Raw genomic sequence first — 57,671 nt, forward strand, 5'->3', positions numbered from 1 at the left:
TATTTATTGTGCGCCTTTAGATAGATTCTAGAAGAAGCAATGAGCCCGGTAGCCAAAGTAAGTAGACTGATAATGAGGGAGATGTTTATTTCGAAGTGAATACTAAGAGACACCATAAACATTAACAGGCTGCCAATTCCCATCATATGTATACTACTTTTAAAGTCTAGAAAAAGTAATAATAGTGCCGACATGGTAGCAGCAATAAGGCCTAAAAAATAGTAATAGAGTTCTGCGGTATAGTTGTTGGGAATAACTTTTACCAAGACCATAAGCAATAGGGCAATACTTATATAGAGTGGATATCTACGTTCCTTTATATTAGGAATAAAAACCGAATTTACAATCCCCAAGTTTTTTAGAATTAGAAAACTGATGATAGGAATAATAATGGTAAGAATAAAAATGGGTAATACGTTTCCGCTCTGCACTTCCAGAGGGCTGTATTTGGGAGTAACCATAAAGTAGGCAATGGTGCCTGCAAAAGGAATAAGCAATGGATGAAAGATGTAACTGACCAGCTTTAGGAAAAACCCCATTATATCTGTTTTCTGAGTCGGGCAACGGGTATGTCAAGCTGCTCCCGGTATTTGGCTACTGTACGTCTGGCAATAGGATAGCCCTTCTCCTTTAAAATGGCGGCCAATTTATCGTCTGTTAGCGGCTTTTTCTTTTCCTCTTCCTTGATGACCGTTTCTAAAATCTTCTTTATCTCTTTGGTAGATACATCTTCCCCTTGTTCGTTTTTCATGGACTCGGAAAAATACTCTTTAATGAGCTTTGTTCCATATGGTGTATCTACATACTTACTATTGGCAACTCTAGAGACCGTGGAAACGTCCATATCTATAGTATCGGCTATGTCCTTTAAGATCATTGGGCGTAGTTTGCGCTCATCACCTGTTAGGAAATATTCTTTTTGATAGTGCATTATGGCGTTCATGGTTATAAATAGGGTTTGCTGTCGCTGGCGTATTGCATCTATAAACCATTTGGCGGCATCCAATTTTTGTTTGATGAACATTACCGTGTCCTTTTGCGATTTTGATTTGTCCTTGGCGTTTTTATAACCCAATAGCATATTGCTATATTCCCTAGAGACATGTAGATCCGGAGCATTTCTTCCATTGAGGTTTAGTTCTAACTCACCGTCCACTATTTTAATGGAAAAATCTGGAACAATGTGTTCAATGATCCTGGTATTTCCGGAGTAGGAACCACCGGGTTTGGGATTGAGTTTTTCAATTTCCGAAATAGCAATTTTAAGCTCATCCTCCGAAATGTTATGTTTTTGTAACAGTTTTTGATAATGTTTCTTTATGAACTGCTCAAAAGACTTTTCTAAGATGTTTATTGCAAGTGTTATAGACTCCGTAGGTTCTTTTCGTTTCAACTGAATAATGAGGCATTCTTCTAAAGACCGTGCCCCAACACCGGAAGGATCCAATTCTTGAACTATTTTTAACACCCGCTCTATTTGTTCTTCCTCGGTATAAATATTTTGCGTAAACGCCAGATCATCCAATATGTCCGATAGGGGTCTTCGGATGTAGCCACTTTCATCTATGCTGCCTACTAAAAATTCCGCTATCGCCCATTCATCATCACTTAAGTAGAACGTGTTCAGTTGGTTGATTAAATGCTGATTAAACGATGTCCCAGAAGCATAGGGAACGCTTTTCTCATCGTCGTCAGCACTATAATTGCTGGTTTGGGTGCGATAATCAGGAATTTCATCATCGCTTAAATAATCATCTATGTTAATGTCTTCGGCATCAATACTTTCGCTATCGCTCCCTTCATCATAGGTGTCAGAGAAGTCGTCCTCCCCCGCATCGTTTTCTTCCTTACCGCTTTCCAAGGCCGGATTTTCTTCCAGTTCTTGTTTCAATCGCTGTTCAAAAGCCTGCGTGGGCAACTGAATCAACTTCATCAGCTGTATTTGCTGAGGCGAAAGCTTTTGCGATAATTTAAATTGTAAGTGTTGTTTAAGCATATGGGGACAAATTCTACTTGCTTTATAAAGTTAAAGAAATAATACCATTTAGCTTTTAGTTTTACGGCGATAAAATTCGAAGAGTCCTTATGATAACTACTGTTTGGGCCATCACACAATGGCTTTTAGAATTCCGCGTTTTGTGGTGTCCTTGGAAAAGGAATAACGTCTCTAATGTTCCCCATTCCTGTAGCAAACTGTACCAAGCGCTCAAATCCCAGTCCAAAACCACTATGTACGGCGGTACCAAATTTTCTAAGGTCTAAGTACCACCAAAGCTCTTTTTCATCGATGTTTAAGGCCTTCATTTTTTCTAGCAATACATCCAATCGTTCTTCTCTTTGCGACCCACCAACAATCTCTCCAATGCCTGGAAACAGTACGTCCATGGCACGTACCGTTTTTTCATCTTCGTTCAATCTCATGTAGAACGCCTTTATTTTTGCCGGATAGTCAAATAGAATTACCGGACATTTAAAGTGTTTCTCTACTAGGAATCGCTCATGCTCACTCTGCAGATCGGCACCCCACTCATCTATACGGTACTGAAACTTCCCCTTTTTATTGGGTTTGCTGTTCCTTAGGATTGCTATGGCCTCGGTATATGTAACTCGCTTAAAATCGTTATCAACTATAAAACGCAATTTATCCAACAATGCCATCTCACTGCGTTCGGCAAGAGGCTTGGACTTTTCTTCGTCCAATAATCTTTTTTCCAAGAATTGTAGATCTTCTGTACAGTTTTCCAAAACGTAGGCAATTACCGCTTTTATGAAATCTTCGGCCAAATCCATATTTGCATCTAGATCGTAGAAGGCCATTTCGGGTTCTATCATCCAAAATTCTGCAAGGTGTCTAGAGGTATTAGAGTTTTCTGCCCTAAATGTGGGGCCAAAAGTGTATACCTTACCAAGTCCCATCGCATAAGCTTCTGCCTCTAGTTGTCCGGAGACGGTTAGGTTGGTCTCCTTACCAAAAAAATCTTCTTTATAGTTTACTTCGCCATTGTCGGTCAAAGGCGGATTTTTTTCATCCAAAGTAGTAACACGGAACATCTCCCCGGCACCTTCAGCATCAGAACCTGTAATTATGGGTGCATGGAAATAATAGAAGCCATTTTTCTGAAAATATTGGTGTACGGCAAATGACAATGCTGAACGTACCCGCATAACGGCAGCAAAAGTATTTGTGCGCACTCTTAAATGGGCCTTCTCCCTTAAGAATTCCAGTGAGTGTTTTTTAGGTTGAATAGGATAGCTCTCTGCGTCTGCCTCTCCAAGGACAACCAACTTTTTTACCTGTATTTCTACACTTTGTCCTTTTCCTTGACTCTCTACCAACACACCACTAACGTTTAAGGCCGCCCCGGTATTAATTTGTTTCAACAGACTTTCGTTGAACTGTTCAAAGTCTACCACGCATTGAATATTGCCAATGGTAGATCCATCGTTGAGGGCAATGAACCGATTGCTCCTAAAGGATCTTACCCATCCGTTTACAGCAACTTCTTTCCCTATGGGGCCTTTATCGAGTAATTCTTTTACACTGTGTAACATGTATTTTCACTTGCTATTTAAAGCGGCAAAGATAGCCTTTTTGATAAAAATTGACTCGGTTTTACCGCAAGATAAACCAACGTTAACTATTGTTTTCGTTAATGTTCACCTCATCTTTTGGGAGAATGTCAATTTGTGGTTTTTTCAATACCTCTTTGTTGGCTATGCTACGCTCCAAGGAAAGTAGCAAAGAAGGCAATAGAATAAGATTTGCCAGCATGGCAAACAATAAGGTAGCCGAAACCAAGGCTCCTAAAGCCACTGTACCTCCAAAATTGGAAATGATGAATACCGAGAAACCAAAGAATAGAACAATGGAGGTATAAAACATACTTACTCCTGTTTCTCGAAGGGCTTCATAAACAGATACTTTAATACGCCATCTATTGGCAACAAGTTCTTGCCTATATTTTGCCAAAAAGTGAATGGTATCATCCACAGAAATACCAAATGCGATACTAAAAACCAATATGGTGGACGGTTTTATGGGTACGCCAACAAACCCCATAACACCGGCGGTAATCACCAAAGGCAATAGGTTTGGGATAAGGGAGATAATAATCATTCTAAACGAACGGAACAGATAGGCCATAAACAAGGCAATAAGCCCAATGGCCAAAGCCAAGGAAAGCACTAGATTTTTGACCAGATACTTGGTACCCTTTAAAAAAAGTAAGGCCTTACCGGTTAAGTACACCTGATAGCGTTCCGAAGGAAATATTCTCGCAATGTCTTCCTTCAATTTACTTTCTATCGCTTCCATGCGGTCTGTCTTCACATCCTTCATATAGGTAGTAATACGTGCCACCTGTCCTGTAGAATCTGCAAAACTTTCCAAGAGGTTGCTTTTATCGGAAGATTTACGAGCCACATCCATTATAAAACTATTCTCTTGGGATGTTGGTAATTGATAATATTTGGGAATACCACTGTAAAAGGCCTGTTTGGAGTATTTTACCAGATTTACAACTGAAATGGGTTTTGACAGTTCTGGTATTTCTTCGATAACCTCACCCAATCGGTCCATCCTTTTTAGGGTGGCGGGTTTTAAAACCCCTTTTTCCCGTTTGGTATCTACCACGATCTCTATGGGCATAATACCATCGAACTCCTGTTCAAAAAAACGGATGTCCTTAAAAAACTCTGCTTTTTTAGGCATGTCTTCAATAGGGCTCCCTGAAATTTCAATTTGATATATTCCAATAATACTTACCACCAACAAAATTATGGAGGTTACATATACCGCAATCCTTTTTTCCCTTACAATGCGCTCCATCCAATTTACAAAGGTGTCGATCCACTTTTTATTGAGGTGCTTAAGGTGTTTGTTTTTAGGGAGCGACATAAAACTGTACGCAATTGGGATAATCAATAAAGAGAGTATAAATATGCCAATTATGTTGATGGATGCCACAATACCGAATTCTGTCAACAGTTTGCTATCCGTAATAATAAATGTGGCAAAGCCCGAAGCAGTGGTTACGTTGGTCATTAATGTGGCGTTGCCAATCTTTGATATTACCCGTTGTAGGGAAAGTGCTTGGTTGCCATGTTTTTTAACTTCTTGCTGATATTTGTTGATCAGGAAGATACAATTGGGAATTCCGATGACGATGATCAGGGGGGGTATAAGAGCGGTAAGTACTGTGATTTCGTATTTTAACAATCCCAAAATACCAAAAGCCCACATAACCCCAATAATAACTACGCACATAGAAATTACGGTAGCCCTAAAACTTCTAAAGAAGAAGAAAAATATTAAAGAAGTAACACCAAGGGCGGCCAGAATAAACTTCCCAATTTCGTCGATGATATTCTGGGAGTTCATGGTACGTATATAGGGCATTCCGGAAACCCTAACGTCTAAACCTGTCTCGATCTCAAAACTATTTACTAGATTGGAAAGGTCTTGTAAGACAAAATCTTTTCGGACGGAAGTGTTTACTATATCTTGATCTAAGTACATCACCGTTCTTACCGTACCCGTTTCCTTGTTGTAAATAAGGTTTTCATAAAAGGGAAGGTCATTAAAAAGATGATTGGCAATGGTATCTATTTCCTCTTTTGTCTTTGGATTTGATTTTAGCAGGGGTTGAAGCACAAACTCTTGCTTTTCCTCATCTTTGGTCAGCTCCTGTAAATTATCAATGGATAGCACCATGGCTACCTCCGGGAAGGCCTCTAGCTGTTTGCTTAACTTGTTCCAGCGGTTAAATTTTGCAGGGGTAAATAGGGTACTGTCCCCAATGGCCAGCACAACGGTGTTCCCTTCTTCCCCAAAAAGGTTTAAAAACGACTGATACTCTAAATTAATTGGATGATCGTCCGGAAGCAAATTTGCTTCGGAAGTGGAAAATCGCATATTTTCCCATTGAAAGGCCAAGAATGTTGTAAACGCCGCAATGAGCAATAGGATAAGGATTCTGTTTCTAAGGATAACTCTTGCTGTTATTGCCCAAAAATCCTTTGTTAGCTTAGCTACCATTGTAATTTTTTATCGGGATCAAAGGTAAAAAATGATTACTAGTGTACCTAAAAACCCATGGCCAAATAGTATCCCATTTTCTTGTCCGGAAATTTAGAGATTTTTTGCGTTGATCTATAACGTATTGATTTACAAAAAGGGAAGGGCGTCCGCTAGCGGACGCCCTTCCCTTTTATCTGTTTCCTTATATTACACCTTCATTATCTCAGCCTCTTTTAGGGTAAGAATATCATCAATTTTTTTGCTGTATATATCGGTAAGTTCTTGTATATCTACTTCCGCATTTTTCTCAAGGTCCTCGGAAATGTCCAGAACCCTAATTTCCTTGTTGGCATCTTGTCTGGCACTTCGTACACTGACTTTGGCGTCTTCTGCCTCTGCTTTTGCTTGTTTTACCAATTGTAATCTTCGTTCTTCCGTCAATGGCGGTACACTGATTATAATACTTTCACCATTGTTCATAGGATTAAAACCCAGATTGGCGTTGGTAATGGCCGTTTCAATTTCCTGCAGTAAACTTTTCTCCCAAGGTTGTACTGTAATGGTGCGGGCATCCGGAGTATTTACATTGGCTACTTGGGCCAAAGGTGTAGGGGAGCCATAATAAGGTACCATAACACTAGATAACATTACCGAACTGGCTTTGCCTGCCCTTATTTTTATAAAGGCCTTTTCTAGATGAGACATGGCACCATCCATATTTTCTTTGGCGGAATCCAAAATGAATTTAACTTCTTCGTTCATATGCTAAATTTTAATAAATGAAACCAAAATCATACCAAAATTAAAGGTTAACCACAGTACCGATATTTTCTCCTGATACTATTTTTAACAGATTGCCCTTTTTGTTCATATCGAAGACTACTATGGGAAGTTCGTTTTCTTGGCTAAGTGTAAAAGCCGTTGTATCCATTACCTTTAGTCCCTTTGTTAGCACTTCTTTAAAGGAAAGTGTATCAAATTTGGTAGCGTTCTTATCTTTTTCTGGGTCGGACGTGTATATGCCATCTACCCGTGTGCCCTTTAATATTACATCTGCCTCTATCTCTATTGCCCTAAGTACCGCGGCAGAATCTGTTGTGAAATAGGGGTTGCCGGTACCACCGCCAAAGATAACCACCCTACCTTTTTCCAAGTGTCTCATGGCACGTCGCCTAATAAAAGGCTCTGCAACCTCATTGATTTTAATGGCCGATTGTAATCTGGTCTGAATGCCTTTGTCTTCCAGGGCACTTTGCAGTGCAAGACCATTGATAACGGTGGCCAACATACCCATGTGGTCTCCTTGTACCCGGTCCATTCCTTTACTTTCGCCAGCCAATCCTCTAAAAATATTACCGCCTCCAATTACTATGGCCACCTCAATACCCTTATCAACTACATGCTTTATTTCATCTGCGTATTCAGCAAGCCGGGCAGGATCTATTCCGTATTGTCGCTTGCCCATTAGGGCCTCACCACTAAGTTTTAAAAGTATTCGTTTGTATGGCATGTTATATGATTAGTTCGAAGCAAAAATAATCAAAATTATTTACGGAACGTTTTTAAATAAAAGGCGTATCGTCTTAATTAATTTATAATAATTATGTGCAAATTAATTAAATTTTATATTCTTGTAAGATATTACGTTAGCATATGTGCTACACCTTGTTACAATATTAAAATCTAATGGTCAAAATGAAAATTCGAACTTTTTTTAAATTTAAAAGAAAACATGCCCTTGTGTGCTTGGGAGCATTTTTGTTAGTTGCTTGTGGATCTGTAAAAACCTTGGTAACCGCTGATAAAAGCCCTGTAATTACGCATATAGATTTGGTAAATGTAACTGAGGATAAAGTAAAAGTTACTCTTAATCCAGGCGCATTTGTTACCGATGAGATTACTTTTTATGTTCCCAAAACGGTGCCAGGAACTTATAGTACAGATAACTATGGCAAGTATATAGAGGGCTTTAAAGCGTATGATTATGATGATAAAGAACTTGCAGTAACCAAAACCGATGAGAACTCTTGGAAAATAAGTGCTGCCAAAAGCTTGGATAAAGTGTCGTACCTTGTTAATGACACCTACGACACGGAAGGAGAGGTAGAAGAAGCCGTATTTTCTCCCGCAGGAACCAATATTGTAAAGGATGAGAGCTTTATGCTTAATTTACATGGTTTTGTAGGTTACTTCGATGGGCTAAAGGAAGTGCCTTATGAACTAAGTATTTTAGCGCCAAGGGATTTGAAATCTACCACTTCGCTAGAGAAAAAGGTGACCGAGGTACCAAATCCGGATGTGGATGTTTTCTTGGCCAATAGATATTTTGAGATAATAGATAACCCCATTCTGTACGCCAAGCCTAACAAGGCATCGTTTCAGTTAAACGATATTACCGTAAACCTAAGTGTTTATTCGCCCAACAATGTGTATACCGCACAAAGTCTAAAGGATAGGATGCAAAAAATGATGCAGGCCCAAAAAACGTTTTTGGGAGAAATAAATAGCACAAAGCAGTATAATATTTTGCTACATCTTTCGACTTTGGAATCGGATGATGCTTCGGGCTTTGGAGCATTGGAACATCATACCTCCACCGTTGTGGTGTTACCAGAACAAATGCCAAGGGAAGCTCTTGAACAGGCCATGGTAGATGTGGTATCTCACGAGTTTTTTCATATAGTAACCCCATTGAATGTCCATTCCAGAGAAATACAATATTTTGATTTTAACAACCCAAAGATGTCTCGTCATCTTTGGATGTACGAGGGTACTACGGAATATTTTGCCAACCTGTTTCAGATACAGCAAGGGTTGATCGATATGGCCGATTTTTATAAGCGTACCATGGACAAAATAAATAATGCCAAGGGATATGACGATAACATGTCGTTTACCGAGATGAGCGAAAATATCCTAAGCGAACCCTATGAGGAGAATTATGCCAATGTCTACGAGAAGGGCGCTCTTATTAATATGGTCTTAGATATTACTTTAAGGGAATTGAGCAATGGTGAAAAAGGGGTGTTGTGGTTAATGAAGGAACTCTCCAAAAAGTACGATGAAAAAACACCGTTCGAAGATAATAGTCTAATAGATGAGATTGTGGCTATGACCTATCCGGAGGTAAGAACTTTTTTTGATACCTATGTTATTGGAAATACGCCCATTGACTACAATAAATACCTTTCTAAAGTAGGGCTTACAACTACGGTTAAGGAAGAGCAAAGTGGCTTTTTTCTAAATGGAGATGTCCCCTTTATAGATGTGGACCAAGCCAACAACAACGCTATTTTTATAAGAAAAGGCATTGAGTTAAATAGTTTTTTCAACAATCTTGGTGCCAAGGGTGGAGATGTTATAAAGCGTATAGACGGCAAGGATATAGATTTGGACGCGGTACGCTCCGTTATTGGGCAGAGCTTTGGTTGGACACCTGATAAGGAGATTGCCATGGTGGTGGAACGCGAAGGTTCTGAGATTACATTACAAGGCAAGGTAGGCACGCCAACGTTAAATGTGAAGACTATTGTGCCGATGGAGGGGTTAAAAGAAGAAGTCGTTAAGTTGCGTGAGGCCTGGTTAAAGGGTTAAGAAAAATGTTTAAAACAAAAGCGATACCACCTAAAGTATCGCTTTTTTTATGACCTGGGTGGTCGTATCATATACTAAATTCAAGGTAATTGATAAGGTTTTGCAAATAAATTGGCGGTTTTTGCAACCTTTAGGATTATATATTGTCTATAAAGCAAGAGGTATTTTTATAGGGAAGTGTTCCTATAAATATCATTGAGCCGATTGGCCGATAAATTTGAAAATAAAATTATAACGAAATCCATGACCACCTACCAGAGAACACTCGTCACATCTGTATTATCCCTATTTGTTTTTTCATTTGGCCATGGCCAAACACTCTCCCAAACTGTAAAAGGGAAAGTGGTAGATTCCGAGACCGGAGGACCACTAATGGGAGCTAATGTTAGGCTTTTGAATTTTGAACCGCCAAAAGGTACCATAACGGATGAGCAGGGGTTTTTTAAGATGGACAATGTGCCGGTGGGGAGGGCCTCGTTTGCATTTTCCTTTTTGGGATATGAAGATTATGTTGCATCGGAAATACTCATTGGATCCGCCAAGGAGATAACACTTACCATTTACCTTACAGAGTCTTTGGCAAAATTGGATGAAATAATCTTAACGGCCCCTAAAGATAATATTGAACCTAACAACAAACTGGCAACGGTAAGTGCCCGTTCCTTTAGTGTTGAGGAGACCAAACGTTTTCCCGCAAGTATTAGCGATCCAGGGCGTATGGCCTTGTCCTTTGCCGGGGTTTCCAATTCGGATGATACCTCTAACGAAATTATTATAAGGGGTAATGCGCCCAATCAATTACTTTGGAAAATTGAAGGGATAGAAGTGCCGGAGCCCAATCATTTCTCGGAGGAAGGGTATTCACCAGGAAACGTAAGTTTGTTGAGTAGCAATATGCTGGGAAAATCCGATTTCTTTACCGGAGCCTTTCCGGCCGAATACGGAAACGCACTTTCCGGGGTCTTTGATATCAATCTAAGAAATGGAAATAATGAAAAGAACGAATATGCATTTCAGCTGGGCGTTTTAGGGACCGATTTGGCTGTTGAAGGACCTTTTAGTAAAAACTACAAGGGATCTTACCTCATAAATTATCGGTATTCAACCATCGCTTTACTTAACTCCATAGTTGATGTTACACCGAGTAGCACACCCACATATCAGGATATTTCTTTTAAATTAAACCTCCCTTTGGGAAAAAGGACCAATTTTTCGATATGGGGACTTGGTGGAATCAGCGATCAAGATGAAGATCCGGAAATTTTCGAAGATTTTGAAAGGGAAGAGATTTTTGAATCCAAAACATATATGGCAGGGGCTACACTTACCCATTTTTTTAATAATGGAGATCGATGGGATAACAGAATTTCATATTCCGGAAATGCAAGTGACTTCATTGATACCAGACGCCAGCCGTCAACAGGCAATCTTTTTGAGGAAACCGATATTTTAAGGAATAGCGCTTTTAGGCTTAGTACGGACTACACCAAAAAAGTCAATTCAAAAACAACTTTTAAAACAGGGGCAATCTTAAGTTTTTTAAATTATGATGTCCTAACTACGGAGACCCAGAACGATCAACGGTTCAACATCGTGGAAGAAGACGGCAATGGAACTATGCTGCAAGGGTATCTACAGGCAAAATATCGTTTTAACGATAAACTGGCCACCACGTTCGGATTGCACGGCACCTATTTTTCGGTAAACAAAGATGCGGCCATAGAGCCCAGGGTTGGCTTAGAGTGGAAAGCTAGCCCAAAGCATACACTCTCGGCCGGTTTTGGCCTGCATTCCCGTAGAATGCCTTTAAACCAGTATTTTGTGAACGTCTTTACAGGGCCTAATCAGTTTGAGGTACCCAATACGGATGTAGATCTAATGCAGGCCATTCATTACATTGTTGGTTATGATTGGCGTATTATAAAAAACGGACATTTAAAAATTGAAGCCTACTATCAGGACTTGAACAAAGTGGCCGTAATTAGAGATCCACAATTCACCAATTCCTATGTTAACGGTCAGTTTATAAATACCGCCCTGGTAGATAGTGGCGAGGGGCGCAATTACGGGCTGGAATTTACGTTTGAGAAGTTTTTTTCCAACCAATACTACTTTTTAACCACCTTGTCTCTATATGATACCCAATATAAGGCGGCGGATAACAACTGGTATGATAGCGCCTACAATTACAATTACACTTTTAATGTCGTTGGGGGTAAGGAGTTTACAGTTGGAAAGAAAAGAAACAATACCATAGGTATTAACGGTAGATTACTTTTTAACGGTGGTAAACGTGCAACACCTTTGGATCAGGAAATCTTTGATCAAACCGGGCAGATTGTACTAGATCAATCCCTGCGAAATACATTAGAGCTCGATGCCTATTTTAGACTGGATGCCAGTTTGTCTTATCGTCTTAACAAACCCAAGGCCGCTCATGTAATTTCGTTAGATGTGCAGAACGCCACAAATAGGGAAAACGTAGATACGGTCTTCTTTAACCCTAGCACTGGCCTAATGGAAACGGAGTTTCAGTTAGAACTTATCCCCTTTATTAATTATAGGATAGAGTTTTAATAGCTAACAAAAAAGCCACTTTCCAAAGAGAAAAGCGGCTTTTAATCTATGCTTGTTTATTGGTTACCCAAGGGCAACACGTTCAAAACCTGTTATTTCCAGGTTTGCATCGGCAGATTTTACATATTGGGCAACACTTTGCTTGCTGTCCTTTATAAAAGCTTGGTTTACAAGGGTATTGTCTTTAAAGAAACGTTTTAGTTTCCCTTTGGCAATATTATCCAACATAGCCTCTGGCTTACCTTCTTGGCGTAATTGATCCTTTGCGATCTCTATTTCTTTGTCTATTACAGACTGGTCTACACCTGCTTCATTAAGTGCAACAGGGTTCATAGCTGCCGCTTGCATGGCAACATCCTTGGCAACGGTTGCAACACCTTCAACATTGGCAGAAAGTCCTACCAAGGTAGCTATCTTGTTTCCAGCATGGATGTAAGAACCTACAAAGGGGGCGCTTAGATTACTAAATCCGCCTATTTCTATTTTCTCCCCAATAACACCGGTTTGTTCTGTAAGTTTCTCTTGTACGGACATACCGTTAAAACTGGCTGCTAGAAAATCATCTTTACTTGTGTAGCCCAAGGCCAATTCGGCCAACTCATTTGCCAAAGCCACAAAGCTTTCATTTTTGGCAACGAAATCGGTTTCACAGTTAAGGGAAATGATAACGCCATTGGTATTCCCAGCGTCTACTTTGGCGATGGCAGCACCTTCGGAAGAATCTCGGTCCGCTCTTTTAGCCGCTACTTTTTGTCCCTTCTTGCGAAGAATCTCAATAGCCTTTTCAAAATTTCCTTCTGCTTCGACCAATGCTTTTTTGCAGTCCATCATACCTGCTCCTGTGGTCTTTCTTAAGTTATTTACTTCTGCTGCGGTAATCTTTACCATTTTATTCTGTATTAAATTTTGTTTAAAATCTGGATCAAGTGAAAATTATTCCACACCACCTTTTACTTTGTCTTGCCACTCTTTAAGCTCATCCCATTTTCCATCTGCAGCCATTTTTGCTTGTTTTGGCCAGGAAGCTGGATTTTTTGATGCGTATCGTGGTCCGGCTTCTGTTAAAACAGCTTTAAGATCTTCCTCGGATTTTCCGGAAAGTTCTGCAAACGTGGCAATTTTGGCCGCCTGAAAGATTTCGGCAATTTTTGGACCAATACCTTCAATTTTGGTAAGGTCGTCCGCTGCCGCCTTTTTGGCCGCCGGAGCCTTTTTTGTTTCGGTCTTGGGTTCCTTGTCCTTGGCAGCAGGTGCTTTAGCTTTTGCAGCCGGGGCTTCGGTAGCCTCTGCAGTTGGGGCCTCTTCTTTAACTGCTTTGGTTTCTTCTTTTGCCTTTTCTTCTTTTACTTTCTCCTCTTTTGCAACTGGCGCCTCAGTAGCGGTTTTGGCTTCTTTGGCTTTTGTTTCCTCTCCACCTTCTTTGGCAGACTGGTTTTCAGATTTGCGTTCTGCAAGTCCTTCAGCAACAGCCCCTGTAACTTGGGACATAATTACTTCAATGGACTTGGAGGCATCATCATTGGATGGTATTACAAAATCTACCGCCCTTGGATCCGAGTTGGTATCCACCATGGCGAAAATAGGAATGTTCAATTTCTGTGCTTCCCTAACGGCAATGTGCTCTCTCATGGTATCTACCACGAACAAAGCTCCAGGTAAGCGTGTCATTTCTGAAATAGACCCAAGGTTCTTTTCCAATTTGGCCCTAAGGCGATCTACCTGTAGACGCTCTTTCTTGGAAAGGGTGTTGAACGTTCCGTCCTTTTTCATTCTATCGATAGAGGCCATTTTTTTAACCGCCTTTCTAATAGTTACAAAGTTGGTCAGCATTCCACCGGGCCATCTTTCTGTAATATAAGGCATGTTTACATTGGCAACCTTATCCGCTACAATGTCCTTAGCTTGTTTTTTTGTGGCTACGAAAAGTATTTTTCTGCCCGAAGCTGCAATTTTTTTAAGGGCCTCGTTGGCCTCGTCCAATTTTGCAACCGTTTTGTATAAGTTGATAACGTGGATTCCGTTACGCTCCATGTAGATGTAGGGCGCCATGTTCGGATTCCATTTTCTTGTTAGGTGACCAAAGTGTACACCTGCTTCCAATAAATCTTTTACTTCAATTTTGTTTGCCATTTTACTTAGTTTACGTTCTGTTGAATTAGCAATGGTAGAGTGGTATCCGCTCTTGGGCGGAAGCCTCCAACATTTAGATGCTAAACTAATTTTAACTTCTGCCCAATTGGGTAGAAATCTTTTAATTTACCCTATGACAAGGGTATTTCAATGAACTTGTTGTTAATATTAATTGATATTCTCCCTGTATTAACGTTTGGAGAACTGGAATTTCTTACGTGCTTTCTTCTGACCAAATTTCTTACGTTCAACCATTCTTGGATCTCTGGTCAATAGGCCTTCGGGCTTAAGTACAGTTCTGTTTTCAGCATCCACTTCACACATGGCCCTTGATAAGGCCAAACGAACGGCTTCTGCTTGGCCGGTAATACCACCACCATAAACATTGACTTTTACGTCGAAGTTTTCTTCATTACTGGTCAGTGCAAAAGGTTGTCTCACTTTATATTGCAAAGTAGCTGTGGTAAAATATTCGTTAAGGTCCCTTTTGTTTATGGTAATGTTTCCTTTACCCTTGGAAACATAAACACGGGCAACAGCTGTTTTTCTTCTACCGATTTTATGAATTACGTCCATTACTTAAGTTCGTTTAGGTTTATTGAAGTTGGTTTTTGTGCTTCTTGGCCGTGCTCCGCTCCTACATAAACTTTTAGGTTACGAAACAGATCTGCACCCAATCTATTTTTGGGAAGCATTCCCTTAACAGACTTTTCTACAATACGGGCCGGATTTTTTTCCAACAATTCCTGGGCAGTGGTAGAGCGTTGTCCACCAGGATAACCAGTATATCGCAAATAGGTTTTTTGTTCCCATTTATTTCCCGAAAGAGTAATTTTTTCTGCGTTGATAACTATAACATTATCTCCACAATCTACGTGCGGTGTAAAATTAGGTTTATGCTTTCCTCTTAGTAATTTGGCTACTTTGGAAGCAAGACGTCCCAACGTTTCCCCATCGGCATCCACCAATAACCATTGTTTGTCCACGGTTTTCTTGTTGGCCGAAATAGTCTTGTAGCTTAATGTATCCACACTGATATTTTTATTGATTAAACACTTCAATCCCGATAAACGGGGTGCAAATGTACAACTATTAACTTTAAATACAAATCCTTGTTTCAGATTATTTTATGGTTTTTTTCATTCGCTTTTCAACCGGGGGATATTGCTTCGTAGGATAATTAATATTTGGGTTATTTCTGTTAAAGATTGATTAAAACGCATATGCAACTGTAACTCCCCCTTTAATTTGATGTCTTTAAGTCATATCGAACCAAAAGAACTATATGAGAACTGTTTGTTCCATTGCATGTGCCTTACTGTTGGCAAATACTTTTCTTAACGCGCAAGATAGCACTTCCATAGTACCAAAACGCATATATACCACGGCTTCAATTGGTACCCAAAAGCCTCCTGTTATAGATGGCATATTAGATGATGAGGCTTGGAATGCGGTAATATGGACAGGTGATTACATAGAAAACCAACCCGATGAGAATACCCCACCGTCGCAACAGACAAAATTTAAGATCATTTATGACAAAAAATTCTTGTATATAGGAGCCAGATGCTATGATGATGAACCCGATAAAATTGTAAAACGCTTGTCTAGACGCGATGGTTTTGAGGGAGATTGGATCGAATTTAACATAGACAGTTATCACGATGAACGTACCGCCTTTTCTTTTACGGTTACCGTAGCCGGGGTTAAGGGAGATGAATTTATTTCCAACAATGGGAATAATTGGGACAGTAGTTGGAATCCTATATGGTATACCAAAACCAATATTGATGAAGAGGGTTGGACGGCCGAGCTGAAAATCCCTTTAAGTCAGTTAAAATTTGGAAAATCGAAGAACCAGATCTGGGGATTACAGTCTACCCGACGGTTTTTTAGGGCAGAAGAGCGCTCCTTATGGCAGCGAAGACCACAAGATGCTGCTGGCTGGGTAAGCGAATTTGGTGAACTGCACGGATTGATAAACTTAGAACCTCAGAAACAGTTAGAGATACAACCTTATACCGTTGCCCAGACCGAAACCTTTGAAGCCGAGGAAGGAAATCCTTTCAGTGATGGAAGCGATAGTAAAATTACAGTTGGACTCGATGCCAAGATCGGTGTTACCAATGATCTTACCTTGGATTTGACCGTAAACCCGGATTTTGGACAGGTAGAGGCCGATCCGTCCGCTATTGCTTTAGATGGATTTCAGATTTTCTTTCGGGAACAACGACCGTTCTTTGTGGAAAACAAGAACATATTCGATTACAGGGTATCACAATCCGAAGCTGGGAATACCTTTGGATTCGATAATGTGTTCTATTCCAGACGTATTGGCCGCAGCCCTCAAGGCTCTCCGGAAACCACGGATGACGAATTTGTAGATCAGCCAGAGAACACCCAGATCATTGGAGCCGCCAAGTTTAGCGGAAAAACAAAAGATGGTTGGTCCATTGGGGTATTGGAAAGTGTAACAGCAAAAAAATATGCGAGTATAGATAATAACGGGGAGCGCCGAAGAGAAGTGGTAGAACCGTTGACCAACTACTTTGTTGGCCGTCTTCAAAAAGATTTCAACGAGCGAAATTCCTATGTCGGAGGCATTTTTACGGCCACAAATAGAAACGACCTTACCCCAGAATTAGATTTCTTACATACCGCAGCTTATAGCGGGGGGTTCGATTTTAAACACCAATGGAACGACCGCGATTGGTATATTGGGGGCGATATAATTTGGAGCTATGTTGAGGGCAGCGAAGAAGCTATCCTCAATACTCAGGAATCCATTACCCATTTGTTTCAGCGGCCAGACGCTGACCATGTTGCCATAGATTCTACCAGAACCTCCTTAACCGGTACCGGAGGCAATCTACAGATTGGTAAGATTGGCAACGGACACTGGCGTTTTGAGTCTGGAGCAACATGGCGTTCTCCCGAATTGGAATTAAATGATATTGGTTTTCAACGCCAAGCAGACGACCTGCGTCATTACACCTGGGTTGGTTACCGTACGTTAAAGCCCGACAGTACATTTAGGCAGGTAGGAATGAACTACAACCATTGGAGTGTTTGGGATTTTAACGGTAACCATAATCAATTGCAATTTAATACCAACGCCTGGGCCGAATTTAAAAACAACTGGTTCTCTAATTTTGGTTTTAACTATACTCCCATTCAATATTCCAATTTTGCCCTTAGGGGAGGCCCGCGTCTAAGACAATCGTCGGAAATAAGTTTTTGGAACAACATACGGACAGATTTTCGCAAGAAGTTGAGATTTAATTTTTCGCATAACGGCAGTAGGGCCACCGATAATTCCTATAGGAACTACAGGGTACAGTTTGGGCTTACCTATATACCTATTAATGCCCTACGTATTTCGGCATTTCCAGAATTGGGCATTAACAAGGACAAACTTCAGTTTATAGAAAATGTTGACTTGGACAACGGAACCGGAATAAGATACCTCAACGGTGAAATAGAGCAGCGTACCTTAAGTATGTCGTTTAGGTTCAATTATACCATTAACCCCAATCTTACAATTCAATATTGGGGGCAGCCCTTTGTTTCTAGAGGCAGGTATTCAAATTTTAAGCATGTAACCAATGCCTTGGCCAAAGATTTCAATGGGCGCTTTACAGGCTATGCCAATAATCAACTACAATTGGTAGACGATGTATATGAGGTGGATGAAAATTTGGACGGTGTTACCGATTTTAGTTTTGACGACCCCGACTTCTCTGCCGTTCAGTTCCGATCCAATCTGGTGGTACGGTGGGAATACATCCCCGGATCGGAGATATTTTTGGTCTGGTCGCAAGATATTTCCCAAGACGGAAATCCACAAGATGGGCTATTCAAAAACCTTGGGGATAACATATTTGGAGATCAAAAGCCGCAGAATATATTTCTTTTAAAGGCTACCTACCGGTTTATACTTTAAAAATTAACCATACAAGCCATACACTATATGCAAAAAACTTCCGTTCTTTGCCTAAACCCCTAAAGTATAATTGTGATGAAAAATAGCCCTATACTGTTTTTTTTGGCACTTGCCTTGATGTTTTCTTGCTCTTCCGACAATTCTGATGACAACGGAGTTCCTGCCGTAAATGCCATCGTGGGTACCTGGGACCTTACCAGAATAGAAATTGATGAAACTGTTGATGATGACGATTTGGATTTTGCCAAAGGTATAGTCGATGTATTGGTTGCCCAGAACTGTGACCTCCTTACCCTTGTTTTTAATGAGGACGGATCACTAACAATAACACAACGCGATTTTGACGATATAGAAATAGATTTGACGGGAGGCGGAACGGGCTTGTCACTAACGTGCCCCGAAACCCAGTCGACCAGCAGTGCGGATTGGACTTTAGACGGGGATCAACTAACGGTTACTTTTGAGGATCAGACCCAAGAGACGGTTACAGTAAATGTAAACGGCAATACACTAACAGCGGATGCCGATTTTGTAGATGAAGAAAATCTTGCAGGAGCGGATGCTGTATTTGCGAAACGATAATTTTTAATACGATAACTTTAAAAACACCTTCTTTTTGTAAGGTGTTTTTTTTGCTACATGGCTAACGTTTGTAAAAACGTTTGCGAATGCGTTGTTCTTTGGAAATAATGGTTATCGTATAAATCCCAGGACCTAAATTGGCTATGGGGATACTGAGAGAGTTATCCCTAATCTCCCATCGTAGTTCCATTACACTGTTGCCAGACATATTCATAATGGTAATCTGAGCTTTTGGCGCATCTTCCAAGCCCAATACATGAACCACGTTGGTAGCAGGATTTGGAAAAACCTTAATATTGGGTTTAACCGATACCTCTTTCCCATTTTTAATGTCCGAAGTTATTGGAGATTGCGAAAATCCTGAGAAGGACAACGCAGAAGTTAGAAGAATGCAAAAAAAACCTTTTCTCATTTCACCGTATAAGCTTGCAATTTATACTAATGGTTGGTGTTATTAATGCAACGAAATTATTCCTTTTTTAGTATCAATGGGCCTCTAACCAATCCTCTCCAATCCCCAATTCTACATCTAGGGGAACGGCTAGGGTATAGGCATTTTCCATTTCGGTCTTAATAAGTGTTTTTAGTTCTTCTAATTCGGGCTTGTAAACATCAAAAACAAGTTCGTCATGTACTTGCAACAACATTTTGGATTTATAATTGCCAGCGGTTAGTTTTTTATGGATGTTGATCATTGCAATTTTTATGATATCGGCGGCACTTCCCTGTATTGGCGCATTAACAGCATTTCGTTCGGCAGCACCCCGCACCACTGCATTGCCAGCGTTAATGTCCTTTAGATAACGGCGCCTGCCCAAAATGGTCTGCACATAACCATTGTCTCGGGCAAAATCTATTTGGCTGCCCATATAACTGCGTAATTTGGGATAGGTTTTGTAATACGTCTCTATCAGTTCTTTGGACTCTGCCCTGCTAAGATCGGTCTGGTTGCTAAGTCCAAAGGCAGACACCCCATATATAATTCCAAAGTTTACGGTTTTGGCATTACCACGCTGCTCCCTTGTTACCTCGGAAATAGGTACATTGAACACCTTTGAGGCTGTGGAAGCATGGATATCTTCCCCATTTTTAAAGACCTCTATCATGGTAGTTTCTTCACTTAGGGCCGCAATGATCCGCAATTCTATCTGCGAATAATCCGCAGCCAAAAGCACGTGGTCACTGTCCCGAGGTACGAAAGCCTTACGTACTTGTCTACCCCTTTCCGTCCTTATGGGAATATTCTGCAGGTTGGGATTGTTACTGCTTAATCTACCGGTTGCGGCAACGGTCTGCATATAATCGGTATGCACCCTTCCCGTACTTGCCTCTACTTGCTCGGGGAGTGCGTCTACGTAGGTGCTTTTTAGTTTGGAAAGACCTCGGTAATCCAATACATTTTGGATAATTTCATGGTCTTTGGCCAAATAGGAGAGTACATCTTCCGAGGTGGAATATTGACCGGTTTTGGTCTTTTTAGGTTTGTCTACCAGCTTTAGCTTATCGAACAAAATTTCTCCCAACTGTTTAGGGGATGCTATATTGAATTCCTCACCGGCTTGTTCGTAGATTTTGATCACCAAAGTTTTGATGTCGTTTTCAAGCTCTTGGGCAAGGGAATGTAAAAAGGGTTCGTTCAGGTTTATACCTTCGAGTTCCATATCCGCCAGCACATGAAGCAAGGGAATCTCTATATCGTTGAATAAATCTTCGGTTTTGGCTGCGGTTAGCTCTGGTCTAAAATGATGGGCAAGCTGAAGGGTAATGTCCGCGTCCTCAACAGCATATTCCGTCTGCTGCGCTAAGGGCACTTCCCTCATGGATAATTGGTTTTTCCCTTTTTTTCCGATCAGCTCCGTAATGGAAACGGGAGTATAATTCAGATAGGTTTCGGATAATACGTCCATATTGTGCCGCATATCCGGATTAATTAGATAATGGGCCAACATAGTATCAAAGAATTTGCCCTTTACTTGCACATTATACTTATGAAGTACTTTAATATCGTACTTCAGGTTCTGCCCTATTTTTTCAATTTCTTCCGCTTCAAAAAACGGGCGCAATATTTCTATGATTTCCTGAGCTTCATTTTTGTCCTCCGGAAAAGGGATATAGAAGCCTTTGCCCGGCTCCCAACTGAACGCTATACCCACAAGTTCTGCAGTGAGTGGGTTTATGCCAGTGGTCTCCGTATCGAAACAGACGGCGGTCTGTTTCATTAAATTCTGCATAAAAAGCTTCGTTGCCATTCCAGGAGCAACACTTTGGTAAGCGTGGGGAACGTCGTTTATGGTCTTTCTGCTAGAGACTTCCTTAAGTGTTGCCGGGGAAGTGGTGCCATCATTTCCAAATAGGGAAAACTGTCCACCTCCGGCCTCATGGGGTTCCTTATTTGCGCTTTTTTCACTAGTAGCTTGCGCTTCATTGGTTTCAGCCTCTTCCGAGAAAATTTTAATGAATTGCTCTTTCAATCGTCTAAACTCCAAATCTTCAAAAATGAGCTGTACTTTTTCACTATCGGGCATGGAAAGCTGATAATCGGCAGCATCAAATTTTACATCACAAGTAATGCAAATGGTAGCCAGTTTTTTTGATAGCAGTCCCAATTCTGCATTTTCCTCTACCTTTTCCTTCATTTTGCCTTTTAGCTTATCGGTGTTTGCAAGCAGCTCTTCCATAGAACCAAATTCCTCTATAAACTTCTTTGCAGTCTTATCACCTACTCCAGGGAGCCCTGGGATATTATCACTTGCATCACCCATCATCCCTAAATAATCGATAACTTGTTCTGGACGCTCCACACCAAAGCGTTTTTGAACCTCGGGAATACCCCAAATTTCAATACCATTCCCCATTCTGGCCGGTCTGTACATAAAGATATTTTCGGAGACCAATTGTCCAAAATCCTTATCTGGGGTAACCATAAATACCTTGTAGTCTTCCTTTTCCGCCTGTTTTGCCAACGTGCCGATAATATCATCTGCTTCCCAACCTTCTAGCTCTACAACAGGAATATGCATGGCCTTTAAAATGTTTTGGATTATGGGAACGGCAATGCGTATAGCATCTGGCGTTTCGTCTCTATTGGCCTTATATTCCGCGTACATTTCTGTTCGTTCGGCGCTTCCGCCTTTATCAAAACACACGGCAAGATGATCTGGTTTTTCTCTTTTGATGACATCAAAAAGGGAGTTTACAAACCCCATAATGGCAGAGGTATCCATTCCTTTGGAGTTTATTCGAGGATTTTTTATCAGTGCGTAATATCCTCTAAAAATTAAAGCGTATGCATCTAGTAGAAAAAGTCTTTTTTGATCTGCCATTTTAGGTGTTCTTGATGAATTTCAAAACTACAAAGAATCTGTTCTTTTCTAAAGCATTTAAGAAGTTATGTACGCCTTGGAAGGATGATTAATATGCCCATCCTTGGAAAAGGTCCTATAGCTAAACCCGGGTTGTATGCAATATCCACCGGTTTCACCATTTTTGTTGACCGCTATAAATCCTATCTGAAAGTCCTTATAGTTTTTGTTCTTCGCCACAATGCGTTTTACCCCTTCTTCGCAAGCTTCCTGGGGAGATTTCCCCTGCCGCATTAATTCCACGATTAGGAAACTTCCCACGGTCTTTACTACTTCTTCCCCCACGCCGGTAGCGGTAGCACCACCGACCTCATTGTCCACAAACAACCCTGCTCCAATTATGGGAGAATCGCCAACACGCCCTCCAATTTTATAGGCCATACCACTAGTGGTACACGCACCGGAAATATCCCCGTTTTTATCAATGGCCAACATGCCAATGGTATCGTGGTTTTCAATATTTATAACGGGTTGGTATTTGGCTGTCTTTTTCCATTCCATCCATTCTAGTTTAGATTTTTCGGTAAGCAGGTTTTCTTGGGTAAATCCCTTTTCATTGGCAAATTGCAGTGCACCCTGTCCTGCGAGCATTACATGTGGCGTATCTTCCATTACCTTGCGGGCTACAGATACGGCATGGGTGATGTGTTGTAAATATACCACTGAACCGCAGTTACCGTCTTTATCCATAATGCAGGCGTCCAAGGTTACATTACCATCACGATCTGGCCTTCCACCTTTGCCAACGGATTGGTTTTCTACATCGGCCTCTTCCATCATAACCCCTTTTTCTACGGCGTCCAAGGCGTTACCATCCGCTTCCAAAACCTCCCAGGCCTTTGCAGTAGCATTGGGTACATCCCAGGTGGCAATTACTATAGGGATAACGGATTGTTTGCCGATAAGGGTACTTTCTTTTGCCACTTTTTTGTCTTTGCAGCCCACTAAAATGGGTGTGGCCATTAAACCTGCGCTGCCAGCTGCGGAATTTTTAAGGAACTTTCTTCGTTTCATTTATATGGATGCTTAATTTAGAGGATTAAATATAGGTAAAATGCTAGTAGAAGTTTGTGCCAATTCTTTGGAATCCGCCTGTAATGCGGAAAATGCCGGAGCGGATAGGATTGAACTCTGTTCAGAACTTGGGGTAGGCGGTATTACACCTTCCTATGGTCTATTAAAAGCTGTGCGGAAGGAGATATCCATTCCGATTCGGGTACTGATACGCCCAAGGAGCGGGGATTTTACCTATTCCGAAAGTGAATTTAGGATTATGCAGAACGATATCGCCCTCTGTGCCGATATGGGTTTCGAAGGCGTGGTATCCGGTATTTTACAACACAATTTTACTTTGGATGTTGTACGTACCCAATTGCTTGTGGCATTGGCAAAACCAATGAAATTTACTTTTCACCGGGCTTTTGATTGGGTGCAAGACCCAGCAGCCACGGCAAGTCAGTTAGAGGAGCTGGGCATAGCTAATATTCTAACCTCCGGGCAACAAAAAAATGCTATGGAAGGCATTGCATTACTCTCTGGGTTACATGCTACAACTGCAAAAACGGTAATAATGCCAGGTGGTGGAATACATGAAAATAACGTAGCAGTTTTTAAAGAAAAGGGTTTTAAGGCCATTCATTTGTCGGGAACCGAATTAGTGCCAACCCTTAACGAAAAACCAACGGTCTCTATGAACTCCCCAGCCCTTTTGGCCGAGGATGCCGTTTTAATGACAATGGAAAACCGGATAAGGCGAGTTGTTCAGTTAGTTAAATAAAACGTAAAACAACTACCTTGGGTAGTGAAAGAAATATATTTGTAAAAAAAGAAATATGCTACGGTGGATCGTATTTATACTTATTTATTTAGTGCTTGGTTTTTATGCCTTGCAGGCCCTAAAGACTGCTTCTAGATACCCTTGGGTCTATTATCTATTTATGGTGATCTCCTTGGCGGTCATTGGTAATTTTATCTATCAATTTACGATTGGGGGAGAACCCGGTAGGGTTTTAAGCAGACCTAAGAGTTATGCTTTTGGGTTTTTAATGGCCATGATATCGTTTAAGCTCATTACCATTATTTTTCTTTTTTCCGAAGATATCTTTCGGCTGATTACGGGGGTGTACCAAAAGTTTTTCGGTACCGCAAGGGAATTTACCATTCCTACCAGAAGACGGTTTTTGAGCGTTGTTGCCCTAGGTATAGCAGCTTTGCCCTTTAGTGCCCTGCTCTATGGTATGTATAAGGGGAAGTACAATTTTAAGGTCTTAAAGTATAATTTGGAATATGACGACCTGCCCGAGGCGTTTAACGGATACCAAATCACTCAAATTTCGGATATCCACAGTGGAAGTTTTGATAATAGGGAAAAGATAGAATATGCCATAGATTTGATTAATAAACAAAAGAGCGATGTAATCTTTTTTACCGGGGATATGGTAAACAACAAGGCCGAGGAAATGAAGCCTTGGGCATCATTATTTGCCCAACTAGAGGCCAAAGATGGTAAGTTTTCCATTTTGGGAAATCATGATTATGGCGATTATGTGGCTTGGGAGACCGAAACGTTGAAACGCCAAAATTTGGAAGACCTAAAAGACTTGCAACGTGAAATAGGTTTTGATTTGCTGTTAAACGAGAGCCGCTATTTACAACGGGGCGCGGATAAATTAGCACTTGTTGGGGTAGAGAATTGGGGAAAGGGAGGTTTTAAAAAAGCCGGTGACCTAAAGAAAGCTGCCTCCAAAATTGCCAAGGACGACTTTAAGATATTACTTAGCCACGACCCTTCGCATTGGGAAGATCAGGTAATACAAGATGATTATCACTACCATTTAACCCTAAGTGGCCACACCCATGGTATGCAGTTCGGCATAGAGATACCCGGTTGGGTAAAATGGAGTCCGGTAAAATGGCGTTACAAATACTGGGCAGGTATTTATGAGGAAATGGGGCAGTTTATAAATGTAAACCGAGGTTTTGGTTTTATAGGTTATCCCGGAAGGGTGGGCATCTGGCCAGAAATTACTGTGATAACCTTAAAAAAGAAGGCTTTAACGTGAATTTAACTTCGTAAAACGTCACAAAAGTACTGGTGTAATCAGTATTTTAACATTTTTTCTTACTTTTGGCTCATAACCCAATGAATTACATATGTCTAAATTTGGCGAACTTATAGATTTAAAAATTCCGGTCTTACTGGATTTTTATGCTGAATGGAATGAGCAGTCTACTTCTATGCATCCTGTCCTAAGGGATGTAGCCGCTGCCCTAGGTGATAAGGGAAAGGTCATTAAAATAGACGTGGACAAAAATAAAGAGCTATCACAGGCCCTTAGAATCAAAGGGCTTCCTACCTTAATGATCTATAAAAAAGGGGAAATGGTATGGCGCCAAAGCGGAGAGCAAGATGCCAACACCCTTATTGGCATACTTAACGAATACATTTAACACAAACTTAATTTGTTGTAGAAACGGTATCTGGTTTGGCCATTGTGGCTGAGTCCATGGGTACGGAATCTATCAGGTCTGGATCTTGTTGTATGGGAGCCTCTTCCATAAGGTTGTTATCCCCAACAAAATGACGGAACTTATCTATGTATTCATTGAAAATTAAAGTTTCCTTTTCGGCCATTTCCCTATCATCATTATCGATAAGGATATCGATATTTCTTCTATAACCTTCCATGTCGGCAATAATATCATCAATATTTTCATATTGCTGGTCTAAGGCAAGACCAGCATAATAATCCAATCTTTCTTGGTATTTTTTCTTTAACTGTTGAAATAGATCTCGACCTTTTGAGGTTTCGCCCACCTTGTAGTACCCATCTGCAAAGGGTTCTACAAAGGCATAGAACCCAAAATAATCCAATGGCATATTGTCCATGGCAATATCTATTATCTCTTTTGCCTTATCAATTTTGTTTTCGTTGATCAAGGTTTCCGTTAGTCGCGCTAGGTTACCACGGAAAGAAAGTCCTTGCGTACGGGTTTGGGGGTCATGATAAATTTCTGTACTCCCAGAATTTCCCCAATCCCACTTCTTAACAATATCGTACATAAGATCACTATCTATACGCCCCATTTCATAACTGCTCCTATTCTTTGTTTTTATGGGAACCAGCTTATAGGCCAATCCGTCCAATTGCAAGTAGTCTTTCATCCAAATGTACTCTGCCTTATCAAAACTACCTCCAGAGAAATAAATGGGACGCTTCCAATCATTATTAGCAATGATATCGAGCATCAAAATCCTATTTTTGGGCAATGCACCTTGGGGGAGGTCAATATCGATAAAATCCAATATCAATGCGGTGTCCTTTTCTTTTACCAAACCACTTTTTAGTACGTTTTCCTTGTTTACTGGGATTCGTATTTTATTGGTGGGGTAGTATACAATATCTAAGTTGCTTTCGGAATATTCTCTAAGATCTGCCCCCTGTTTTTGTAGTAAATGTTTAAACTTGGTCTGTGGCTTATCACTAGCCACCCAGTTCATAAAGTCTTTTATATCCCAACGGCTTTCGGTAATACCCTGATAGTAAATGGCATCTCGAGATCCCCAACGGTACAGTTCATGGGTGAGTTGGGAAGGGATAGGGTCACTTCCATAAGCCTTTTTCTTCATTTGGTCTATGTACCAATCGGTAGCGAACAGGCTGGTATTTATTACACGTACATCGGTCCTGTACCCTTCAATTTCCTGTGCGTACCAAAGCGGAAAGGTGTCATTATCCCCAATGGTAAATATCATGGCTCCTGCGTCTTCCTGACAGGAGTCTAGGTACGCTTTGGCCGTAGATCGTGCGGTAAACCTATTGGACCTGTCGTGATCGTCCCAATTTTGATAAGCCATTACCGCGGGTACTGCCAAAAGGCAGACAACGGTAATTAAGGGCGCCAATATTTTGGGGGTCAATAGTTTTCGGAATTCATCGAAGAGTCCGTAAACGCCCAACCCTATCCACAAGGCAAAAATGTAAAAAGATCCCACTAAAGAGTAGTCCCTTTCCCTGGGTTGAAAAATGTAGGGATTGGTGTAAAACTGAATGGCAATGCCCGTAAACATAAAAAACACAAAAAGAACCCAGAATTGCTTGGGGTTTTTGGTGATTTGAAATATTAAGCCTATAATTCCCAAAATTAAGGGTAAGAAGAAATAGGTATTTCTGCCCTTGTTGTTTTCAATATCGCTGGGAAGATTTTCTTGGCTTCCAAGGCGCATTTCGTCAACAAAGTTAATACCGCTTAGCCAATTGCCATTATCGTTGTACCTACCTTGGACATCGTTTTGTTTTCCAACAAAATTCCACATAAAATAGCGCCAGTACATGTATCCAAACTGAAACTGGAACATGTACTTTACATTTTCCCATACGGTGGGGGGCTGTACTTCCAAATACTCACTGAACCGCCTTAAAAAACCTACATATTGCTCTTCGTCTATTTCGCCATTGGCATATCCTTCTTTGAGTTGGGCAATGGCTTGTTTTAGTTCGTCGTTGGATTCTTTCATCTTAAAATCCAGTGCCCCAAAATAGCGCATGTAATTCTCTGCGTGTTGGTCGCTCCACATACGCGGTAAAATCCCCACATGTTTCTTGTTGGGCCCTTGCAATGCGTCTTCGTAATTATTTACGATTACGTACTTACCCAATTTTTTGTCTTTTTCGTATTTAGGTTTCTCATCGATGTCTTCGCCTCTGGGAGCAAAAAGATCGGAGTAATAGGCGCCGTAAACAGGGCTATCCACCCCAGGATATTGTTCCCTGTTGTAGTAGGCCAATAGCGATCTTGCGTCGGACGGATCATTTTCATTGATCACTACATTGGCATTGGCCCTAACGGGCAACAATAACCAAGAGGAGAAACCTAGGAATAAGAACATGGTACAAAGTACTATGGTATTTGCGGTCCTAAAGTCGTTTTTCCGGGTATAGCGCAAGCCGTAATAAAAAGCGCCCACAAAAAGAAGTCCCATAATCACGGAACCCGAATTAAAGGGCAGGCCTATGCTGTTGATAAAGAAAACCTCGCTCCATCCAAACAGCTTTAGCACGTAGGTAAGCGAAAATTTATAGACCAACATTAAAATGGCCACAACGGCCGCATTAGCTATCAAAAAGTTTTTTACGGTTGTTGTCTTGTATTTCTTAAAATAGTATAGCAAACCTATAGAAGGGATCGCCAAAAAGCCCATGAATTGGATTCCAAAAGTAAGGCCAACAACAAAAGAGATGAGTACTAGCCATTTATTGCCCCGTGGAGTATGCAGTTCATCAACCCATTTAAGTCCCATCCATAGTAACAATGCCATAATAAAACTGGCCATGGCATACACTTCCGTTTCTACGGCATTGAACCAAAAACTGTCGGAAAATGTAAATGCCAGTGCCCCTACGAGCCCACTACCGAATACGGCAATAGCTGTGCTATTGGAGATGTTTTCTTTGTTGGGAATGAGTTTACGTGTAAGGTTAGTAATTGTCCAGAACATAAAAAGTACGGTAAACGCACTAGATACTCCGGAGACGTAATTTACCATTAAAGCAACCTGATCCGCCTCTAGGGCAAACATGGCAAAAAAGGCTCCTATCATTTGTAGCAAAGGAGCTCCGGGAGGGTGCCCAACCTGTAATTTGGCTGAGGTAGCGATGTATTCGCCGGCATCCCAAAAACTGCCCGTGGGTTCTACTGTTATCCAGTATGTGATCAGGGCAATAAAAAAAACGACCCACCCCAACAAGGTGTCCCATTTTTCGAAGTTTTTTGAAAACATGCAGTATGAAGTTTATCCGATGGGGCGAATTTACTAATTTAAATAAAAAGTGAACGCCCTTTTAGGAAAACCTTTGCGATTAAAATATTTAGATTAAGTATTGGTGCAAACAAAACTTTATTATAAATTTGCACGCTCTTTAGCAGTATTGGCCTATGGTGTAATTGGCAACACAGCTGGTTTTGGTCCAGTCGTTCTAGGTTCGAGTCCTAGTAGGCCAACAGAGCAACAAATGATATCCCTGTATGAAAATGCAGGGATTTTTTATTATAGGTATATGTCTTCTTTCGCCCTAAGGGAGCCATACGGACAATAGCAACTTCCGATGAAGCTCAAATGAAGAGCGTCTGCAAGACCCTATCCCTGTTTCCTCCAAACCATGACTTGATGGCACATAAGTAAGTAGAAACCCACATTCTCTCAGGTCTCAATGGCTATCGAGAGTAACTAGTAGTGGGGATGAGCAAGAAAAAAGATAAGAAGTATGTTTTTTTCTTTGACGGATGATCGGTGATAGGTTTTCTTCTCCCAAGTATAGGAGCGGAAAGTTTCGAGCGGTACCATTACGCCTTGGCGTAATGGCGAAGTTTCCAATCCGGTTTTGTGCCAACAAAAATACCTGTGGGAGAAGTGCCCTTTTTGCATTCCTTTTTGGGCAATCAAAAAGGAATAGCGAATGATTATCAGTAAGCAGAGCAAATAAACAATAAAGCAAAAAGCTATGACGTAAGGTTGTAGCTTTTGTATTTTTGAGTCATGAGCAGATTATAAATTTAATCATCTGTGACACGTGGAGCTAAAAGGGGTTTCTTAGGTAGGGCACTCGTCACATATAAGCTTTAGCAGGAGTCCAGCTTAAATTTTACAGTAAAAAAAGATAAAGAAATTAAACTATCAAATTATGAGAATTGTGTTATTTATTTTCTTGATTTGTTCTTCTTGCAATTCACAAGAAAACAAGTTAGAAGGTATTATAGGGAGTTGGTATCCAGTATTCGAAAAAGATCATTCCGAAATATATTTTGAGGTGTACATAGGAACCAACTATATTTATTATTTTGTAGATTCAGGAATGTTGCCTAGAAAAAAGGTTGTCATAGATGATGGATTACTTTTTATTGAAAATAAACAAAGTCAAGAGTTGGAAGAAAAAGGTAAAATTTATGTATCTAACAATCAGTTGATTATTGATAGGTCAGGTGAGAGAACAGTTTTTGCTAAATTAAATTCGAATGTTACATTGGAAGATATATGGAATGAACAGGCGGGTCCAGAAAGCTATCGAGTGTCCTATGCGAACAGAGAATATATTTGGAAAAAAGAAGAATAGTTCTCGCTGCCGCGAGAGTAAATGTTCCGCTAGTCTCAGCCGAAGGCGAACAGGTTTGAACAGTGGCGGTCTTTAGCAAGAAAAAAGATAAGAAGTATGTTTTTTTCTTTGACGGATGATCGGTGATAGGTTTTCTTCTCCCAAGTATAGGAGCGGAAAGCTTCGAGCGGTACCATTACGCCATGGCGTAATGGCGAAGTTTCCGATCCGGTTTTGTGCCAACAAATATACCTATGGGAGAAGTGCCCTTTTGCATTCCTTTTTGGGCAATCAAAAGGAATAGCGAATGATTATCAGTAAGCAGAGCAAATAAAAAAAGCTATGACCCGGCGTTTCCGTTTTTTATGTTCCGGAATATTTGGTTAAATAACGACTACGGACTGCTATTATTCCTCGCGTAACGCATTTACGGGGTTTCGGTTGGCAGCCCTTATGGTCTGACTTCCAACGGTAAACATGGCCACTACCATTGCCGTGAAGCCCGCACCAATAAAATACCAAATCCGAAGCGGTATGCGGAATGCAAAACCAGATAACCAATTGCTGGTAACAAGATACGCCAAAGGCAGCGCTATTAGTATGGATATAAGAACCAGTTTGGCAAATTCATTAGATAGCATTAGGGTTACCTGGGTGCTGGTCTGCCCCAGAACTTTACGTATACCAATTTCTTTTCTGCGCCGTTCCCCGGTAAACGCCGCTAGCCCAAATAATCCTAAACAGGAAATAATAATGGCCAATCCTGCAAAATACTTAGATAGGGAAGATACTTTTTGCTCTGCGTGGTACAATGCTTGGTAGTCCGCATCCAGAAATTTAAAATCAAACGAAAAACCGGGGTTATAGGTCTGATAAAAATCGTTAAGTTTCTCTAAGGTTTCCGCGGTCGTTTCTGGTTTTAGCTTAATCAAGACCTTATCGGCATCATTGGGTAGCAACCTAAAAAAAAGCGGTTTTACTTCTTCATATAGCGATCTAAAATGAAAGTTTTTGGTTACTCCAATAATTGTCATCTCTGTGCCCCAAATAGTTACCTTTTTACCGATAGGATCTTCTAGGCCCATGGCGTCGATAGCCGCCGCATTATAAATTATGTTCGAAGTATCATTGCCAAAATCCTTGGAAAATGTTCGCCCTTCCTCCATTTCTATTCCAAGCAACTCAATAAGATCATAGCTAATACCCAAATTTGAGAAAGGAATACTAACATTGGGATCTTTGCCTTCCCAATTGAAAGTACCTTGGGAAATACCGGTATCATCTACAACACTTCCCCACATACCCGAAGCATGTGATACCCCAGGTATTTTTCTTGCCTCAGCAAGAAAAGTTTCCAGATGGTCCGTTACCTTTCCTTTGATGGTAAAATAAATGATGTTATCACGGTCATATCCAAGATTTTTGGTTTGGGTAAGTACTATTTGTTGATATACCACCAATACAGATACAATGAGTATTATCGATAAGGTAAATTGAAAGACAACCAATCCCTTACGCAGCCATAGCTCACTTAAAGACCTGTTGATTTTTCCTTTTAGTATTAAGGCAGGGTCAAATCCGGAAAGATATAGGGCAGGATAGCTGCCCGCAACGAGTGCTGTAAGCAGGGTAATGGCGGCAAGTAAGAGTAAATGGTTAAGATTATAGACCAACACTATTTCTTTTCCTGCAATTTCATTGAATTGCGGTAGCAGAAGTATAACAAGTCCTATGGCGACCAATAATGACAGTAGGGCCAAGACTAGAGATTCTCCGAAATATTGAAAAATTAGTGCCTTTCTGCTTGCACCCATAGTTTTTTTAATACCCACTTCCTTTAGTCTCCTAGACGCCCTGGCGGTAGATAAATTGATGAAATTAATACAGGCAATGATCAGAATAAAGACAGCAATAAGGGAAAACAGCCATACATAATCAATTCTACCTCCTACAATTTTGCCATTTTCGTACCTACCGTGGAGGTATTTATCCGAATAGCGTTGTACCATTAGTGTTGTAATGGAATGTTCCCATTTTGTACGTATAAATCCCTCAATTTTCCTGTTAAAATCCTTTAAGTGTGTTCCTGGCCGGAGCATTAAATATACTTTGGCCTGGTGGTTGCCCCAATGTACACTATCGCCCAATAGATCTTCATAGACGGCAAACGGAACCACAAAATCAAATTGGTCGGTGGAATATGCAGGGAGGTCTTTAAAAATACCGGAAATAGTGTATTGCATTTTATGACCCTCATATTCCCATTGCAAGGTATTACCGATTATATTTACGGTAGTATCGAACAATTTCAAAGCCATGGATTCGGAAATTACAATGGCGTTTTTGTCCCTTAAAACTTGTTCCTCGCTCCCCTGTAATAGTTCATAAGAAAATATTTTGAAGTAATTTTTGCCCGCAAACCTTCCGGATGCGTTAAAATGCTTGTTTTGATGTGAAAGCGTAAAGACATCTTCTACCCAGGATGCATTTACGGCATAGGCCACTTCGGGCATTTCTTTTTCAAATGCAGGTGCCAGAAGTACGGGAGCCTCCCTCCATGTGGCAATACCCTCATCGGTATGGTGATTGGTCAATACCTGGTACAACAAGCTGTCATTTTTATGAAACTTGTCTACTTTCAGTTCATCACTTGCCCAAAGGTAAACGAGTAATACACATGCAAGACCTGTGGAAAGGCCAATAACATTTATTAAAAAAGAACTCTTATGCTTTTTTAGGTTCCTGAAGAAGAGTAGAAGGTTATGCCGTATCATAATAGCTTTTAAGTGTTTTTATGGATCGTATTGATCTAATTCACATAAAACAGAATCCCATAACGATCCATTACATTGTTAAAACACCACCGAAGACCATGCCAAATTTTTAAAATACTGTAAATCAAATTTATACAACTAAAAAAACACCAATTAACAATTTCTAGTGTTAAACATTTGTACACGTTTTGTCCAATAAATTTACATTTTAAAAGATTGTTCAAAGTACCCGGTTCCAAACACGCTTCTAGGTTACATCTTGTCTTTTGGCGATCAGCTCCGTATTAGATCTAACTGAATGTTTGCAGGTTGCAATGTACCATCGTCGTTAAAATCAAATTCTGCAGGACCCCCAATAGTCATATTGTTGCTGCCTTGGATAAAGTCTATTCCAAAAAAATCGTAATCTTCCGGTGCGTCCCCATCAAAACTAACCACCAAAATATCGATATCAATACACAGGTTACCAGATGAGGTATCATTGGGTTCCCCAGCTTCTAAAATGCTTAGGGTAAATCTTCCGTTAGACTGGATGGATAACGTTGCGCTACCTCCTTCGGCCACAATATCTACCTCCTGTACAGGGCCTGTTGCCGTAAGGCTAAAAACTGCCCTGGTGGCGGTCCAATTGCCCGAAATATCCGAAACCGAGAAATTTGCACCCGTTAAGGAACAATCGGGACCTTCGGATTCATCACTCCTGCATGATGAAAGATTGAAAAAGAGAATGAGGAAAAATGTAAGATAACATCCGTATCTTATATTTTTAAGGCGAGGGTAAACGGTTTTACTTTTCATTTTGATAGAATTTAATTACTAAATAGGACTACCGGATATACTGAGAAAACTATCCGGGGATATCTAGTCTAAAAGTAATGGAGGGGAAAACAAGGTATTGATGCTGATGTTTCAGTTTTTGCCACCTAGGTTACATTTACCTTTTAATGCGATGTTTTACTGCCTTTAGGGCCTTTTAAGTAGAATTATATCTGTTTTTGGTACAATTTCCGCTTTATACTATCGGGTACCTCGCATATTGGCGTTTTTTAACCTTTTTATGCCAAATTTTACTTTAAATTAGTACAAGTGTGTAAGAACCAACGAACTAAAACATGAAAAAGGTTTTACTTTTTTGTCTTGTTTGGAGCTATTGCTGGCAAGGCTATGGACAGCTAAGAACAAAGATCGATAGTTTGTCCCAAGTATTGGAAAAGGGTTCTATAAATGATACTACCGAGGTTAAGCTACTTTTGGATATTGCCAACGCCTACCGGGGGATAAGTCTGGATACATGCTACCTCTTTGCCCAAAAAGCCTATAGCCTGGCTTCTGCCAAAGGTTACGACTACGGTATGGCTTCTGCCGATAAAATAAAGGGCACCTATTTTCTATATACCGGGATTACGGATAGCACCATTTACTATTATGAAAAAGGTCAGGAACTGTTCCGAAAACTGGGCGATTTGGATGGTGTGCACGACATAAATTACAATTTGGGCCTTTTGCACGCTTCTATTTCGGAATACCAAAAGGCATTGGCTTACTACAATGAGGATTTTGAGTATAGAAATCAGATTGGGGATACACTCGGTATTGCAGATGGGTACCTAAATAAAGGGGCCGTTTACTTATATCAGGGAGACAATAAAAATGCCTATAAAAACCTTGTGGCCTCTATTCCTTTCTTTGAGCAAGCAGGAGATTTTCTATCGGTGGCGAAGGTAAATTTTAATATTGGTACCATACAATGGAATTACAGCAATTACGATCTGGCCCTGAACGATTTTTTCTCTTCTTTGGAGGTTTTTGAAAAAGAGGGCGACCAATATCTGTTGGCCAGCTGCCTGGAAAATATTGCCGGAGTCTACGAAAACATGGAGAATTATGAAAATGCCTTAAAATACTATAGAACATCCTTAAAACACAGCGAAGCTTTGGGAGATGCCAGACTCACCGCCTCTAATTACCATAGCCTGGGTGTGGCAATGGATAAGTATGCGCAGCGAGATTCGGCTTTTTATTATTTTGATAAAAGTACTGCACTATCCGAAGAGGGCGATTTTAAAGATCTGTTGAGTTTAAATTACCACAGTCTTGGGGTATTGCACGGCAGTCAGGATCCTACAAAAGGCATTGGATTTCTAAACAAGAGTATTTCCATTAAGAAAGCCATCGAGTTTGATGAGTTTAACGTAGCTACATCCCTCCACGAACTCGGAATCATTTATGCAAATCAGCGGCAATATGTTAGGGCAGAAGATGCTTTTGAGGAAGGATGGAAGGTCTCTAGACAAACCGATTCCAAAGAAATAAAAAGCAAACTGTCTTTTTCGCTCTACAACCTGCACAAAGCAATAGGCAACAGAACTAGGGCTCTTTCCTATCTAGAAGAATATACTGCACTCAGGGATAGTATTTTTGATGAAGAAACCAGTAAAAATATTGTAGCTAGGGAAATACAGTATGAAACGGCAAAGAAAGACCAGCAAATACAATTACTGTTCAAAGAAAAAGAATTGCAAGAGGCCGAAGTGACCGCCAAGCAAGCTGTAATTGAACGAAGCGATACCCAAAGAAATCTACTCCTATGGGGTATTGTCTCCCTAGTTGCAATTTCGCTGCTGTTGTTTCGGAATTACAACATTAAGCTTAAATCCAGGGCACTAATCAATAAAAAACAAAAGGAGTTTGTTAATCTAAGATCGCGGTTTTTCGCCAACATTTCGCACGAGTTTCGAACTCCCCTTACACTGATCCTTGGTCCCTTAAATGAGCTGTTGTCCACAAAGCAGAAAGATCAGGCGCTAAAACAAAACTATCAATTGATGAGGCGCAATGGGGAAAGGCTGTTAGATCTGGTAAATCAGCTTTTGGATCTCGCCAAGCTAGAAGCGGGTAATATGCCACTGCATGTAAAAGAAGACGAGCTTAGCACTTTTTTAAAAGCACAGGCCGCATCTTTTAGTTCCCTTGCGGATTTTAAAAAGGTGAAACTGGACATTGCCATTGCACCGGAAATAGGTTTGGGTTGGTTTGATGGCGATGCACTGGAAAAAATTATAAACAACTTGTTGTCCAACGCTTTCAAATTTACCGAAGAAGGCGGGGAGATTCATTTTAGTGCCTCGTTAATATACCCAAAAAGTAATACAGGTAAGGGGAAAGGCAATTCATTAAAAATAGCCATAAAAGATACCGGAAAAGGAATACCGGACTCGGCACTGGACAAGGTATTCGATCGGTTTTATCAGGTAGATGGTTCGCCTCAAAAGGAAAAGGCCGGTACAGGTATTGGTTTGGCCCTGACCAAAGAATTGGTAGAATTGCATCAGGGAACCATTGCTGTGGCTAGTAGGGAAGGAGAGGGGGCCACGTTTACAGTTGTTCTGCCCATAACCAAAGAACAGTTTAATGAAAAAGAGGTCGTTTTTGTCCATTCACAGCTAGCAAAGGCCAAGAAGGTATCCAAAACCAACTATTCCGAGATCCCCGCGAATACCGGAATGGTACGGATCAATACCAAAGGGCTGCCCCTGTTGCTTGTGGTCGAAGATAACGATGATGTAAGGGCTTACATAAAAAAACAACTTTATACGGAATACGAAATTACGGAAGCAGTAGACGGGGTATCGGGTTTTGATTTGGCCCAAAAGAAAGTTCCCGATCTTATAATTAGCGATGTAATGATGCCCGGGATGAGTGGTATATCGCTTTGCGAAAAACTAAAAAAGGACGAAAAAACCAGCCATATTCCCGTAATATTGTTAACCGCTTTAGCTTCGCAAACTTCCAAGCTTGAAGGCATAGAAACCGGTGCGGACGATTATGTAATTAAACCTTTTGACAAAGAAGAACTTAGGGCCCGGGTAAAAAACCTCATAGACCAGCGACAATTGCTACGCGAAAAATACAGTCGCCAACTTACATTGCAGCCCAAAACCCTGGCCGTTACTTCTATGGACGAACGTTTTCTAGAGAAGGTGATCCGTGTCTTGGAGTTGCGGCTAGACGATTCGTCTTTTAGAGTTGAAGACTTGGCAAAGGAGGTGGGAATGAGCCGTACACAGTTGTTTAGAAAAATTAGAGCCTTAACAAATCAGTCGGCCCAAGATTTGATCAGGGATTTTCGGTTAAAACGGGCTGCGCAGTTGTTAAGGGATAAGGCTGGGAACATATCTGAAGTGGCCTATCAGGTGGGGTTTAACAACCTCTCCTATTTTACAAAACGATTCAAGGAATTATTTGGGAAGACCCCATCGGAATACGCGGCTTAATTTTTTCTCTTACGTATGATTTCATAATCGTAACAAAGTAGTAGTTTTTTCATCTTTAGGAAAAGATGACCAATGAAAACCAACACCCGAAATTTGATTGTAGTAGCTAAACTATTTTTGTTTCTTTCTGTATTTGTAATACCAGTCCTTGGATGCAAGGAACAAAACCTCAAGAAGAACGATAAACCAAAGGCGCAGGAGGTAATTGAAATTGGAACTCCCGATGCAGTAGGGATAAACGCCGCCATACTTGCGGATATGGAAAAGGAAATTATCGCAAATACATATCCCAATATCCATAGCGTGCTAATTTCTAAGAGCGGTAAGTTGGTCTACGAAAAGTATTTTAAGGGCGTGGATGAAATTTGGGGAGATAGTCTGGGTATGGTTCAACATAGCCAAGAGCGGCTCCACGATGTGCGCAGCATATCCAAGTCTATAGTTTCGGCTTGCGTGGGTCTGGCCATCAAGCAAGGTAAGATTGAGGATGTAGATCAAAAGGTATTCGATTTTTTTCCCGAGCACTCGGTTTATAACGTAGGCCTAAAATCAGATTTAACCCTAAGACACTTGCTTACCATGACTTCCGGATTGGAATGGAACGAAGATGTGCCCTACTCCGACCCCGAGAATAGCGAAATAAGGATGACTTCTAGCCCCGACCCCATGGAATATGTGTTAAGCAGGCCTATGGAAATAGCACCGGGAAAAGTATGGAAATACAATGGCGGAACAACACAATTATTGGCCGCTATCATTAAGAAAACCACGGGATTAGCTGTAGACGAATTTGCAGGAAATTACCTGTTTGGCCCCTTGGGGATCGAAACTTTTGAGTGGACCACCTTTCCGGGAACGGAAATGCCGGCAGCAGCATCGGGACTTAGGCTTAGATCGCAAGATTTGCTAAAGTTTGGGATACTGTATGCACAAAACGGACAGTGGGAGGGAGAACAACTACTCCCCGAAGCCTGGATAACCGCATCCATGAAGTCGTACGTTAAGTTTGGCCGCAATAACAATGTGGGTTACGGGTATCAGTTTTGGATATTAGACGCAAGCACTATAGCGGAAAACCAAAATCACCCTTTAGTTGCTGCTTTTGGCAATGGAGACCAGCGGAATTATTGGGATCGCCCTAACCAATTGATTGTAGTAACTACCGCAGGCAATTATAATCAATGGACCATTAGAAAGAATTCGGAAGCACTTTTAAAGGACTATATCTACCCTTCCTTTCTAGATTAACGAGTTGCCAGTATTTATTCGCTTGGCGTATGGTTTAAAATGGTAAGGTATTTTGGCCATGGGCCAACGGCTTCCTTATATTGCTTTGCCATTACCCTAGAAATTTGGGCAATATGCCCCAGATCGTGTACCACCCATGCCGATAGCAATTGGCTTAAGGTTACGGGGCCAAACTCTGGGTGTACTCCCGTACGTTCCAGATCTTTTGCGGCAATGTTTTTTGAACGCAGCAAACTTAAATTGTCCGTACGCAAGGTTTTAAATTCCGCAAGCAAGGCCGTTAACGTTTTACCCTTACTATTTTGGAACTGGGCAAACCTATCAAAAGGCTCAAATGCTTTATTGGGTTTATCGCTCAAAATTATCTCAGTTCTAACCATCCAATCGGTTTTCTCGCCATGGATTAGATGTCCCAGGACATCAAAAGGGCTCCAACTGTCATTGCCCTCGTTTTGGTGTGTCCATGCCATAGTTAAATCTTGGAGTAATGTCTGTAGTGTAGCCGGAGTCCGTTCTAAAACGGAAATGGCATCGTTGAGTTCAAACTTCATATTCAATCTTTGTTAAAGGTTTTATTTCGTAGTATTTAAGAGCTTGCTTCCATGGCCAAAGGAAGTATTATTTTTCTTCAAACAGTAACCAAACATTGGGGTCTAACATTACCTTATCTGGCTTGGTTTCCACAAGAATCTCAAAGGTCTTGGATTTACTACTTACAGTTACGGTCTCGGTTTTCGTATTATCGCCATGGACTATGCCAATATCGATAGGAAATTGGAATACATGATGGTCTTGCACCTGTTTAACGGTTAGGGTAAGTTTTCCTTTTTCGTAGTTCCAATTCCACTGTAGTTCCGGATATCCCTTGGTAAATATCCATTGCTGAAAAAAGCTTGTCAGGTCCTGTCCGGAGACTTCTTCCATAACCTTCCGAAAATCGGAGGTCATCACATTAGAATTTTCATAGGTCTTATAGTATGCCCGTATGCCCTTCCAAAATAGATCGTCGCCCAGCCTATGTCTTAGCATATTGAGTACCCAGCCTCCTTTTTGATAGGTATTGGTGCTTAGTACCTTCATGGGATCCGTAATGGTACTGTCCACAATGGGTGCCGGATTGGTCTTGTAATAGTCTATAATCTGTTTTCGATCTAAAAGCAGTTCTTCCTTTCTCTTTTCGTGGCCATAGACGTTTTCCTGATAGAGAATTGCAAAGTAGGTGGCAAAGCCCTCGCTTAACCAAACGTGGTTCCAACTGTTCTCCGTTGCGGAATTTCCGAACCATTGATGCGCAATCTCATGGGCAATTAATCCTTCCACAGTGTTTTTCCCTGTTACGGAATTTTCAAAGTAGGCGATGGTTCCGGCATTCTCTAATCCGCCCCACTGCGTTTTTGCCTGCATATTGGCCAACTTGTCATAGGCATAAGGCCCTATTTGCTCCACAAAATAGTTCAGCACATTGGTAGCTACAGCATAATCGGCAAAACCATCCAACCTGTTTTCTGGGTAGACCCAGGCCGTTACGGGTATTTCCCCCACCATACCCAACAACTTGGTTGCAAATTTGGTAACCCCAATGGTTACCACCTTCATTGCTACCGGGGAAGAAGATTTATAGCTGGTGAGCTTATAGCCATTTCCGAGGTTACTTTCTTCTATTTTTTTACCGGTAGCCACCACATCATAATGATCGGGAGCGGTAATACGGAATGCTACCGTGGCCTTATCATAGGGATGATCTACGCAAGGAAGCCAATGCCTTGCCAGATTGGGCCAGTTGTCGCCAAAGAAGGAGCGCTGTCCAAATTTTGTGGTGTCTATAACCAAGCCCCTCTCGGCAATACCATTATATTGTACCTTATAAGTTCTGGTTTTGGATTCGCCCAAAGATGGTGTTATCAAAATCTTGTTGTTGGCGTATTCATAGGCAACCTTCACGTTGTCTTCGAAAATTCCGGTGAGTTCCATACCGTATTCCCCAGATTTACCAACGAGGTCCAACGCAAATTTTTCTGGTTCATCCTCAAAATCCAAAGTAATCAGTGTTTCACCAACAATCTCATTGTTAGTGTCATTCAGGGAAAGACCAAACACGTAATTTTGAACATTAACCGACTCATTTCTTTGGTAAGCATCTTGCGCAATTACAGCTTGTAAGCTAAATAATACTGATGTTGTTAACAGGGAACAAATTTTTCTCATTTCTATTCTTTGGTTCTGGCACCTATCTACTGCAAAGTGTTCTAGGTACGTTTAATTTAAATTGTTGCTTCACGTTCATTATTCCACAATAGTTTAACACTTACCCATTTAAAATACCTCCATCAATATTAATGGTTGTGCCCGTAATCCAAGCGGCTTCATCGGAGGCTAAAAACAGGGCTAAATTGGCAATATCTTGCGGTGTTCCGAGTCTTTTGAGAAGGGTGGCGTTTCTAGCTTCGTCCACTGCCTTTTCGGGTTCTTTAAAAGCGGATACCGAATTCCGTAATAATGGTGTGTCTACCGGGCCTGGGCAAATGGCATTTACCCTTATTTGTGGGCCGTAGTCCACTGCCATTTGTTTCATTAGTGCTACCGCTGCAGCTTTGGATGCGCAATAGGCGGGATGATTGGGAAAGCTTTTAAAGGCTGCAATAGATGCATTTATAGTAATGGAAGCACCCTCACTTTTAATAAGTTCTGGGATTGCATGCTTACAGAGATAGAATATAGAACTTAGGTTGGTGTCCAGAGTTTTTTGCCACAACGAAGGTGATAACTCCGTTACCGACCCTAGACCCAAAATTCCGGCGTTGATAGATAATATATCTATTTTGCCAAAATTGGCGAGTGCCTCTTGTACCAATCGTTTGTTTTCTTCAGGATGGCAGATATCGCCTGCTACAAAAACAATGTTGGGATTAATAGGTTTCAAAGCCTTCACCAATGCTTTTCCCCGATCAACATCCCTTCCGGAAATCACCAATGAGGCCCCGTGGTCTGCAAAAATCTCCACAATACCCCTGCCCATACCACTAGTGGCGCCGGTAACTATAGCAACTTTGTTATTCAGTTTTGTTGACATTCAATATTATTAAAGCTTATTTTTTTCGTTCATCTAGAAACTTTTCCCATTACGCCGAAAGCTAACAATGACTTGGTGTAGAATCTCCTACTGTTCTTCCTCAAAATTGTTCAAGTTTTGAGTGTCAAGGTCAATGGGGGCCGATTTTTCTTCATCATAAGCTTCTTCCAGAGCCTCGTATTCCTCATCCACTTCGTCCAGGATCGTATTCATTTTCTTCTTGTCCTTTATCATGGCCCATGTCATTATTAAACTGGTTCCAATAATTACGAACAATAAGATACCGGGTTCAAAGGTGGTAATTTGGGCCTGTGCAGGAATTGCGTAGAACAATAATACCGTTATAAGCCCTCTGGGTGCTATAAAAAGTTGGGGTAAAATATCTGCCCCAATGAAAGTCCTAAGGATAACAAAACGGATGGCATAGATTGATATGATGATAAGCAGACTGATTAAGGCAACGCTAAAACTAAAAAGCGAGGCAATGGCGATGGTTAATCCAAAAATAACAAAGAAGAACGTACGCACTACAAAAGCTGTTTCTAAAGTTACTATATGCAGCTCATGATAAATTTGCTGTGCTTTACCATTATCTAAAAAGTGCGATAATTTTCCGGCAAAGAACAATTTCATGTTTGCGATTACCAGGCCAAAGATTAAAATGATCAACAACGAGGACAAATGCAATTGCTTGCCTATGGCGTATAACAATAGCAGTACGGCAATCAATAAAAACAATTTGGCCTGACTCTTTATTTTCTGAAAGATTAGAATAATGGCATAACTAGCAATTAAAGAAATTATAATGGTAAGTAAAATATTCAACGCAAAACCACCTGCTCCGGACCCTTCCCCGGGATTAAGTTTTCCCACTAGGAAATAGAACATCATAATCCCCATAATATCGGAGAAAGTGCTCTCATAGATATGGAACTCCTTTTTATCCTCCCGTAAACTGCTTACACTCGGAATGATAATGGCGCTAGAAAGTATGGATAAGGGGGTAGCATACAGCCAAGCAGAATGCATTGTAATTTCCGGAACCAACATAAATAATATTAGTGCGGCCACCCAAGCAGATGCAATAAGACCTATTAACGCTATGGCCATAGATTTTAAAATGGGTACCAGCTTTTCGCGTTTAAGTTTAAGTTCCAACGCGGCTTCCAACACAATCATAATAAGGCCTATGATTCCCAAAACCTCCAGGGCAGGAAAGAAGTCTACCTGTTCCGAGGTAAAGTATTTTAAGAAAAACTGTAAAATAACCCCCAATACAATGAGCAGTAATACGGAAGGAATGTTGGTCCGTTTAGAAATACCATTGAATAAAAAGGATAAAATTAGAATTATAGATGCCTCTATAATAAGGTTGTACGACGAAAAAACTTCCATAAGCCGGCTGGTTATATAACTTGTAATTAAGACAAGCGGATTAAAATTACTACTAAATCATGGATTTTTGGACCCCCGTGGCCTTAATCTTGCACCCAAGGTGGTAACATCGTAAAATCATTATGTGAAAAAAATAAAAAAGTTGTATATTTGCGCCACTGAAAGGATATATAAGTATTCATGAGGGGACAATTTAGTCCCCTCTTTTATTACTTAACATTATGTTGAAGGAGAAAGTTATAGCACTTTTGGATGAAGCTCTAGCGGAAAACGAATCGCTTTTTTTGATTGATTTTTCCATCTCGCCTCTTAATCAAATCAATGTAATTTTGGATGGCGATCATGGGGTTACGCTTCAAGATTGTATGAATATTAGCAGGGCTATTGAACATAATTTGGACAGGGAAGAGGAGGATTTTTCCTTGGAAGTTGCCTCTGCCGGTGCAACAGCTCCTATGGTGATGCCCCGTCAGTACAAAAAGAATGTTGGTAGGAAGATAGAGGTAAGAACGGAAGTAGAAAGTTTGGAAGGAAACCTAACTGCCGCAACACAGGAATATATTACCTTGGAATGGAAGACCAGAGAACCCAAGCCGGTAGGTAAGGGAAAAGTAACAGTACAGAAAAAACAAGAAATTGCTATTTCTGATATTAAGGAAGCAAAAGTTGTATTAAAATTTTAATTGTAATTCAGAATGGAAAATATTGCGTTGATCGAGTCCTTCTCGGAATTTAAGGATGATAAATTCATAGACAGGGTAACGCTAATGGCGATTTTAGAAGATGTTTTTAGAAACGCCCTTAAGAAGAAATTTGGTTCGGACGAGAACTTTGATATTATCATTAACCCCGATAAGGGAGATTTGGAAATATGGAGAAACAGGGTTGTTGTAGAAGATGGTGAAGTAGAAGAACCCTTGGAGGAAATATCACTTTCAGAGGCACAAAAAATTGAGCCAGATTTTGAAGTTGGCGAAGATGTTTCGGAAGAAGTAAAGTTGATAGATTTAGGACGAAGAGCCATACTGGCCTTACGTCAGAATCTGATTTCCAAAATTCATGAGCACGACAATACAACGATATACAAACAATTTAAGGATCTAGAAGGGGAAATTTATACGGCAGAGGTACACCATATTAGACATAAGGCAATTATTCTTTTGGATGATGAAGGCAACGAGATCATTTTGCCCAAAGACAAGCAAATCCCTTCGGATTTTTTCAGGAAAGGTGATAATGTTCGTGGAATCATAGAAAGCGTAGAGCTAAAAGGGAACAAACCGGCGATAATTATGTCTAGAACTTCCCCATCTTTCTTGGAACAATTGTTTTTTCAGGAAATTCCGGAAGTATTCGATGGTTTAATCACCATTAAGAAAGCAGTTCGTATCCCGGGTGAAAAAGCAAAGGTAGCGGTAGATTCTTATGATGATAGAATTGACCCGGTAGGAGCTTGCGTTGGGATGAAAGGATCTAGGATACACGGTATCGTAAGGGAACTGGGCAATGAAAACATAGATGTGATCAACTGGACCAACAATCCACAATTACTGGTGACACGTGCTTTAAGCCCGGCAAGAGTGTCTACCGTAAAGTTGAACGATGAAAAAATGACCGCACAGGTATATTTGAGACCGGAAGAGGTTTCAAAAGCCATTGGTAGAGGAGGACACAATATTAGGCTTGCCGGCCAACTGACCGGTTATGAAATCGATGTGTTCAGAGAAGGCGTGGAGGAAGATGTGGAGTTGACCGAATTTTCGGATGAAATAGATGCTTGGATTATTGAAGAGCTTAAGAAAATAGGAATGGATACGGCACGGAGTGTTCTAGAGCAAGATGTTAACGATCTAGTTAAAAGGACCGATTTGGAAGAGGAGACAATTTTGGAAGTTGTACGCATCCTAAAAGCAGAGTTTGAAGATTAAGCTATATATTAGCGGCAAATTATAAGAAATAGGATTTATTATTTATGGCAGAGAATGCAACAATAAGGCTTAATAAGGTCCTTAGGGAGCTTAATATCTCACTGGATAGAGCGGTAGATTACCTTTCTTCCAAAGGACATGAGGTGGAGGCAAGGCCTACCACCAAAATATCCGATGAGGTATACCAAGTGCTTTTGGACGAGTTCCAGACGGATATGAGCAAGAAGGTTGCATCCAAGGAGGTAGGTGAAGAAAAGCGCAAGGAAAAGGAGGCGCTAAGGATACAGCTAGAGCAAGAACAGGAAGAGAAGAGGTTAGCCAGGGAAAAAAGATCTTCGGAGCAGTTGGTAAAGGCCAAAGCTGAAATCGCCGGTCCTAAAACCGTAGGCAAAATAGATTTGGAGCCAAAGAAGAAGACCCCGGCCAAGAAAGAAGAAACCGAAGCACCCGTTGAACCAGTAAAGGAAAACAAGGTAAAAGAGTCGCCAAAGACTCCGGAGCCCGCCAAAAAGGAGGCGCCCGTAAAAAAGGCCCCGGTAGCCAAAAAAGAAGAACCTGAAGTTGAAGAACAGAAAGAAACTGTTGAAGATACCAAGCCAAAATCCATTACTACCCAATATCAGAAACTTTCCGGCCCTAAAATTACGGGAGATAAAATAGATCTTACCAAATTTGCAAAGCCGAAGAAAAAGAAGGAACCACCTAAAGAAAGCAGTGCAGCCATAGATCGCAAGAAACGAAGAAAACGTATTGTTAGCGAGAAAGGTAATAGCGGGGCATCCGGTGGCGGTGCGAGAGGTAAAGTAGGAGCACGAAAAGGAGCCGGAACACGATTTGCACCTGTTTCCAAGGTAGAGCCTACAGAAGAGGAAGTTCAAAAACAAGTAAGGGAAACCCTAGAGAAGTTACAGGGTAAATCCAAAAAAGGCAAAGGAGCCAAATATAGAAGGGATAAAAGAGATCAACACCGTCAGCAGACAGAAAAAGATCTTGAACAACAAGAACTGGACAGTAAGGTATTGAAGGTTACCGAATTTGTAACGGTAAACGAAGTCTCTACCATGATGGATGTAAGTACTACCCAGATTATCTCCGCATGTATGTCATTGGGAATCATGGTTACCATGAACCAGCGTTTAGATGCCGAGACACTTGCCATTGTAGCCGATGAATTTGGATATGAAGTAGAATTTGTAACGGCAGATATTGAGGAATCCATTGTTGAAGAAGTAGATGCGCCGGAAGATCTAAAACCAAGAGCGCCCATCGTTACCGTAATGGGGCATGTAGATCACGGTAAGACATCTTTATTGGATTACATTAGGGAAGAAAATGTTATAGCAGGTGAAAGCGGTGGAATTACACAGCATATCGGTGCTTATGGGGTAACCCTGGAAGGTGGTCAGAAAATTACCTTTTTAGATACACCGGGTCACGAAGCCTTTACGGCGATGCGTGCGCGTGGAGCACAAGTAACAGATATTGCTATCATCGTAGTTGCAGCGGATGACGATATTATGCCACAAACCAAAGAAGCCATCAGCCATGCGCAGGCGGCAGGCGTGCCCATTGTTTTTGCAATAAATAAGATAGATAGGCCTACGGCAAATCCGGATAAGATTAAGGAAGGTTTGGCCGCCATGAATCTTTTGGTAGAGGACTGGGGAGGTAAAATACAGTCTCACGATATTTCTGCCAAGACGGGTGAAGGAATCAAAGATCTTTTAGAGAAGGTGTTGTTGGAGGCAGAACTTTTAGAACTAACGGCAAACCCGGATAAGTTGGCCGTTGGTACTGTAGTAGAAGCCTTTCTGGACAAAGGTAGGGGATATGTTTCCACCATATTGGTTCAGGCCGGAACGTTGGAAATAGGAGATTACGTTTTGGCAGGTACCTGCAGTGGTAAGGTAAAGGCGATGCAAGATGAACGCGGAAAAAATATTAAAAATGCAGGACCTTCTACTCCGATATCTATTTTGGGCTTGGATGGTGCACCGCAAGCGGGCGACAAGTTCAATACTTTGGAAGATGAAAGGGAAGCCAAACAGATTGCTGCAAAAAGAGGTCAGCTACAGCGCGAACAAACTGTTAGAACACAACGTCATATAACCCTGGACGAAATTGGAAGGCGAATTGCCCTGGGCGATTTCAAAGAATTGAATATTATTCTTAAAGGTGATGTGGACGGATCTGTGGAAGCACTTACGGATTCTTTCCAAAAATTGTCCACGGATGAGATACAAGTAAACATTATACACAAGGCGGTTGGCGCAATCACCGAATCGGATGTATTGTTGGCCTCGGCCTCGGATGCCATTATCATTGGGTTTAATGTAAGGCCAATGGGCAATGCCAGGATGATTGCAGAAAAAGAGGAGATAGATATAAGGATGTATTCTATTATCTATGATGCGATCAACGACCTTAAGGATGCCATGGAAGGAATGCTCTCCCCAGAAATGAAGGAAGAGATTACGGGTACTGCCGAAATAAGGGAGACCTTTAAGATTTCCAAGGTGGGTACCATTGCAGGATGTATGGTTACCAGTGGTAAGATTTTCAGAAACTCCAGTATAAGACTTATTCGAGATGGTGTGGTCATCTATACCGGCGAGCTGTCTTCTCTAAAACGTTTTAAGGACGATGTAAAAGAAGTGGCCAAAGGATATGATTGTGGGTTACAGGTTAAAAACTACAATGATATCAAGGAAAGTGATATTGTAGAGGCCTTCCAGGAAGTTGCGGTGAAAAAGAAACTATAAGATTTTTAGTACAAAAGGGCCTAGAAGGTTAAATGCGTTTCAAAGCCATTTACTTTTTAGGCTTTTCCGGTTTTAAAAGCATGGCACTAGGATATTTTTTCCTAACCTCCATAAGCTTGCGTTCACCTTCCAATTTGGTTTTAAATCTACCCACCCGCACGCGGTAACTAGGAGATTCAAATTTGATGACGGAAGACCATCCCGGGAAATCCAACTCAAACTTCGATTTGGTATTTTGTGCCTCATTATATGCGCCGAAAAAGACCTGGATTCTGTAATAATCAATTTCCGCATTATGAGCTTCGTAGATTTTTAAAAGATCGTTGATCCTTTCGTCCTGTGCAATGGTTATGGTGCCTTGCTGAGCCATTCCGGATATGGTAAAACAACAGATAACAAGTGTATATATAAACGTTTTCATCGTTTCTTTTTAATTAGTTTCCCTTAGGCCGTACAAAAGTAGATTTTAATTTTTAAACTAAATAATTTGGGATTATTTAGAATTAATATAAATTATAAATTATAAATCCCTTAACATTTCCAAAATAAAGTCTATGTCGTATTTTTGCCTTCAATTTGAACGGCGATATAGTACTGTTATTGTCCTAGTAATAGTAATTATCGTGCCAAGATTTCGATAGAAATATTTTTAATATGAAAAAGGTTCCATACCGCAATCAAATTTCTAAAAATTTAGGTATCAGCTTAGTAGTTTTCCTACTCTTTTCAATTTCCATTATTGCACAAGACGAAACGGCGGCTCCGGGAACGGAAGTTGCAGCTGAAGAAACCAGTGGTGCTTCCGGCGGTGATGTGGCCAAGGGAAAATCACTGTTTAATCAAAATTGTGCGGCTTGCCATGCCCTAAATCGGAAAATGACAGGGCCTGCCTTGGCAAATGTGGCTTCTAGATTGGCTGCCGATGAAGGATTGGATACTGAATGGCTTTATGCTTGGATAAAGAACAGCCCGGGAATGATAAAATCGGGAGATGCTTATGCCGTTAAGATTTACGCAGAATACAATCAGGCGGCAATGACCGCATTTCCTACGTTGAGCAATACCGATATAGACGATATTTTGGCCTACACGGCCGCACCACCACCGGCTCCGCCAGTTGCAGCAGCAGGCGCGGCGGGTACAACCGGCGGGGAATCTTCCTCAGGAATATCCAACGAAATAATTTTGGGTGCCTTGGCCCTTGTGTTTGGGCTTTTGGTAATGATGTTGATACTGGTCAATAAAACCTTGCGAAGAATCGCAGAGGCTAATGGAGTGGTATTGGAAAAGGAAAAGGCGGAGAAACGCATACCTATTTGGAAAGCTTTTGCGCAAAACCAGTTCTTAGTGCTGGTTTCAGTAATCTTCTTGCTATTGGCCAGTGGTTATTTTGCGTATGGTTGGATGATGCAAGTAGGTGTAGATCAGGGATATGCTCCTATACAGCCCATTCACTATTCCCATAAAGTGCATGCCGGGGACAATAAGATAGAGTGTAAGTATTGCCATTCTTCGGCGAGGGTTTCAAAGACTTCGGGAATACCATCACTTAATGTGTGTATGAACTGTCACAAATCTATCTACGAATATAAAGGTAACCCTGAAGGTCCAACTCCAGAAGATTTGGCAAACGGGTACACCAACGAATTCTATACCAAAGAGATCAAAAAACTTTACAAAGCAGTTGGTTGGGATGAGGAAAATCAAAAATATACCGGGGAGACCCAGCCCGTGGAATGGGTAAGGATACATAACCTTCCCGATTTTGCCTATTTTAATCATTCGCAGCACGTTTCCGTAGCAGGAATCGAATGCCAAACCTGTCATGGCCCTGTAGAGGAAATGGAAATCATGTCGCAGTATGCCCCATTAACAATGGGATGGTGCGTTGATTGCCATAGAGAAACCAATGTAAAGGTAGCGGGCAACGAGTATTATGCAAAAATACACGAGGAGCTTTCCAAAAAATATGGAGTTGACCAACTGACCGCGGCGCAAATGGGCGGATTGGAGTGCGGTAAGTGTCACTATTGATCAAAACAATTTTAAGAAGATAATTTCAGATATATCGTATGGCATCAAACAAAAAATATTGGAAAAACGAGGCGGAGTTAAATCCAAACGATTCCATTGTTGAGACGCTAAGACAGAACGAATTTGTTGCGGAAATTCCTGTAGATGAATTCCTTGGTGATAAGGACACCTTGTCCTCCACAAGCACCAATAGGAGGGATTTTCTAAAATATGTCGGTTTCAGTACCGCCGCTGCTTCTCTGGCCGCTTGCGAAGGACCGGTTGTAAAATCTATTCCTTACGTGGTAAAGCCAGAACGTATCGTTCCCGGAGTTGCCAATTTTTACGCAACTACGATTGCCAATGGATTTGATTTTGCCAGCATTCTGGTTAAGACCAGAGAAGGTAGGCCCATTAAAATAGAAAATAATACAGATGCTAAAGTTGGAGGCAGTGCAAATGCCAGGGTTCAGGCCTCGGTACTTTCTCTATACGATAGTACAAGATTGCAAGGACCACTTCTAAATGGTGAGCCTATAGAATGGAATAGTTTGGATGCCGCGGTAAAATCCAAACTGGGAAGTCTAAAAAATTCTGGGAAACAGATTGCATTGTTGACACAAACATATGCAAGTCCCTCTACTACCAAACTGATTGCCGAGTTTACGGCAGCCTTCGGTAATGTAACCCACGTTACCTATGACGCTATCTCGCAAGATGCAGCACTTACTGCTTTTGAGGCGAGATACGGTGAAAGGGCTATGGCCGACTACGATTTTGAGAAAGCTGAGGTCATCGTTTCCTTTGGGGCCGATTTCTTAGCGGACTGGCAAGGAGGTGGGTATGATGGCGGTTACGCCAAAGGGCGTGTTCCGAAGCAAGGAAAAATGTCTAAACATACGCAGTTCGAGTCTAATATGTCGCTCACTGGGGCCAATGCTGATAAACGAGTACCCATTACGGCGGCAGAGCAAAAAATTGCCCTGGCCAAGTTATATGGTAAACTAAATAATAGTACCGTTAGTGGTGAGCTTCCGGAAAGTGTAGAAAAAGCGGTTGATGCAGTAGCAAGCGAAATTCGCAAGGCGGGCAGCAATGCTGTGGTTGTAACCGGAATAGATGATGTTAATGCACAAGCTGTAGTTCTTGCCATCAATGAATTACTGGGGAGCAAAGCTTACGATACCAAGGCTCCCAAGTATGTAAGACAAGGAGATATCAAAGCACTGGCTACTTTAATTTCGGATATGCAGTCCGGCAAAGTAGGCGCACTGATCATGGATGGTGTAAATCCAATGTATTCCTTGCCCAATGCGGCAGATTTTGGTGAAGGAATAAAGAATGTTGATCTCTCGGTCTATTTTTCAACCAATAATGACGAGACAGCCCAGGTTTCGCAATTTGTTGCAGCAGCTCCGCATTACTTGGAGTCATGGGGCGACAGTGAAATTAAAAAAGGACATTATAGCTTAATGCAACCTGTTATAAAGGAATTGTTCGATACAAGACAACTGCAAAGTGCGTTGCTTACTTGGATGGACAGCGATAAAGGCTATTACGATTATATTACCCAAAATTGGGAAGCAAATATTTTAGGAGGATCAGACTGGAACAAAGCACTTCACGATGGTGTCTTTAGTGCGTCATCTGATGTGATGTCCGAAGATACGGCCGATGATGCTACGGCTTCCAACGATGCCAATCAGGCAGATGACCAACCCGCGATAGATCCAATTGCTACGGCGGTAAGAAATTTGGTAGGGGCGGCAAGTGCCGATATGGAACTTACCCTTTATTCCAAAGTAGGTATGGGAGAAGGAAGACAGGCCAATAATCCATGGTTGCAAGAATTCCCAGATCCTATTACCAGAGTTTCTTGGGACAATTACCTTACCGTTTCCAAAGCCGATGCAGAGGCTTTAGGGTTAAAGAACGAGAATGTTGCCAACGGTGGTCTAGATGGCAGTTATGTAAAAATTACGGCCAATGGGGTTGCCTTAGATAATGTTCCGGTAATGATTCAACCCGGACAGGCCAAAGGTACAGTCGGACTTTCCTTTGGTTATGGAAAGACCGTTGGAATGAAAGAGGAAATGAAGACAGGTGTCAATGCATTTGCATTGTATCAGGGCTTTTCCAACATACAAGACGTAAGTATTGAAAAATCTACGGGTATGCATGAGTTTGCCTGTGTGCAACTCCATAATACCTTAATGGGTAGAGGAGATATCATTAAGGAAACTACCTTGGAAATATTTAATACCAAGGATGCCCATGAATGGAACATTGTTCCACAGGTTTCCCTTAACCATCAAGAAGTGCCCGCAACCACTGTTGATTTATGGGACAGTTTTGATCGATCTATCGGTCATCACTTCAATTTGTCCATAGATTTAAATGCATGTACCGGTTGTGGTGCCTGTGTAATTGCATGTCATGCCGAAAATAACGTTCCCGTTGTTGGTAAGCAAGAGATCAGACTATCCAGGGATATGCATTGGTTACGGATAGATAGGTATTATTCTTCAGAAGATACCTTTGAACAAGACAACGTTAAAAAAGATGAGTTTGATGGTCTTTCGGGCGATAAAGGATCCTTGGGAGGTTTTGGTGAATTGGAAGATCCATCTGCTAACCCACAGGTAGCTTTTCAGCCGGTAATGTGTCAGCATTGTAACCATGCTCCGTGCGAAACCGTATGCCCTGTGGCCGCTACATCGCACAGTAGACAGGGTCAGAACCATATGGCCTATAACCGATGTGTTGGGACTAGATATTGTGCCAATAACTGTCCTTATAAAGTACGTCGTTTTAATTGGTTCCTTTATAATAATAATGACGAGTTCGATTATCATATGAACAATGATTTGGGCAAAATGGTAATCAACCCAGATGTTAACGTACGATCTAGAGGGGTAATGGAAAAATGTTCCATGTGTATCCAAATGACGCAGAAAACTATTTTGGACGCTAAGCGAGATGGGCGCGCAATAAAGGATGGAGAATTCCAGACCGCGTGTTCGGCGGCATGTAGTAGTGGAGCTATGGTGTTTGGAGATATTAATGACGAGGATAGCAAGATAGCCGAATTAAAAGAAAGTAACCGTATGTATCACTTATTGGAACATGTAGGAACAAAACCCAATGTGTTCTACCATGTTAAAGTGAGGAATACCAACGAAGCATAATCATAAAATAAGCAAGTAACTATATCATAAATTATGGCATCGCATTACGAAGCACCTATACGAAAACCCTTAGTTCTTGGAGATAAAGGCTACCATGATGTATCCGTGGACATTGCCGCTCCGGTAGAAGGGAGGGCCAATAAACAATGGTGGATTGTATTTTCCATTGCTTTAGTGGCGTTCCTATGGGGTGTCGGCTGTATTATTTATACTATTTCCACAGGTATTGGTGTCTGGGGACTCAATAAGACCGTTGGCTGGGCTTGGGATATTACCAACTTTGTTTGGTGGGTAGGTATCGGGCATGCCGGAACCTTGATTTCTGCGGTATTGTTGCTTTTTAGACAAAAATGGAGAATGGCCATTAACCGTTCTGCGGAGGCTATGACCATCTTTTCGGTAATTCAGGCAGGATTGTTCCCAGTTATCCACATGGGTCGTGTATGGGTCGGCTATTGGGTATTGCCCATTCCAAATCAATTTGGATCCTTATGGGTAAACTTTAATTCGCCCCTACTTTGGGATGTATTTGCAATATCCACCTATCTATCGGTTTCTTTGGTATTCTGGTGGACAGGCCTATTGCCAGATTTTGCCATGATACGAGATAGGGCGGTTAAACCCTTTCAAAAGAAGATATACAGTTTACTGAGTTTTGGTTGGAGTGGTCGCGCAAAAGACTGGCAACGTTTTGAAGAAGTATCCCTTGTATTGGCCGGTTTGGCAACACCTTTGGTACTTTCTGTGCACACTATCGTATCCTTTGACTTTGCCACTTCGGTAATTCCAGGATGGCATACCACCATATTTCCACCTTATTTCGTTGCAGGAGCAGTGTTCTCTGGTTTTGCCATGGTGAATACGTTGCTCATAATAATGAGAAAAGTATGTAGTTTGGAAGCATACATCACGGTACAACATATAGAATTGATGAACATTGTTATTATGATCACCGGTTCAATCGTTGGCTGTGCCTATATTACGGAGCTCTTTATGGCTTGGTATTCTGGTGTGGAATACGAGCAATATGCATTCCTCAATCGGGCTACAGGACCATATTGGTGGGCATATTGGGCCATGATGACCTGTAATGTGTTCTCTCCTCAGTTCATGTGGTTTAAAAAACTACGGACAAGCATCGTGTTTTCGTTCTTAATTTCCATTGTGGTAAACATAGGAATGTGGTTCGAACGTTTTGTAATTATTGTTACCTCGCTGCACCGTGATTACCTACCTTCTTCATGGACAATGTTCTCACCCACCTTTGTGGATATCGGTATATTCTTGGGTACTCTAGGGTTTTTCTTTGTACTCTTTTTACTATATGCCAGAACTTTTCCAGTGATTGCACAGGCAGAGGTGAAATCTATTCTTAAATCCTCTGGAGAGCGATATAAGCGATTGAGGGACGAAGGAAAACCGTTATACGAAATAACAAAGGGAGCTGCTACGGTTACAGAAACTAAAGCGGAAGAGAAAGCACCAGAGGCAAAGGCATCAGAAGATGTGTCCAATTTGTTGGGTGCCCTGGGAACCTTTGATGCAACCAAGGATACCCCTGATGATTTGAAGAAAGTAAAAGGGATAGGTCCTCAGATGGAGACAACTCTTAATCAGATAGGTATTTTTAGCTTTGCTCAGGTAAGTAAAATGACCCAAAAAGAATACGATTTATTAGATTCTATAACCGGTTCGTTCCCGGGAAGGGCGCAACGAGACGATTGGGCCGGGCAAGCTAAGACTTTAAATAACAACAAGTAATATGGCATCTAAAGTAATACAGGCATTTTATAATGACGATGATGTGCTAATGCATGCGGTAAAGAAAGTTAAAGCTGCCAAGCACCATATAGAAGAAGTATATTGTCCGTTTCCGGTTCACGGATTGGACAAGGCCATGGGACTGGCCCCAACAAGAATCGCCATTACCTCCTTCATGTATGGATGTGTGGGATTGATAGTTGCCATTGTTATGATGAACTATATCATGATAGACGATTGGCCACAGGATATAGGAGGAAAACCTAGTTTTAGTTATATAGAAAATATGCCGGCCTTTGTGCCCATCATGTTTGAACTTACGGTGTTTTTTGCAGCGCATTTAATGGTGATAACTTTTTACCTTAGAAGTAGATTGTGGCCGTTTAAAAAGGCAGAAAACCCTGATGTAAGAACCACGGACGACCATTTTGTAATGGAAATAGAGGTGCATAACAATGAGGCCGAATTAAAGGAACTCTTATTGGATACCGGGGCCGTAGAAGTAAACGTTTCAGAAAAAAGTAGTCATTGAATATGAGCAGTCTTAAGAAAATAGGAATTGTATTGCTGATGGTTTTTGGCCTTGCATCGTGCTCGCACGAAAAAAGCAGAAACTATCAATATATGCCCAATATGTATGTGCCTGTTGGTTATGAAACTTACGGCCAGATAGGTTTTCTTCCCGGTGGTATGGAAGCTCAGCTTCCCGTAGAAAATACCATACCAAGAGGATGGATGCCTTATAAATTTGATAATTCTCCCGAGGGAAAAGAATTGGCCAGATTGGATGTAAGTCCTTTAGATTCGCTCCAAAGTGAGGCCAATCTTGCCGAAGGGAAAGAGTTATATAATATTTATTGCGCTATTTGTCATGGCAATAAAGGAAGTGGCAAGGGCAATCTTGTAGAAAGAGAGAAGATTTTAGGAGTGCCCAGTTATGGTGATGTAGCCAGAGATATTACTGCAGGCAGTACCTACCATACCATTTATTATGGTTTAAACTCAATGGGCTCTTATGCCGGGCAATTAGATCATGAAGAACGTTGGAAGGTAGCCGACTACGTTATGCAACTAAAACAAGACTTAACAAAATAATTGATAGAACCAGAAGTATGTACACTTTTTCAAACAGATTAAAAATTGCTTCTTTCATTTTAATGGCCGTAGGGTTATTGGGTATTGGCATTGGTTTTGTTTCTGCACCTGCTACGGTAGAAGAAGCAAAGGCCATAGTGGCGAGCCATGATGACGGTCACGGAGCTGCCCATGGTGAGGAAGCCTCGCACGCTGTACCTGCGGATCATGGTGCAGAAAGTGCCCACGATACAGGTCATAGCGCGTCACACGATGAACATTTGTTACATCAACTTCAAAACAAACCGTGGTCTGCCCTTTATGTTGCTGCGTTCTTTTTTATGATGATCGCTCTTGGTGTATTGGCATTTTATGCCATTCAGCGGGCTTCGCAGGCTGGCTGGTCCCCACTGCTTTTCCGTGTAATGGAGGGTATTACAGCTTACTTGGTTCCTGGCGGTATCATTGTTTTTGTAATCTTGGTACTATCTGTATTACACATGAACCATCTGTTCGTATGGATGGATGCAGATGTAGTAGCACACGATAAATTACTACAAGGAAAGGCCGGGTTCTTAAATCCTACTTTCTTTTTGGTCAGAGCGGCCATATTCTTAGGAGGATGGATTTTATATCGTGAGTTTTCCAGGAAATTCTCCTTGGCACAAGATGAAGCCAATGACAATTCTAATTTCAAGAAAAATTTCAGAATTTCAGCTGCCTTTTTGGTGTTCTACCTTATTTCCGAATCCATAATGTCTTGGGATTGGATCATGAGCGTGGATCCCCATTGGTTCAGTACCTTGTTTGGGTGGTATGTGTTTGCAAGTATGATTGTTTCCGGTATCACTGTGATATCCATGGTAACAATTTACTTAAAATCCAGAGGTTATTTGGAAGATGTAAATGATAGCCATATCCATGATTTGGCCAAATTTATGTTCGGTTTCAGCATCTTTTGGACCTACTTGTGGTTCTCACAGTTTATGTTGATCTGGTATTCCAACATTCCGGAAGAGGTAACCTATTTTGTAACCAGAATAGAAGATTACAAGCTACCATTCTTTGGCATGCTGGCCCTAAACTTTATATTTCCATTTTTAATTTTGATGAATAGCGACTATAAGAGGATCAACTGGTTTGTTCTTATGGCTGGTATCATTATCTTGATAGGACATTACATAGATATTTTTAATATGATAATGCCGGCGACGGTAGGAGACCAATGGTATATTGGAATTCCCGAAATTGGAGCCATATTATTCTTTGCAGGATTGTTTATTTTCTGGGTTTTCAGGGCGTTAACAAACGCTCCGCTGCAACCCAAACGCAATCCGTTCATTGAAGAAAGTAGGCATTTTCATTATTAATTAGTTTTTAAAGTATAATAGAGATCATACAATGACTGCATTATTAACCATAGCTGTTTTAGTCTTAGTGGCAATTGCAATTTGGCAAATGACCAAAATATTTGAATTGTCGCAAGTTAAGGCAAACAACTCCCAGGTGGCGACCGATACCGATAACAAGTATAACGGTTACCTCATGTTCGCCTTTCTAATATTTATATACGCAATAACCATTTTTAGTTTTTGGAAGTATACCAAATTCCTATTGCCCGAGGCTGCCTCGGCACATGGTGCGGAGTATGATTACCTAATGTTGGTGTCCTTTGTGATCATATTTTTTGTACAGACAATTACCCAGGCCTTGTTGCACTACTTCAGTTATAAATATAGAGGGGAAAAAGGGAAGAAAGCCTTATTCTATGCAGATAACGATCGTCTGGAATTTATATGGACCATCATTCCTGTCATTGTTTTGGCCGGATTGATCCTATGGGGATTATATACTTGGACCAATATAATGGATATCAATGAAGAAGAT

General features: G+C 41.1%; 41 protein-coding genes and 1 tRNA gene (2 of these 42 running past the window's edge). 21 read left to right on the forward strand and 21 right to left on the reverse strand.

The window, feature by feature from the left end; all coding sequences use genetic code 11:
- From ACEQ81_RS06435 to pyrH, 6 genes are all read right to left on the reverse strand, one after another.
- Positions 1-539, reverse strand: partial view of a hypothetical protein gene (locus ACEQ81_RS06435; RefSeq protein WP_411030026.1) — the 5' portion only. The gene continues 67 nt to the left of window position 1, outside the view; 539 of the gene's 606 nt are visible here — the first part of the coding sequence; the start codon lies at positions 537-539; the stop codon falls past the left edge of the window.
- Positions 539-1,996, reverse strand: a complete 1,458-nt coding sequence (gene rpoN / locus ACEQ81_RS06440; RefSeq protein WP_411030027.1) for an RNA polymerase factor sigma-54 — start codon at positions 1,994-1,996, stop codon at positions 539-541. The genes ACEQ81_RS06435 and rpoN overlap by 1 nt, the downstream gene beginning before the upstream one ends.
- Positions 1,997-2,121: 125 nt before the next feature.
- Positions 2,122-3,552 (reverse strand): asparagine--tRNA ligase, encoded by a 1,431-nt coding sequence (asnS, locus tag ACEQ81_RS06445; protein WP_411030028.1) that lies wholly within the window; start codon positions 3,550-3,552, stop codon positions 2,122-2,124.
- Between the two features lie 82 nt (positions 3,553-3,634).
- Positions 3,635-6,037 carry an efflux RND transporter permease subunit gene (locus tag ACEQ81_RS06450; RefSeq protein ID WP_411030029.1) on the reverse strand — a complete coding sequence of 801 codons (2,403 nt, stop codon included), beginning with the start codon at positions 6,035-6,037 and terminating at the stop codon, positions 3,635-3,637.
- 189 nt (positions 6,038-6,226) lie between these two features.
- Entirely contained in the window at positions 6,227-6,781 is a 555-nt protein-coding gene (gene frr / locus ACEQ81_RS06455) for a ribosome recycling factor (RefSeq protein WP_411030030.1), read from the reverse strand.
- Between the two features lie 40 nt (positions 6,782-6,821).
- Positions 6,822-7,529 (reverse strand): UMP kinase, encoded by a 708-nt coding sequence (pyrH, locus tag ACEQ81_RS06460; RefSeq protein WP_411030031.1) that lies wholly within the window; start codon positions 7,527-7,529, stop codon positions 6,822-6,824.
- Between the two features lie 185 nt (positions 7,530-7,714).
- On the opposite strand from pyrH, the gene ACEQ81_RS06465 reads away from it, so the two are divergent.
- Together ACEQ81_RS06465 and ACEQ81_RS06470 are read left to right on the forward strand one after the other, a co-directional pair.
- Positions 7,715-9,613 (forward strand): peptidase M61, encoded by a 1,899-nt coding sequence (locus ACEQ81_RS06465; protein WP_411030032.1) that lies wholly within the window; start codon positions 7,715-7,717, stop codon positions 9,611-9,613.
- A gap of 243 nt (positions 9,614-9,856) precedes the next feature.
- Positions 9,857-12,190: a TonB-dependent receptor gene (locus tag ACEQ81_RS06470; protein ID WP_411030033.1), complete on the forward strand. Its 2,334-nt coding sequence runs from the start codon at positions 9,857-9,859 to the stop codon at positions 12,188-12,190.
- A gap of 63 nt (positions 12,191-12,253) precedes the next feature.
- Here ACEQ81_RS06470 and tsf read toward each other — a convergent pair whose 3' ends face one another.
- The 4 genes from tsf to rplM all read right to left on the reverse strand — a co-directional run bounded on the left by tsf (position 12,254) and on the right by rplM (position 15,351).
- Entirely contained in the window at positions 12,254-13,078 is an 825-nt protein-coding gene (gene tsf, locus ACEQ81_RS06475; protein ID WP_411030034.1) for a translation elongation factor Ts, read from the reverse strand.
- 45 nt (positions 13,079-13,123) lie between these two features.
- The gene (gene rpsB / locus ACEQ81_RS06480; RefSeq protein WP_411030035.1) at positions 13,124-14,320 is read right to left on the reverse strand and encodes a 30S ribosomal protein S2; all 1,197 of its coding nucleotides are present in this window, start codon (positions 14,318-14,320) and stop codon (positions 13,124-13,126) included.
- 189 nt (positions 14,321-14,509) lie between these two features.
- Entirely contained in the window at positions 14,510-14,896 is a 387-nt protein-coding gene (rpsI, locus tag ACEQ81_RS06485) for a 30S ribosomal protein S9 (protein ID WP_411030036.1), read from the reverse strand.
- Complete coding sequence (rplM, locus tag ACEQ81_RS06490; RefSeq protein ID WP_411030037.1) at positions 14,896-15,351, reverse strand: 50S ribosomal protein L13; 456 nt, start codon at positions 15,349-15,351, stop codon at positions 14,896-14,898. The genes rpsI and rplM overlap by 1 nt, the downstream gene beginning before the upstream one ends.
- Before the next feature lie 254 nt (positions 15,352-15,605).
- On the opposite strand from rplM, the gene ACEQ81_RS06495 reads away from it, so the two are divergent.
- Complete coding sequence (locus ACEQ81_RS06495; protein WP_411030038.1) at positions 15,606-18,263, forward strand: DUF5916 domain-containing protein; 2,658 nt, start codon at positions 15,606-15,608, stop codon at positions 18,261-18,263.
- 75 nt (positions 18,264-18,338) lie between these two features.
- Positions 18,339-18,845: a lipocalin family protein gene (locus ACEQ81_RS06500; protein ID WP_411030039.1), complete on the forward strand. Its 507-nt coding sequence runs from the start codon at positions 18,339-18,341 to the stop codon at positions 18,843-18,845.
- Positions 18,846-18,906: 61 nt separating this feature from the next.
- Here ACEQ81_RS06500 and ACEQ81_RS06505 read toward each other — a convergent pair whose 3' ends face one another.
- From ACEQ81_RS06505 to ACEQ81_RS06515, 3 genes are all read right to left on the reverse strand, one after another.
- Entirely contained in the window at positions 18,907-19,257 is a 351-nt protein-coding gene (locus ACEQ81_RS06505; protein WP_411030040.1) for a T9SS type A sorting domain-containing protein, read from the reverse strand.
- A gap of 73 nt (positions 19,258-19,330) precedes the next feature.
- On the reverse strand, positions 19,331-22,168 hold the full coding sequence (gene polA, locus ACEQ81_RS06510) for a DNA polymerase I (protein ID WP_411030041.1): 2,838 nt from the start codon (positions 22,166-22,168) through the stop codon (positions 19,331-19,333).
- 57 nt (positions 22,169-22,225) lie between these two features.
- Positions 22,226-23,221, reverse strand: coding sequence for an isoaspartyl peptidase/L-asparaginase family protein (locus tag ACEQ81_RS06515; protein WP_411030042.1), 996 nt, complete (start codon positions 23,219-23,221; stop codon positions 22,226-22,228).
- Between the two features lie 40 nt (positions 23,222-23,261).
- On the opposite strand from ACEQ81_RS06515, the gene ACEQ81_RS06520 reads away from it, so the two are divergent.
- The 3 genes from ACEQ81_RS06520 (at position 23,262) to ACEQ81_RS06530 (ending at position 25,657) form a co-directional block, all read left to right on the forward strand.
- Entirely contained in the window at positions 23,262-23,984 is a 723-nt protein-coding gene (locus ACEQ81_RS06520) for a copper homeostasis protein CutC (RefSeq protein WP_411030043.1), read from the forward strand.
- 55 nt (positions 23,985-24,039) lie between these two features.
- Positions 24,040-25,269 (forward strand): metallophosphoesterase, encoded by a 1,230-nt coding sequence (locus tag ACEQ81_RS06525; protein ID WP_411030044.1) that lies wholly within the window; start codon positions 24,040-24,042, stop codon positions 25,267-25,269.
- A gap of 91 nt (positions 25,270-25,360) precedes the next feature.
- Positions 25,361-25,657 (forward strand): thioredoxin family protein, encoded by a 297-nt coding sequence (locus ACEQ81_RS06530; protein ID WP_411030045.1) that lies wholly within the window; start codon positions 25,361-25,363, stop codon positions 25,655-25,657.
- A 7-nt stretch (positions 25,658-25,664) separates the two neighbouring features.
- Here ACEQ81_RS06530 and ACEQ81_RS06535 read toward each other — a convergent pair whose 3' ends face one another.
- Complete coding sequence (locus tag ACEQ81_RS06535) at positions 25,665-28,988, reverse strand: DUF2723 domain-containing protein (protein ID WP_411030046.1); 3,324 nt, start codon at positions 28,986-28,988, stop codon at positions 25,665-25,667.
- Between the two features lie 149 nt (positions 28,989-29,137).
- Between ACEQ81_RS06535 and ACEQ81_RS06540 the strand changes: the two genes are divergently transcribed.
- A tRNA-Gln gene (locus ACEQ81_RS06540) sits at positions 29,138-29,209 on the forward strand.
- Positions 29,210-29,889: 680 nt separating this feature from the next.
- Positions 29,890-30,318, forward strand: coding sequence for a hypothetical protein (locus tag ACEQ81_RS06545; protein WP_411030047.1), 429 nt, complete (start codon positions 29,890-29,892; stop codon positions 30,316-30,318).
- A 386-nt stretch (positions 30,319-30,704) separates the two neighbouring features.
- On the opposite strand, the gene ACEQ81_RS06550 is transcribed toward ACEQ81_RS06545, so the two are convergent.
- Complete coding sequence (locus tag ACEQ81_RS06550; RefSeq protein ID WP_411030048.1) at positions 30,705-33,071, reverse strand: ABC transporter permease; 2,367 nt, start codon at positions 33,069-33,071, stop codon at positions 30,705-30,707.
- A gap of 273 nt (positions 33,072-33,344) precedes the next feature.
- On the reverse strand, positions 33,345-33,869 hold the full coding sequence (locus tag ACEQ81_RS06555) for a hypothetical protein (RefSeq protein ID WP_411030049.1): 525 nt from the start codon (positions 33,867-33,869) through the stop codon (positions 33,345-33,347).
- 314 nt (positions 33,870-34,183) lie between these two features.
- On the opposite strand from ACEQ81_RS06555, the gene ACEQ81_RS06560 reads away from it, so the two are divergent.
- Together ACEQ81_RS06560 and ACEQ81_RS06565 are read left to right on the forward strand one after the other, a co-directional pair.
- Positions 34,184-37,345 carry a response regulator gene (locus tag ACEQ81_RS06560; protein WP_411030050.1) on the forward strand — a complete coding sequence of 1,054 codons (3,162 nt, stop codon included), beginning with the start codon at positions 34,184-34,186 and terminating at the stop codon, positions 37,343-37,345.
- 72 nt (positions 37,346-37,417) lie between these two features.
- Positions 37,418-38,593, forward strand: a complete 1,176-nt coding sequence (locus tag ACEQ81_RS06565) for a serine hydrolase domain-containing protein (protein WP_411030051.1) — start codon at positions 37,418-37,420, stop codon at positions 38,591-38,593.
- A 14-nt stretch (positions 38,594-38,607) separates the two neighbouring features.
- On the opposite strand, the gene ACEQ81_RS06570 is transcribed toward ACEQ81_RS06565, so the two are convergent.
- From ACEQ81_RS06570 to ACEQ81_RS06585, 4 genes are all read right to left on the reverse strand, one after another.
- Positions 38,608-39,144 carry a DinB family protein gene (locus ACEQ81_RS06570; RefSeq protein WP_411030052.1) on the reverse strand — a complete coding sequence of 179 codons (537 nt, stop codon included), beginning with the start codon at positions 39,142-39,144 and terminating at the stop codon, positions 38,608-38,610.
- Positions 39,145-39,211: 67 nt separating this feature from the next.
- Positions 39,212-40,798, reverse strand: a complete 1,587-nt coding sequence (locus tag ACEQ81_RS06575; RefSeq protein WP_411030053.1) for a M1 family metallopeptidase — start codon at positions 40,796-40,798, stop codon at positions 39,212-39,214.
- A gap of 100 nt (positions 40,799-40,898) precedes the next feature.
- Positions 40,899-41,663 (reverse strand): SDR family NAD(P)-dependent oxidoreductase, encoded by a 765-nt coding sequence (locus tag ACEQ81_RS06580; protein WP_411030054.1) that lies wholly within the window; start codon positions 41,661-41,663, stop codon positions 40,899-40,901.
- Between the two features lie 87 nt (positions 41,664-41,750).
- Positions 41,751-43,058, reverse strand: coding sequence for a cation:proton antiporter (locus ACEQ81_RS06585; protein WP_411030055.1), 1,308 nt, complete (start codon positions 43,056-43,058; stop codon positions 41,751-41,753).
- Between the two features lie 221 nt (positions 43,059-43,279).
- Between ACEQ81_RS06585 and rimP the strand changes: the two genes are divergently transcribed.
- The 3 genes from rimP to infB are packed head-to-tail and all read left to right on the forward strand — an operon-like array spanning position 43,280 to position 47,748.
- On the forward strand, positions 43,280-43,741 hold the full coding sequence (rimP, locus tag ACEQ81_RS06590; protein ID WP_411030056.1) for a ribosome assembly cofactor RimP: 462 nt from the start codon (positions 43,280-43,282) through the stop codon (positions 43,739-43,741).
- Positions 43,742-43,753: 12 nt separating this feature from the next.
- Positions 43,754-44,986 carry a transcription termination factor NusA gene (nusA, locus tag ACEQ81_RS06595; RefSeq protein WP_411030057.1) on the forward strand — a complete coding sequence of 411 codons (1,233 nt, stop codon included), beginning with the start codon at positions 43,754-43,756 and terminating at the stop codon, positions 44,984-44,986.
- Positions 44,987-45,030: 44 nt separating this feature from the next.
- Positions 45,031-47,748, forward strand: coding sequence for a translation initiation factor IF-2 (infB, locus tag ACEQ81_RS06600; protein WP_411030058.1), 2,718 nt, complete (start codon positions 45,031-45,033; stop codon positions 47,746-47,748).
- A 49-nt stretch (positions 47,749-47,797) separates the two neighbouring features.
- Here infB and ACEQ81_RS06605 read toward each other — a convergent pair whose 3' ends face one another.
- Positions 47,798-48,169 carry an SPOR domain-containing protein gene (locus ACEQ81_RS06605; RefSeq protein WP_411030059.1) on the reverse strand — a complete coding sequence of 124 codons (372 nt, stop codon included), beginning with the start codon at positions 48,167-48,169 and terminating at the stop codon, positions 47,798-47,800.
- A gap of 233 nt (positions 48,170-48,402) precedes the next feature.
- On the opposite strand from ACEQ81_RS06605, the gene ACEQ81_RS06610 reads away from it, so the two are divergent.
- The 7 genes in view from ACEQ81_RS06610 to ACEQ81_RS06640 are tightly spaced (at most 38 nt apart) and all read left to right on the forward strand, a layout consistent with a single transcriptional unit that may run on beyond the window.
- Complete coding sequence (locus tag ACEQ81_RS06610) at positions 48,403-49,782, forward strand: c-type cytochrome (protein WP_411030060.1); 1,380 nt, start codon at positions 48,403-48,405, stop codon at positions 49,780-49,782.
- Positions 49,783-49,820: 38 nt separating this feature from the next.
- Positions 49,821-52,949 (forward strand): TAT-variant-translocated molybdopterin oxidoreductase, encoded by a 3,129-nt coding sequence (locus ACEQ81_RS06615; protein WP_411030061.1) that lies wholly within the window; start codon positions 49,821-49,823, stop codon positions 52,947-52,949.
- Positions 52,950-52,982: 33 nt separating this feature from the next.
- On the forward strand, positions 52,983-54,710 hold the full coding sequence (gene nrfD, locus ACEQ81_RS06620; RefSeq protein ID WP_411030062.1) for an NrfD/PsrC family molybdoenzyme membrane anchor subunit: 1,728 nt from the start codon (positions 52,983-52,985) through the stop codon (positions 54,708-54,710).
- A gap of 1 nt (position 54,711) precedes the next feature.
- The gene (locus ACEQ81_RS06625) at positions 54,712-55,242 is read left to right on the forward strand and encodes a DUF3341 domain-containing protein (RefSeq protein WP_411030063.1); all 531 of its coding nucleotides are present in this window, start codon (positions 54,712-54,714) and stop codon (positions 55,240-55,242) included.
- Positions 55,243-55,244: 2 nt separating this feature from the next.
- A complete protein-coding gene (locus ACEQ81_RS06630; protein ID WP_411030064.1) occupies positions 55,245-55,805 on the forward strand; it encodes a c-type cytochrome in 561 nt (186 codons plus the stop codon).
- 17 nt (positions 55,806-55,822) lie between these two features.
- On the forward strand, positions 55,823-57,154 hold the full coding sequence (locus tag ACEQ81_RS06635; protein WP_411030065.1) for a quinol:cytochrome C oxidoreductase: 1,332 nt from the start codon (positions 55,823-55,825) through the stop codon (positions 57,152-57,154).
- 31 nt (positions 57,155-57,185) lie between these two features.
- Positions 57,186-57,671, forward strand: partial view of a cytochrome c oxidase subunit II gene (locus tag ACEQ81_RS06640; protein ID WP_411030066.1) — the beginning only. Its footprint extends 573 nt past the window's final position; only the first 486 of its 1,059 coding nucleotides appear in the window; it begins with the start codon at positions 57,186-57,188; its stop codon lies off the right edge, out of view.

The organism is Spongiimicrobium sp. 3-5, from assembly GCF_046557915.1.
Taxonomy (GTDB): Bacteria; Bacteroidota; Bacteroidia; order Flavobacteriales; family Flavobacteriaceae; genus JBHEBG01.

Bases quoted from the DNA above. Each gene is read 5' to 3' on its own strand.
- ACEQ81_RS06575 (WP_411030053.1), bottom strand. From the start codon at position 40,798: ATGAGAAAAATTTGTTCCCTGTTAACAACATCAGTATTATTTAGCTTA.
- frr (WP_411030030.1), bottom strand. From the start codon at position 6,781: ATGAACGAAGAAGTTAAATTCATTTTGGATTCCGCCAAAGAAAATATG.
- ACEQ81_RS06580 (WP_411030054.1), bottom strand. From the start codon at position 41,663: ATGTCAACAAAACTGAATAACAAAGTTGCTATAGTTACCGGCGCCACT.
- ACEQ81_RS06470 (WP_411030033.1), top strand. From the start codon at position 9,857: ATGACCACCTACCAGAGAACACTCGTCACATCTGTATTATCCCTATTT.
- ACEQ81_RS06635 (WP_411030065.1), top strand. From the start codon at position 55,823: ATGTACACTTTTTCAAACAGATTAAAAATTGCTTCTTTCATTTTAATG.
- ACEQ81_RS06495 (WP_411030038.1), top strand. From the start codon at position 15,606: ATGAGAACTGTTTGTTCCATTGCATGTGCCTTACTGTTGGCAAATACT.
- ACEQ81_RS06550 (WP_411030048.1), bottom strand. From the start codon at position 33,071: ATGATACGGCATAACCTTCTACTCTTCTTCAGGAACCTAAAAAAGCAT.
- ACEQ81_RS06505 (WP_411030040.1), bottom strand. From the start codon at position 19,257: ATGAGAAAAGGTTTTTTTTGCATTCTTCTAACTTCTGCGTTGTCCTTC.
- ACEQ81_RS06605 (WP_411030059.1), bottom strand. From the start codon at position 48,169: ATGAAAACGTTTATATATACACTTGTTATCTGTTGTTTTACCATATCC.
- rimP (WP_411030056.1), top strand. From the start codon at position 43,280: ATGTTGAAGGAGAAAGTTATAGCACTTTTGGATGAAGCTCTAGCGGAA.
- ACEQ81_RS06535 (WP_411030046.1), bottom strand. From the start codon at position 28,988: ATGTTTTCAAAAAACTTCGAAAAATGGGACACCTTGTTGGGGTGGGTC.
- nusA (WP_411030057.1), top strand. From the start codon at position 43,754: ATGGAAAATATTGCGTTGATCGAGTCCTTCTCGGAATTTAAGGATGAT.
- ACEQ81_RS06630 (WP_411030064.1), top strand. From the start codon at position 55,245: ATGAGCAGTCTTAAGAAAATAGGAATTGTATTGCTGATGGTTTTTGGC.
- polA (WP_411030041.1), bottom strand. From the start codon at position 22,168: ATGGCAGATCAAAAAAGACTTTTTCTACTAGATGCATACGCTTTAATT.
- ACEQ81_RS06515 (WP_411030042.1), bottom strand. From the start codon at position 23,221: ATGAAACGAAGAAAGTTCCTTAAAAATTCCGCAGCTGGCAGCGCAGGT.
- ACEQ81_RS06520 (WP_411030043.1), top strand. From the start codon at position 23,262: ATGCTAGTAGAAGTTTGTGCCAATTCTTTGGAATCCGCCTGTAATGCG.
- infB (WP_411030058.1), top strand. From the start codon at position 45,031: ATGGCAGAGAATGCAACAATAAGGCTTAATAAGGTCCTTAGGGAGCTT.
- ACEQ81_RS06570 (WP_411030052.1), bottom strand. From the start codon at position 39,144: ATGAAGTTTGAACTCAACGATGCCATTTCCGTTTTAGAACGGACTCCG.
- rpsI (WP_411030036.1), bottom strand. From the start codon at position 14,896: ATGGACGTAATTCATAAAATCGGTAGAAGAAAAACAGCTGTTGCCCGT.
- ACEQ81_RS06500 (WP_411030039.1), top strand. From the start codon at position 18,339: ATGAAAAATAGCCCTATACTGTTTTTTTTGGCACTTGCCTTGATGTTT.
- asnS (WP_411030028.1), bottom strand. From the start codon at position 3,552: ATGTTACACAGTGTAAAAGAATTACTCGATAAAGGCCCCATAGGGAAA.
- ACEQ81_RS06615 (WP_411030061.1), top strand. From the start codon at position 49,821: ATGGCATCAAACAAAAAATATTGGAAAAACGAGGCGGAGTTAAATCCA.
- pyrH (WP_411030031.1), bottom strand. From the start codon at position 7,529: ATGCCATACAAACGAATACTTTTAAAACTTAGTGGTGAGGCCCTAATG.
- ACEQ81_RS06585 (WP_411030055.1), bottom strand. From the start codon at position 43,058: ATGGAAGTTTTTTCGTCGTACAACCTTATTATAGAGGCATCTATAATT.
- rpoN (WP_411030027.1), bottom strand. From the start codon at position 1,996: ATGCTTAAACAACACTTACAATTTAAATTATCGCAAAAGCTTTCGCCT.
- tsf (WP_411030034.1), bottom strand. From the start codon at position 13,078: ATGGTAAAGATTACCGCAGCAGAAGTAAATAACTTAAGAAAGACCACA.
- ACEQ81_RS06530 (WP_411030045.1), top strand. From the start codon at position 25,361: ATGTCTAAATTTGGCGAACTTATAGATTTAAAAATTCCGGTCTTACTG.
- ACEQ81_RS06450 (WP_411030029.1), bottom strand. From the start codon at position 6,037: ATGGTAGCTAAGCTAACAAAGGATTTTTGGGCAATAACAGCAAGAGTT.
- ACEQ81_RS06525 (WP_411030044.1), top strand. From the start codon at position 24,040: ATGCTACGGTGGATCGTATTTATACTTATTTATTTAGTGCTTGGTTTT.
- ACEQ81_RS06565 (WP_411030051.1), top strand. From the start codon at position 37,418: ATGAAAACCAACACCCGAAATTTGATTGTAGTAGCTAAACTATTTTTG.
- ACEQ81_RS06560 (WP_411030050.1), top strand. From the start codon at position 34,184: ATGAAAAAGGTTTTACTTTTTTGTCTTGTTTGGAGCTATTGCTGGCAA.
- ACEQ81_RS06610 (WP_411030060.1), top strand. From the start codon at position 48,403: ATGAAAAAGGTTCCATACCGCAATCAAATTTCTAAAAATTTAGGTATC.
- ACEQ81_RS06465 (WP_411030032.1), top strand. From the start codon at position 7,715: ATGAAAATTCGAACTTTTTTTAAATTTAAAAGAAAACATGCCCTTGTG.
- nrfD (WP_411030062.1), top strand. From the start codon at position 52,983: ATGGCATCGCATTACGAAGCACCTATACGAAAACCCTTAGTTCTTGGA.
- ACEQ81_RS06625 (WP_411030063.1), top strand. From the start codon at position 54,712: ATGGCATCTAAAGTAATACAGGCATTTTATAATGACGATGATGTGCTA.
- rpsB (WP_411030035.1), bottom strand. From the start codon at position 14,320: ATGGCAAACAAAATTGAAGTAAAAGATTTATTGGAAGCAGGTGTACAC.
- ACEQ81_RS06555 (WP_411030049.1), bottom strand. From the start codon at position 33,869: ATGAAAAGTAAAACCGTTTACCCTCGCCTTAAAAATATAAGATACGGA.
- ACEQ81_RS06545 (WP_411030047.1), top strand. From the start codon at position 29,890: ATGAGAATTGTGTTATTTATTTTCTTGATTTGTTCTTCTTGCAATTCA.